The following is a 57,671-nucleotide window of genomic DNA, read 5'->3' on the forward strand; positions in this document are numbered from 1 at the left end:
ATTTAGCCGCGCCAGCGAACGGATTAAAAACGCTTAACGTTGCCAGAGTAACCGCAACTGGAGCGAAGTTCTTAGCAGCAGGTTTAGTTAATGAGAGTGGTGCCGAAGTGCCAAGCACCCTGGGAGAAATCAAAGAATATATCAAGAACAAGTATGAAGTATCGTTCAATGCAGAAGCCATTTCGGTTGTAGATGGACAGATCTCCATTACAGGAAGTGTGTTGAGTCCAGCGGATTGGGCCAAAGTGAAGGCAAACGGCAATAAAACAATTCCGTACCGCATTACATTGGTGGAGGACGGTACGAAAGTCAAAGCCGCTAAAATTGCAATGTATCAGGATGGAAATGCTGTGATTGAGTCCTTCCAGTCAGAGTAGGACAATTATAAGCACTGCAGTAGTAGAAGGCAAAAGCTAAAGAAGCGAAATTTTTAGTGTTTAATATAGTTCGGAAAATATATTACTGTGTAGCCTTATGGAGAGAGAACATCCATAGGGCTATTTTTCTATGAAGTATACCCTAATAGATTGAAGGAGCTCGGAAACGGTTAATTACATCATCAAGCGCCTAATAAGATCATCCATGTTAATTAACGATTATGCCTCAAAATGGTGAAATATCGCGAAATATGGCGGCAAGCCTATGCTGGCTGATGTGGCTTGAACAGATGTCATTATTCGGTCACCGGGAGTTTTTACATGGCGCTTACATTCGTGTTATAATGAAGTGGCAAAGGAAAAGGAGGAGTGCCCTATGAATTTAAGTATTCGAGGTCAACAAATCGAGGTTACCGATGCTTTGAAGGATTATGTCGACAAAAAGTTGAGTAGACTCGAGAAGTATTTCGATGCACCCCTTAACTCTGACGGTGCTGTTACCCTGAGCACGACGAGAGGCTTGCATACAGTAGAGGTGACGATCCCTTTGAAAGGCATTGTGCTCCGCGCCGAGGATGAGAGTGACGATATGTACGCTTCCATTGACTCCGTGGTGGACAAGCTGGAACGTCAGATCCGTAAACACAAAACGAAAATTAACCGTAAGTTCCGCCAGGAAGGCAGCCTGAAAACGCTCTTCGTCGAAGATCCGACAGGTACAGTAGCTACCGCTGAACTGGATGCGGAGACCGAAGATGATGACCTGGAAGTGGTGCGGACGAAACGGTTTATGTTGAAACCAATGGACGTGGAAGAGGCTATCCTCCAAATGAACATGGTCGGCCACAATTTCTTCGTATTCTCCAACATTGAGAACGAAGAAGTCAGCGTTGTGTACAAACGGAACGATGGTAAATACGGTTTGATTGAACAAGGTTGAACCAATGAATTGAAATGAAAAATGATTCCTTAATGATAACGAATGAAGACAGGGATACGTGGGATTCCTGTATTGGATTAAACTAACAAGAGCCTCCATCCTTTATGGGATGGGGCTCTTTTGTGCGCAGTGGAGCTGGAAAAAGTCGCTGAAGCAAGATTGTGAAACTATTTCCCATGTTACTGCGTCTAATAGATAGTAGGAATGAGGCCAATCCGTGCAAAGTGAAAGCAAAATTATAAGTACTCACGGATAAGTCGTTGAAGATGTATTCTTTTTCTCTATATTGAGATTTTCATCCAAATTTACCACCAAAATTCGTGAACATGCCTTATCTAACTGGAAAATGAAACGATAGAATCCAGGGCTTCCGCTAACGACTATGATTTTTTGCACTTAAACTCCATCGAAGAGGCTTCAGAAGTTCAAAGAAGTGTGCCGTGGCGTGTTGCGGCGACCCTTACAAACTGTTACAATTTATGCAAGAGAATCATTGTCCTGATGGGGAATTGTCAACGAATGATCGCTAATCATAATCAATGACAGGCACAGCACCATGAACATGATTCATAAGGCTCGGTATTCGGCTTATTTCTAATAACCGGATCCGGTTGAATACCGAATCAGCTTCATGAGGGAACCTTGGCAAGCCTGGAGTTGATTCATTCATATTATTTTTTATATCGTTTGTCACCCCCGGGCAAGTGGATGCATATCCATCCGATGGTGTCGCGCGGCGGCAACAGGGGGTCTATTCTGTTTTGCACGAAAGGGGTATACCATGCTAGGACTTGTCAAAAAGATCTTCGGCGACATGAATGAACGTGATGTTAAACGTCTGATGAAGACAGTCGATGTGATCAATAAACTGGAACCACAATTTCAGGCTCTGTCTGATGAACAACTGAAATCCAAAACGGATGAATTCCGTGCCCGCATTGAAAAGGGAGAAACAACAGATGAACTTCTTCCTGAAGCATTTGCAACCGTACGTGAGGCATCTCGCCGTGTACTGGGCAAACGTCACTATGACGTACAGATGCTCGGAGGCATTGCCCTGCATGAAGGCCGGATTTCAGAGATGAAGACGGGTGAAGGTAAGACACTGGTAGGAACACTCCCGGTATACCTGAATGCATTGACGTCCAAAGGTGTACACGTGGTAACAGTCAATGATTATTTGGCTCAACGGGATAGCCAGGAAATGGGACAAATTTATGAATTCATGGGCATGACGGTAGGGGTTAACCTGAGCGGTATGGACCATGCTTTGAAACAACATGCTTATGCATGTGATATTACGTACGGTACGAATAATGAATTTGGCTTTGACTATCTGCGTGACAACATGGTGTTGTACAAAGAGCAGATGGTACAACGTCCATTGTTCTTCTGTATCATTGATGAAGTGGACTCCATTCTGGTCGATGAGGCACGTACACCTCTGATCATTTCCGGACAAGCTCAGAAATCTACGGATCTGTACTATGCAGCTGACCGTTTCGTGAAACGTCTGGTTCCAGAAGAAGACTTTACGGTGGACATCAAGGTGAAATCCGTAGCGCTGACAGAAGCTGGTGTAGCGAAAGCTGAGAAAGCATTTGGTATCGAAAACTTGTATGATCATGCCAATGTTACGCTTAACCATCACATCGTACAGGGATTGAAAGCCAATGTAATCATGCGTCGTGACGTCGATTATGTGGTGAGTGATGAAGAAGTACTGATCGTCGATGAGTTCACAGGCCGTTTGATGGCAGGACGTCGTTATAGCGATGGATTGCACCAAGCGATTGAAGCCAAAGAAGGCATTGAAGTACAGAACGAGAGCATGACACTTGCTACGATTACATTCCAGAACTATTTCCGGATGTACCGTAAGCTTGCGGGAATGACGGGTACAGCGAAGACCGAGGAAGAAGAATTCAAAAAAATCTACGGTCTCGAAGTACTGCAGATCCCTACCAACCGTCCAAACAAACGGGATGATATGGCTGATGTGGTGTACAAGAGCATCGATGGCAAGTTCAACGCGGTTGTGGAAGAAATCGTGGCACGTCACAGCAAGAACCAGCCGGTTCTGGTTGGTACGGTCTCCATTGAAAACTCGGAGCGTATTTCTGATATGCTGAAACGCCGTGGTGTCCGTCACCAGGTTTTGAACGCCAAATATCACGCGGAAGAAGCGGAGATCATCACAGGAGCTGGACAAGCCGGTGCAGTAACGATTGCAACCAACATGGCTGGACGGGGTACAGATATTATCCTGGGCGAAGGTGTAGCTGAAGTGGGCGGCCTTCATATCATCGGTACAGAGCGTCACGAATCTCGCCGGATTGATAACCAGCTGCGTGGACGTGCAGGACGTCAAGGTGACCCAGGTTCTACACAGTTCTACCTGTCACTGGGTGATGAACTGATGAGACGTTTCGGTGCAGACAATGTACTGAACATGATGGAGCGTCTTGGTTTTGAAGAAGACCAACCGATTGAGAGCCGGATGATTACCCGTGCGGTCGAGTCGGCACAAAAACGGGTTGAAGGTAATAACTTTGACGTACGTAAAGTCGTTCTCCAATATGATGATGTTATGAACCAACAACGTGAGATTATATATAAACAACGCCGTGAGGTGCTTGAGTCCGAAAATATCAAACAGATCGTTATGGATATGATCAAGCCTTCCATTGAACGTATCGTTGAAGCTCATTGCAGTGATGATATTCCGGAAAACTGGGAGCTGCAGGAAGTTGCTGACTACATGAACAGCAAATTGCTGGATGAAGGCTCTGTAACGAAAGATGATCTGTGGGGCAAAGAAGCAGAAGAGATTATCGACTACCTGTTTGAGAAAGTTCAGAACAAGTACAATGCACGTGAAGAGCGAATCGGTGAAGAGATGGTTCGTGAGTTCGAGAAAGTGGTTGTGCTTCGCGCAGTAGATAGCAAATGGATGGATCATATTGATGCGATGGATCAATTGCGTCAAGGTATCCACCTTCGTGCCTACGGCGGTACAGATCCGCTTCGTGAGTACCAGTTCGAAGGCTTTGAAATGTTCCATCAGATGATTGCTTCGATTCAGGAAGAAGTAGCAACCTATGTGATGAGAGCACAAATCGAGAGCAACCAGGAACGTCAAGCGGTTGTTGACGAAAGTCAGATCTCGACAAGCGGCGAACCTACGGAGAAACGTCCGGTAAAAGTGTCTGACCAAATCGGACGTAACGATGCTTGTCCATGTGGCAGCGGCAAAAAGTTTAAACACTGCCACGGTCAAGAGTAGACTCTCTTATATTACCCTGTGTATAAGTTGGATCTAAATTTTTTACACCATAACGGAGAGTGCGGAAGCAATCTGGAGAAGCTACGCGTTCGCCTTTATCACCGGATTTTTCCCTTGTGAGAGGAAATCGAGAAAATCTGGGGATAAGAGCGATCAGAAGATGCTACTGCAATTGGAGTGGTAAGGTGTAACGAATGCTGGATCAACTTAAATAGAATGACATGAACGGCTCCTTGCAGCCGGGTATTCCAAATGATCAAGTGAAGGATGCATAACCTGTAATTGGTGCATAGTTATAACTATGTGACCATGAACATGGAGAAGAGGATTGCCGACATAAAGGTAACCCAGACTCCAAGGTGAAACATCGGAAACTTGATCTAGAGGAATGCCCTGGATGCGGGGAGCTTATCTTAATGAAAAGAGGAATTGCACATGATCGATCCAAGCGTGAAGCAGGACCTGCGTGAAATAGGCAAGAAACTAACAAATCTTAGGGGGTCTCTTTGACTTAGATCTTAAGCAAGAGATGATTGAGAACTTCGAAGTGAAGATGTCCGCCCCGGATTTCTGGGATGATAATGATAAGGCACAATCTTTAATCGCTGAGCTGAACGCGGTAAAGGGATCTGTGGATCAATACACCAAGCTGCAGCAGGATTATGACGATGCGGTGATGATGGCAGAACTGGCTGACGAGGAAGGCGACGATGATCTGGCTGTGGAGATCGGCAACAGCGTGACAGCCATCGTAAGCAAGGTAGAAGCGTTCGAGCTACAGCTTCTCCTGAATCAGCCGTATGACAAGATGAATGCGATTCTGGAGCTTCACCCGGGTGCTGGTGGTACCGAGTCACAGGACTGGGGACAGATGCTGATGCGGATGTATACACGCTGGGCCGAGAAACGTGGTTTCAAGGTTGAGGTGCTGGATTATCTGGCAGGAGATGAAGCAGGCATCAAGAGTGTCACGCTATCCATCAAGGGGCATAATGCTTATGGGTATCTGAAAGCCGAAAAGGGTGTCCACCGATTGGTACGGATCTCACCTTTTGACTCATCAGGACGCAGACATACTTCCTTCGTATCCTGTGATGTGGTTCCTGAGATTGATGACACCATTGAATTGGACATTCGGACAGAAGATCTCAAGATCGATACGTACCGTGCGAGTGGCGCGGGTGGACAGCATATCAATACCACCGACTCAGCGGTACGGATTACTCACCTTCCAACAGGTGTGGTTGTAACGTGCCAGAATGAACGGTCACAGATCAAGAACCGTGAGCGGGCGATGACGATGCTTCGTTCCAAATTGTATGAGCGTAAAATTGAAGAACAAAAACAACATCTGGACGAAATCCGAGGAGAACAGTCGGATATTGCGTGGGGTAGCCAGATTCGGTCCTATGTGTTCCATCCCTATAGTATGGTAAAGGATCACCGTACGAGCGTGGAGACTGGAAACACAGGAGCAGTAATGGATGGCGACCTCGATGGATTCATCGATGGTTATTTGCGCAGCCAGATTAAAGTAGATACCGATTAATCAAAAGTTCCTGTATAGACCCGATACGTGTAGGCGTATGCTGGGTGTATACAGGGGCTTTTTTTTGAGCATATATACAAAAAAGGAGAGCAAGATGACATGCAACAGCAACAGCAGTTACACAATAACCGCAAGAAGAGGTTAACCACGCTCATTCCCCTGAACGGCCCATGGAGAAACGTTGTAGATACCGTATCCATTATTTTAGGTTCGTTTTTGATTGCCGTGGCCTTTAATTTATTTTTACTTCCGAATCAGATTGCTTCAGGTGGGGTATCCGGGTTATCGATATTGGGCAAACATTGGCTGGGACTTGAGCCGGCATACACCCAGTGGGCTATTAATATTCCGCTTCTGATCGCTGGTTTTCTCCTGATTGGCAAGCAGTATGGTATACGTTCTGTACTCGGCAGCGTTGTACTGCCACTGTTTGTATATCTTACGAAAGACTGGGCCATTCCAACAACAAATCCACTGCTCGGTTCTCTCTATGGAGGAATTGGGGTTGGTCTCGGGATTGGAATTGTATACCGAGGTAGAGGTTCAACAGGGGGCATGAGTATTCTGGCCAGAATCGTTCAGAAATACAGCGGACTGAGTTACTCTCTTTGCGTTGTGATGATGGATGCTACGGTCATTATTATGGCAGCCTTTGTATTGTCATTGGAGCAGTCACTCTTTGCTCTGATCGGGTTATACGTTACAGGAAAAGTCATTGATGCCGTCGAGATGGGGCTTGGTAACTCCAAGGTAGCTTATATTATTTCCAACCAGACCGAACCGATTACGAAGGTGATTCTGGATGATCTGGATCGCGGACTGACGAAGCTGGAGGCAAAAGGTGGTTACACCGATGATCAGCGAACCGTACTGATGGTGGTCGTTGGACAGAATGAGGTGCCGAGACTAAAAGCTTTAATTCGGTCAGTGGACCCTGGGGCTTTTGTCATTATTAGCAATGCGCATGAAGTACTGGGCGAAGGCTTTAAGCGTGGGGAATTGTAAGGTACAGCGAGTAGGGCACTCTATAATTGAACTTAACATTCACTTGATAATGGAGATCAGTGTAAAGGTCATTCGTTTAACTTTGAGCAAGTAAAGATATAATCTAAAAAAGCAGGTACTCCTCCACCAGAAATAGCTGGAAAGGAAGTACCTGCTTTTTGTTTTGTCTTTTGGAACGAAAATCACTGTACTACTTACTGTATCTGCTATAACTACTGTATTTACAGAATCGGAGACAGCAGACGAGAAATCGCTTCTTTAAATTTGATCTTCACACTGCGTTTATTGTATTCCTCCAGCGTCATCTCACGGGATACAAGAAGATCATGCTCAAACGTCTGCACAAGAGTAGTCGCAATCGCCTCGTCATACATAAATGCATTTACCTCAAAGTTCAATCGGAAGCTGCGGTAATCAATATTAGCGGTTCCCACAGATGCGACCATACTGTCGATAATGAGCGTTTTGGCATGAATAAAGCCGTTATCGTAGATGAACACGGTTGCTCCCACTTTTAACAACTCACCGATATAAGATAGCGTAGCCCAATATACAAAGGCGTGATCCGGTTTATTTGGAATCATAATGCGAACATCGATTCCTGACAGGCACGCAAGACGAATGGCTTCGAATACACTGGCATCTGGAATAAAATAAGGTGTTTGGATCAGAATCGAATGTTTGGCTCCATTAATCATTTTCAGATAACTGTTCTTAATATGCTCTGTCTCTGCATCCGGTCCGCTGGATACAATCTGCATAGCAGTTGTTCCTGTGCCCTCAATATGAGGGAAATGCGCCGGAACATATGGTGTATCGTGCTGCTTGGACGCTTCATTCCAATCCAGGAGAAAACGAGTCTGAAGAGCATGAACAGCATTACCCTGAATACGCAAATGAGTATCGCGCCAGTAACCGAACTTGGAATTCAACCCGAGATATTCATCCCCTACATTAAACCCGCCTGTATATCCAAGGTTGCCATCAATGATGACGATTTTACGGTGATTTCGGTAGTTCATACGTAGGTTGATCAAACTGAATTTGGATGGGAAAAAGACCTCAACTAAACCGCCTGCTTCGCGTAATTCTTTGAAAAAACGTTTGGATACCCGCCGCGATCCCAGCGCGTCATACAGCAGACGAACTTTGACACCTTCTCGCGCTTTACGAATAAGTGCATCCCGGATTCTTTTACCGAGTCGGTCGCCTCTATAAATGTAATATTGCACGTGAACATGATCTTTTGCTGCCTCGATATCATCGAGCAACCGCTGAAATTTGTCTGTTCCGTCGGTAATAATCTCGACCGCGTTGTCTTCCGTCAACAGAGCATCGTTTTGCTTCAGGTTCATATATATCATGTCCTGACTACTCTCTGTCGCTTGATTACGGAAAGGTGTTCTATTGTCTTGCAGCTGTGCAAGCTGGGCAGCAATACGTTCTTCAAGCCCAAGCTTCTTGCGCTCTTTCCACTGGAAAAGTCGGTAGCGCGTCAGGTTTTGCCCTGTTAATAAGTAGAGTACAAACCCGAACACCGGAATAAAGTTCAAGACGAGCAGCCAAGCCCAGGATGCACTGGCATCCTTTCGTTCGAAGAAAACGACCGCTGCAGCGAAAATAATATTCAGGCCCAGGAGTACAACAAGTAAAATGGATTCGATATGCACTGTAGTCCCCCATGTCTCATAATGACCATCATGAATCCATTCATAAACCCTTTATCGTGTAGATTGATTATGAATTAGATCCTGGTTGTAATGTTTCCTATAATACGTATTTTAGCAGAAGTATACGGGTTCGTCCGCAGATGTTGGAAAGATATGTTCGGAAGCGATGAGAATCCATGTAAAATTGATGATAGAGTGTTGTATTTATATAACTAGAGTCGTATAATAATACACAAATATGCATAGAAGCGACGGAATTGCTGTATGAAAGCTCATTGGGAGCAGGAGAACAGTATAAGTAGCGCATACGACAAGATTGGGGGAGCGAGAGTGAATAACAAATTAAAAGTGGCAATCGTCGGTTCCACCGGCTACGGCGGGGTGGAGCTGATTCGTTTTTTCCAGAACCATCCGCAGGTTGAAATTACTTCGGTAATCTCTTCATCCAGCAGTGGTGAGTCCATCGCAGATGGATTCCCGCATTTGACGGACGTGATTCAGAGGCCACTCGACGGCGTAGACCCGGCTGAGATCGCAAGTCGTGCAGATCTGGTGTTCACAGCAACCCCGTCTGGTGTAAGCGCAAAGCTCGTTCCGAGTCTGCTTGAAGCAGGTCTTAAGGTCATTGATCTGTCTGGAGATTTCAGACTCAAGGATGGAACGGTGTATGAAGAGTGGTATAAACATCCGGCACCATCTGCATCATTGCTGGAACAGGCGGTATACGGCATGGCAGAGGTGTATGGCGACGAAGTGAAGGGCAAGAACTTTATTTCCAACCCAGGCTGTTACCCAACGGCTACGTTACTCGGATTGATTCCAGCTGTTGAAGCAGGATGGATTGATCCTTCCAGTATTATTATTGATGCCAAATCTGGAGTGTCGGGTGCGGGACGGGGAACAAGTTTGACGAATCATTATGCAGAAATGAATGAGAACTTCAAAGCATATAAACTGAACAAACATCAGCATATTCCCGAAATTGAGCAAGTGCTGGGGAATATCACTGGAACTCCAGTCACTGTAACATTCACAACTCAACTGGTACCGATGACTCGTGGAATTATGAGTACGATGTATGCCAATCTAACTGGTGAACACAGTGACCGTGAAATCGTTGATCTGTACCGCAAATATTATGAGAATCGGCCGTTCGTGCGTGTACGTGAGCCGGGGATTTGGCCTTCAACGAAGGAAGTGTACGGATCGAACTATTGTGATATCGGATTTGCAGCTGACCCTCGTACAGGTCGTTTGACGATTATTTCGGTCATCGACAACCTGGTAAAAGGTGCATCCGGGCAAGCCATTCAAAATATGAACCTGATGATGGGATGGGAGGAGAACCTCGGGCTGAACATGACGCCGGTATATCCATAAGGTTTGAATCATTGGGAGAGTGTCTAGACGCAATTCCGAAACCACGTGGGGAAGACGGTTCAGGCAAAGCAAGCGGACAATCGGCATGCAGCCGAACGCATAACGGGGGATAACATATGGGAACAAATGTGGAGCAAAAGGCTTTTACTATAGTTGAGAACGGAACGATTGTAACCCCGCACGGGTTCACTGCTGGTGGACTGCACTGCGGATTGAAAAAAACGTCTCGTAACGATATCGGAGCGATCCGCTGTGACGTGCCGGCAACTGCAGCTGCGGTGTATACAACGAACGTGTTCCAGGCTGCACCTTTGAAAGTCACACGTGAGAGCTTGAGCAATGGACGCCTTCAGGCAGTCATCGTGAACAGCGGGAATGCCAATGCGTGTACTGGACAACAAGGTGAAGAGGATGCCTACGCCATGCGTACGGCGGCTGCACGTGAATTGGGGGTAGCAGAAGAGGATGTTGCTGTCGCTTCTACAGGTGTCATTGGTGAATTGCTGAAGATGGACGCTGTACACTCGGGGATTAGCGGACTTCCGGCACGTTTGGGCAAGGAAGCAGAAGAAGCGGAGCATTTTTCCCAAGCTATTCTGACAACTGATTTGGTGAAAAAGGAAGCCTGCGTCTCCGTTGAGGTGAACGGTAAAACGATTACCATTGCAGGTGCCGCCAAGGGATCGGGGATGATTCATCCGAATATGGCGACCATGCTGGCCTTTATGACCTCTGATGCGGTCATTGGTGCAGAAGCGTTGCAGCGGCTGTTACGCCAGGCGACCAATCATACATTTAACATGATTACAGTGGATGGAGATACGAGCACGAACGACATGCTGGTAGCAATGTCCAGTGGTCTGGCAGGTAACGAAGAACTGACTATGGAACATCCGGATTGGGAAGCTTTTGCTGCCGGATTTACTTATGTATGTGAGGTGCTTGCCAAAGCCATTGCGCGCGATGGCGAAGGAGCAACCAAGCTGGTAGAAGTACAGGTAACGGGTGCCGTAAGTGATGAATCTGCGCAAGCTATTGCAAAGACCGTCATTGGGTCCAGCCTGGTGAAATCCGCGATGTTTGGCGCAGATGCCAACTGGGGACGAATTATTGCAGCCGTAGGGCGAGCAGGACAGCCGGTGAACCCGGAAACGGTTGATATCCGTCTTGGAGAAATCGCTGTACTCTCCCAATCCCGTCCAGTCGTATTTGACGAAGAAGCGGCTCTGGCCTACTTGCAGACCGATACCGTACGTATTGTAGTCGATCTGCACCACGGCGACGGAACAGCCATTGCATGGGGCTGTGATCTGACGTACGACTATGTACGAATTAACGCGGCATACCGCACGTAATAAGTAACTATTTATATTTACAAGTTAACGGAGAATGCAGCTTTCCTATGAGTAGCTGCTTCGTAAAATATGTTGAAAATTATATATGAGATTTAAACTCATCCTTGGTGTTTGACAACTGGCGAAGGCAGTGGAGGAGTCGGAATCGATTCTGTAGAAGCGAAGCGTTCGCCTAAAAGCTTTCTGAAAGAAAGCTGCATCGGAAGCATAAGCTGTCTCCGGGTTTTCCCCTCAAAAGAGGGGATTCAAAAAAAACCTGGAGACAACAGCGATCGAAAGAACGATCCGGATTCGGAAAGTCAGCCGAAGAATATTGCATCAATGAAGTGTTAATCTCGTTAGAACATTTGAATTGAAAGGAGTGCCCTCATGAATTCAACATTGCAAAATGAGAGTACCGGAACTGAAGCAGGTGCCGAGAAGCAGACGTTTGTAATGAAATGTGGAGGCAGTACGCTGGCGGCGTTGCCTGAATCCTTTTTTGCAGATCTGCGTGACTTGCAGTCCCAGGGAACTCAGCCTGTCATTGTACATGGCGGCGGCCCTGCGATCTCGGATAATTTGGCGAAGCTGGGCATTGAGACCGAATTTGTGAATGGATTGCGCAAAACAACGGAACCCGTGCTGGACGTCGTGGAGATGGTTCTTGCGGGGAGTATTAACAAACAGATCGTACGTTTAATCCAACGTGTTGGTGGACGTGCGCTGGGATTGTCGGGTGTGGACGGTGGTTTGATCCAGGCGAAACCGGTTAGCAACCATTCAGAGATCGGTTGGGTAGGTGACGTAACTGGCGTTAACGCGGAGATTATTCAAGGTATTGTGGGAATGGGCTATATGCCAGTTATTGCGCCAGTTGGTGTGGATGCATCCGGTCAGCGTTATAACATCAATGCGGATACAGCCGCAGGTGCGGTAGCTTCCCATCTCGGAGTGAGTCGGATGATCGTAGTAACCGATGTCCCTGGCATCATGAAGAATGTAGGCGGCGAGAAAAAAGTACTGCAATCCGTCTCTGTTCAGGAAATTGAGGATATGATCCAAACCGGAGAAATCTATGGCGGCATGATTCCAAAGGTGCGTGCAGCGATCGCTTGTATTCACGGCAAAGTGCGTGAGGTCATCATCGTAGATGGCAGCGAACCACAGATCCTGAGCCGTGTGCTCGGCGGAGAAACGATCGGAACCCGAATTATCCGTATGCAGTAAGGTGAAGTTGTGATAACCAGAGGAATCAACATTATGTACACGGCATTTTTTATATAAGATGAACTGGACATGACACGAGAACGGAGAGTGCAGTACCAATCTGAAGAAACAAAAACGCGAGAACGGAGAGGACAGAAATAACCTGAAGAAGCGGAGCGTGCGCCTTTATCACTGGATTTCCACCTTTAAACAATTAATCAAAGAAATCTGGGGATAACAGCGATCGGAAGGTTGTTCTGTCATCGAAGTGGGAGTATGCATATGTTCGGAAGGTGGACTGCAATCGGAGTGGCCTTGTGGAAAGCAGGTTTAGCTTATATGGTTTGCCTAGTGTACTCATACCAACAAATAAGGAGTGATAGGTGATGGCAAAAGGCAATGAACAGCCAGGTTCTGGCACAGCAGTAGCGGGCGTAGCAGCGACAGGTGCAGCGGCACAGACGGAAAGCTCTCTTTTCCAAACGTATGCCCGTTATCCAATCAGTTTGGTCAAAGGTAAAGGCAGCTGGCTGTGGGATGATCAAGGCAATCGTTATCTTGATTTCATGTGCGGGTTGGCTGTAACGAGTCTGGGCCATGCACCGGAGAAAGTCGGAGCCAAGCTGAAAGCTCAGATTGATGAGCTGTGGCATGTATCCAACCTGTTCCAGATTCCCGGTCAGGAAAAAGCAGCGGCTTTGTTGACTGCAAATACGTGCGCAGACGCTGTATTCTTCTGTAACAGTGGTGCAGAAGCGAATGAAGCGGCAATCAAACTGGCGCGTCGCTATCATCAGAAGGTAAAAGGCACAGGTCGGTACGAAGTTATTACATTTGCCCAGTCTTTCCACGGACGGACACTTGCAACCTTGACAGCAACTGGGCAGGATAAGGTGAAAGAAGGATTTTTGCCATTGCCAGCCGGATTCGTAACCGTACCATTGCATGACACAGCGGCTCTCGAAGCGGCGATCGGACCCAATACAGCAGCGATTATGCTGGAGATGGTGCAAGCCGAGGGTGGCGTGCATCCGGTCAAACCAGATTTTGTCCACCACGTTCGCAAACTGTGTGAAGAGCACGGACTGCTGTTGATTGTAGACGAAGTACAGACCGGAATGGGACGTACAGGCAAACTGTTCGCGCATGAGCATTATGGCATTGAGCCGGACATTTTCACGGTAGCCAAAGGTATTGGTAGTGGATTCCCTGTAGGTGCGATGCTGGGTAAAGGTTATTTGAAGGATGCGTTTACTGCGGGCAGTCATGCAACAACGTTTGGCGGTACACCGCTTGCTTCTGCTGTGGTCATTGCAACGATTGAAACCATGCTCGAAGATCATTTGCCAGAGCGTGCAGCTGAAATGGGCGAATACCTGATGAACTCTCTGCGGGAGCGTTTGGCTGGTAATTCGTTTGTAAAAGAAGTTCGGGGTTTGGGTCTGCTTGTTGGAATCGAATGTGCTGAAGCGGTAGGCGACATCGTGCTTGCTGGTCAGAAACGAGGCATTCTCTTTGTTTCCGCAGGACCGAATGTCATTCGTCTGCTTCCAAACTTGTATGTGAGCAAGGAAGAGATCGATGAGGCGGTATCCTTGGTTGCTACGTTGATTGAAGAGCATGTTGCGGCGAAGAACGCTTAATAAGGCTTTATACAACCTTTCTGACTCGGGGCCTTCATGGGCCTCGAAGCGGAACTAAATGATGAATCATGAATCCCTGTAGCCGCGCGGTAAACTAGCGGAAGATGAAAGTGAGTAGTCGGATGGCAAGATATCAACCTTCTACACTTTTCTGCCCATGCGGGTGCAGGGAACCGGAAATAAGGAGGACAACACTAACATGACACAAGCGCAACAGACGGAAAAGGTACAGAAGGTCGATCTTAGAGGCCGAGATTTCATTGAATTTACAGATTATACAGCGGAGGAAATCCGCTATTTGCTGGACCTTGCGATTGAGATTAAAGGCAAACAAAAAAACGGTGTGCCGTATCAGCCACTCCAAGGCAAAACGATCGGACTCATTTTTGAAAAATCATCTACACGTACGCGTGTATCTTTTGAAGTCGGTATGTTCCAACTGGGCGGACACGCGCTCTTCCTGAGCAAAAATGATATCCAACTCGGTCGCGGGGAAACGACACATGATACAGCCAAAGTCCTGTCACGTTACCTGGACGGCATCATGATTCGTACCTTTGGACACCATAATGTGACTGAACTGGCACAACATGCGGATATTCCGGTTATTAATGGACTGAGCGATGCAGCACATCCGTGCCAAGTACTCGCAGACTTCCAAACTGTGCTGGAGCACAAAGGCAAGCTGGAAGGTCTGAAAATGGCTTATGTCGGAGACGGCAATAACATGGCTCATTCCCTTATGCTTGGTGCAGCGAAGATGGGTATGCATGTTGCGGTAGCGACTCCGGAAGGATATGAGCCTGACAGCGCAGTTGTAGAGCAAGCGCGCAGCATTGCACAGGAAAGCGGCTCACAGGTGACTGTAACGTACAGTGCACAGGAAGCTGTGAAAGATGCAGATATCGTGTATACGGATGTATGGGCGAGCATGGGTTTTGAAGAGGAACAGAAGATTCGTGAACAAGCATTCGCTGCGTATCAGGTCGATGAGGAACTGATGAAAGGCGCGAAGCCGGATTATATGTTCCTGCATTGCCTGCCAGCTCACCGTGGAGAAGAAGTGAGTGCTGGAGTGATTGACGGGCCAAACTCCCTGATCTTTGATCAGGCGGAGAACCGACTGCATGCGCAGAAAGCATTGATGGCTGCGTTAATGAGCGAATAGATGCTGTTTGCCTGAATGGGTTGATTTTAGGCGCAGATTTCGCGATGATAGATAAAAGTTTATAGCAACTGATCTTGGGGAGGACCATTGAACATGGCTAAAGAAAAAATTGTACTCGCGTATTCAGGCGGGTTGGACACATCTGTAATTTTGAAATGGTTGAAAGAAACATATGATGCAGAGATTATCGCATTTACGGCGGATATTGGACAAAAGGATGAACTGGACGGCCTTGAGGAAAAAGCTCTCGCTACAGGCGCTTCCAAAGTGTACATTGATGATCTGCGTGACGAGTTCGCCAAAGATTTCATCTATCCAATGTTCCAAGCTGGTGCCCTTTATGAAGGACAGTATCTGCTTGGCACAAGTATCGCACGTCCACTGATCGCTAAACGTATGGTGGATATCGCTCGTGCAGAAGGCGCTACAGCAATTGCTCACGGCGCTACGGGTAAAGGGAATGACCAGGTTCGTTTTGAGTTGAACGCAGCTGCGTTGACACCAGACATCCAAGTCATCGCGCCTTGGCGCCTGGAAGAATTCCGCAATCAGTTCCCTGGACGTGCCGAGATGATCGCTTACGCAGAAAAACACGGCATTCCGGTAACCGCATCGGCGGCTAAACCATACTCCACAGACCGTAACCTGCTGCATATCAGCTATGAGAGTGGCGTGCTCGAAGATCCTTGGTTCGATCCAAGTGCGGACGAGAACAAAGACATGTTCCTGCTTAGCAGTGCACCTGAAGATGCGCCGGATCAAGCGGAATATGTTGAACTTGAATTCGAACAAGGTGACTGTGTTGCACTGAATGGTGAGCGCCTGAGCCCACTGCAAGTGATGGAGCAACTGAATGAGCTGGGTGGCAAACATGGTATCGGTCGTGTGGACATGGTAGAGAACCGCTTCGTCGGCATGAAGAGCCGTGGTGTATACGAGACACCAGGTGGAACAATTCTGTTCACGGCGCACCGCAAAATGGAATCCATCACGATGGACCGTGAAGTCATGAACCTGCGTGATAGCCTAATCACACGTTACAGCACACTCGTTTACAACGGCTTCTGGTTCGCACCGGAACGTCTGGCGCTGCAAGCGCTGGTGACCGAAAGCCAGAAAAATGTAACAGGTACCGTTCGAGTGAAACTGTATAAAGGCAACATCATCGGCGCAGGTGTGAAAAGCCCTGTCAGCCTGTACAACCCTGACATTGCCACGATGGAAGCTGATCCAACACAAGCCTACGATCAAGGAGATGCAACGGGCTTTATCCGCCTGAATGCATTACGTTTGAAAGTAAATTCCGGTGTGGAACAAAACAAAAACTAATTTTTCATTATGCATATAAAGCATCACGATAATAACTGACAAGGCGGGCCGTTCTTGCACATCTGGCAGGAGCGGCTTTGTCCATGAGCGAAAGGGGAGTACTCACTGTGAGCAAGCTGTGGGGAGGACGTTTTACCAAACAAACCAATCACCTGGTTGAGGAATATACAGCGTCAATCAACTTTGACAAAGCGTTGGCAGAGGAAGATATTCAAGGAAGTCTGGCTCATGTCACGATGCTGGGCAAATGTGGAATTCTGCCAGCAGAGGATGTAGAAACGATTAAGGAAGGTTTAATCACTGTTCTGCATAAAATCCGTGCAGGCGAAGTGGAATTTTCCGTATCGGATGAAGACATCCACATGAATATTGAGAAAAACCTGATCGATACCATCGGCCCTGTAGGCGGCAAATTACATACAGGACGCAGCCGGAATGACCAAGTGGCAACCGATATGCACTTGTACTTGCGTGAGCGCGTAGTTGGATTTGTTGGCATGCTGCATTCGTTGCAGGAAGCGCTGATCGGACAAGCCAAAGATAATCTTGATACGATTGTACCGGGATATACGCATCTTCAACGTGCACAACCGATTCTGTTCGCTCATCACCTGATGGCGTATGTATCGATGTTCCAACGGGATGCAGAGCGTCTTATGGACAGCTACAAACGCATTAACGTTTTGCCACTGGGTGCAGGTGCGCTTGCAGGCACAACGTTCCCAATTGACCGTCATTTTGTGGCGGAACAACTGGGCTTCGATGGTGTATATGAGAACAGTCTGGACGCGGTCAGCGACCGTGACTTTATCGTAGAGTTCCTGGCAGCCGCTTCACTGATCATGACTCACTTGTCCCGTCTGAGCGAAGAGTTGGTACTTTGGAGCAGCACGGAGTTTGGATTTGTTGAATTGGATGATGCATTCTGCACGGGCAGCAGCATTATGCCACAGAAGAAAAATCCGGACGTTCCGGAACTCGTTCGTGGTAAAACAGGACGTGTGTACGGCAACCTGATCGGTTTGCTGACAGTGCTGAAATCTCTGCCGCTCGCTTACAACAAAGACATGCAGGAAGACAAGGAAGGCATGTTTGACACGGTAGCGACGCTTGAAGGTGCACTTCAATTGTTCGCTCCGATGATTGCAACGATGACGGTCAACAAGGGTCGGATGCGTCAAGCAGTCAATCAGGATTTCTCCAACGCTACAGATATTGCGGACTTCCTCGTGGGCGAAGGTTTGCCATTCCGCCAAGCGCATGAAGTTATCGGTAAGACGGTATTGTATTGTATCCAGAACGGTAAGTATCTGTTGGATCTGACCATCGATGAATTCCGTCAGTTCTCTCCGTTGTTCGATGAGCGTATTTACGACGTGCTGCAACCAGAAGCGGTTGTAAATGCTCGTAATGTTTACGGCGGAACAGCTTCCAATCAGGTGGCTGAGGCGATTGGACGGAGTGAAAAGGTGTTGGAAATTACAGAGCAATGGATCACCAATCGGGGATAATGCCACAGTTACTAGAATGAAATAAAGATATACAACGCAAAAGCAGGCCGAGAATTTCTTCTCAAGGCCTGCTTTTTTGTGTGTTACAACGATCTAGAATGTTCAACTCAACATTTACACGATAACAGCGATCGGAAGGTTGTTCTGTCATTGGAGTGCCAGTGTTCGCTATTCACGTTCACGCAAAGGCAACCATTTCAGCACATTCTGGATCTTCTCGTCCCAATATCCCCAGTCATGTCCACCGGGTTCTTCCTCGTACGTCAGTTGGAAATCGGTCTGTGCACAAGCTTGACGGAACGATTGATTCTCTTCATACAGGAAATCTTCTGTCCCACAGCATTGGTAGAGCAAAGGTTTTGGGCCCTGAATTGCTTTGCTTTCTTCGAGCAGATGCAGCAAGTCATTCTCCGAACCTTTAATCTCTGCTCCGAAAATCCGCTTGAATTCAGCATCACTTAATGCCTTAACAATTCGGTTATCCATATGCGCTACCATGTCGAGTGCTCCGGACAAACTTGCCGCAGCGGCGTATTGCTCCGGTTTGTGAAGTGCCAGCTTGAATGCCCCGTAGCCACCCATGGACAATCCGGCAACAAAGTTATCCTCACGTTTGTGTGATAGCGGGAAAAAGGAACGTGCAAGTGCAGGCAGCTCTTCACTGATGAATGTCCAGTAGCGTCCACCTTCCGCCATATCCGTATAGAAGCTGCGATGGACCTGAGGCATTACAACAGCAATACCAAGGTCCGCAACATATCGTTCGATGGATGTACGACGCAGCCAGATGGAGTCATCATCCGATAGGCCGTGCAGCAGATACAGCGTGGGATGTAACCCTTGGCCGGATACGTTCTCCATGCCAATCTGATTGTGGGTCTGTTGTGGAAGAATAACATGCATACTGGTGCTTAGACCAAGCGTGTCGGAGTAAAAGTCACATTTAATAAGTGCCATATATAGGAGAAACCCCTTTCATAAGTCCATTAACGATGTGTTCTGACCCGATTCAATAGGATGGGATCTGAATCCATAATGGTTCCATAGTATCTATAATAAACAGGTTATACGCAAAGTCTTTTCATTGCAATAATAAGAAATTCACCACTAGTTATTCATCTTCTTTACAGCGTAACAATGTTATGTTACACTCTTTTCAACACAAAGGGGGACCATATATGACGGATGATTTGATCTCCAAAAAAGATTTGCTGGACCTGACGGGTATCTCCTACGGCCAGTTGTACCGCTGGAAACGGAAGAATCTCATTCCGGAGGAATGGTTTATTCGGAAGTCGTCCTATACGGGACAAGAAACTTTTTTTCCAAAACAACAGATTTTACTGCGGATTGACAAGATTCTCAATATGAAAGACGGCTTGTCACTGGATGAACTGGCAGACGTGTTTTCACCAACGCTGGGTGAAGTGGAAATGTCCGCTCAGGAGCTGTTAGAGCGAAACATTGTTTCGAACATTTCGCTTGAGCTGTTGAAAGAAGCGGGTCGGGAGCGGCCGCTGTATGCTTTGGAGCAGATCATGATGCTTTATGTACTCGATAAGCTGCTAATGAGCGGAGATATTACCCGGCAGGAGGGTACGCTGCTAATCGATGTCATGTCCGAGCATTATTATCGTTTCACAGGCAAACCAAGCGAGCTGGTGCTTATTCGCAAGATGGGTGTCCCTTCATTCATGCTGGTAACAGCAGGAACAGAGCTTTATTTTGATAATGGTGTGAAGGTCGTTCTCAGGCAGTCGATGGGGACGTTCATGGAAGAGTTAAAACTCAAATTGGGATAAGGAGAGGATCATATATGGAGGAACGTAATTTGCGCAATGATCTGAACGTAGCGGGCATGAGCCAAACGGCAGGCGGGAATTTTCACCGGGTATCTATCGATGGCATGGCTAAAGTAAACGGTAACCTGGACTGTACCTCCATGAATGTGAATGGAACATTGAAGATGCACGGTGCTTTGAGCTCAGAGAGTGCAACGATCAACGGCATGTGCACGCTGAACGGCCCCTTGATTAGTTCTCGTGTTCGTGTGGATGGCTTAACAACCATTAACGGAGACCTCCGAAGCCCTGAGCTTGAAGTCAACGGGAAGTGTACTGTTCGCGGACGGGTAGATGGGGAACGCATCGATATTGGTGGCGTGATTGATATTGAGGGCGATGTACAATGTGAGTCTTTGAACGTACAGGGCAATATTAAAATTAGTGGCTTTCTGAATGCGGGAACGGTAGAGATCAGGCTGCATACATCTTCTTCGGCGAGAGAGATTGGCGGGGAACGCATTGATATTCGGCGTAAGGAACAGACTGGTTTTTGGAAAAGTATTGGCCTAGGCGGTACTCCGTCCTTCAAGTCATCCTTGATTGAGGGGGATGAAATCGTGCTGGAAGATACCGAGGCTGATATTGTTCGTGGTAGCAAGGTTCATATCGGTCGTGGCTGTAACATCAGGTTGGTCGAATATTCGGGTGAACTAGAGGTTGATCCAGATGCCAAGGTGGGCAGCAGTCAGCGGATTTAAATTTTGATATGAAAAGAAAGGGATGTGATGGATTTGAATAACCATTTTGCTGGTTCATTGGATAAAAAACATGACATTAGCATCATCGGCGACGGCAGTTCTTCTGGCGGTGTGTACGGCAAGGTCAAGGTAGTGGGGGATTCCTCATTTAATGATAATCTGATCTGTGATCAATTCAAATGCACTGGCACATCCGTCATATACGGATCTCTGGAATCAACGGATATCAAAATTACGGGAACCCTTACCCTGAAAGAGCGGGCTGCTGCCCGCGACGAAGATCAGGAGGGCAATTATACTTCTAACCTGTATGCAAAAGCTGAACATATGAAAGTAGTAGGCGAGCTTCATGTGTCAGGCGATTGTCAGGTGGAGAATATGAAGTTGAATGGCCGTTTTACGATAACGGGTATGCTCAGTGCCGAAAGTATGACACTTAAAATTATGGGTCCATCCGAGGTCAAGGAAATGGGCGGTTCCATCATATCAGTAAAGAATTCGCGGGGAAAACTGCTGGAGGGTTTGTTCACTGGTAACAAGTCTATTCTCAAGGCCAATCTAATCGAAGGCGACGAAATTGAACTTGAGAACACGGAGGCCGAGGTTGTACGAGGAGATAAAATAAAAATTGGCCCTGGGTGCCGAATTGGTACTGTGGAATACCGCTCTTCTCTGCAAATTCATCCGCAATCGGAAGTTTTGGTGCAAAGCAATCGGTCCTTGGACTGATTATCCGCCGTAACTTTTCGGATATACTAATTCAGTCATATGAATCGGATGTGAATGGGAGAGATTGAGTAGAATGGCTACACGTAAAAATAATATTGGATTGGTGCTGGCAGGGTTACTGCTAAGCATACTGATGGCTTCGATGGACAATACCATCGTGGCAACAGCTATGGGCGACATTGTCGGGAAGCTAGGTGGGCTCGACAAGTTCGTATGGGTGACCTCCGCTTACATGGTGGCCGAGATGGCCGGTATGCCAATATTTGGTAAGTTATCCGACATGTACGGACGGAAGAAGTTTTTTGTTTTCGGAATACTGGTATTTATGCTCGGATCCGCATTATGTGGAACGGCAACATCAATCGTTGAGCTGACGATGTACAGAGCTATTCAAGGTATTGGTGCAGGTGCTCTGGTGCCGATTGCCTTTACGATCATGTTTGATGTGGTCGCACCGGAATCACGGGGTAAATTGGGCGGTTTGTTCGGAGCTGTGTTTGGTTTATCCAGCGTATTTGGTCCGCTGCTGGGTGCTTACATCACGCAGTATGCGACATGGGAATGGGTATTTTATATCAACCTGCCGCTTGGTTTGATTGCGTTTGTGTTTATTGCATTTTTCTACAAGGAATCTCATCAGCATCAATCCCAACAGATTGACTGGCTGGGTGCTATCACACTGATTGGTGCGGTAGTCTGTCTCATCTTCGGGCTTGAACTGGGTGGCAAAACGTATGCCTGGGGCTCATGGCAGATCCTTGGTTTGTTTGCCGGATTCGTGGTGCTAGCGCTGCTCTTCCTGTTTGCAGAAACGAGAGCCAAGGAGCCCATTATCTCCTTCGGCATGTTCCGCAATCGGGTGTACTGGTCCAGTAACGTTATTGGCATGTTCAGTGGTGCGGCGTTTATTACCGCATCCGTGTACATTCCCATCTTCATCCAGGGGGTACTCGGTGGCAAAGCGACCAACTCTGGTCTCGTGTTATTGCCCATGATGTTGGGGTCCGTTGTGACGGCTTCCATGGGTGGGGTACTGATGACCAAAATCAAGTATCGCAACATTATGATTCCTACACTGGCCTTGCTTGTGGTTGGTCTTGGATTGCTGACGACACTGGATGAAACTTCATCTCTATGGACGATACGTATATTCATGGTGATGATTGGTCTCGGTGTAGGGGCGTCGTTCTCGGTACTCAGCAATGCAGCCATGAACGCGTTTGAACCGCAACGACGCGGAGCGGCAAGCTCCACACTTAACTTCCTGCGTTCACTTGGGATGACGATGGGCATTACGATCTTTGGTATCGTGCAGAGCCAGGTATTTACGCGCAAAATGAATGATGCCCTCGCCGGATCAGCGGCGGAAGCAGGGGGCGCTGGTGCTCCTGCAGGCGGCGTGCCTCAGGGAGTGGATCTAAGTGATCCACATGCGCTGCTATCGCCAGAGCTGAGAAAAGCGATTCCGCCTCAGGTGCTGGATACCATTACGCATGCGTTGTCTTCATCCATCGTGCAGCTCTTTGCCTGGGCTGCGATCCCGGCTGCACTCGCGTTGATTGCTGCTTTCTTCATGGGTAATGAGAAGATGGTTATCGGTGAGGAGCAGAAAGAGTACACAGGCGGACATTAAAAGGTTTCAGTCTAATCAATACACAATATGTATCTGTAAAACAAACGAAAGACACATCTCTCGAGGGACCCCGAATGGGGAACAGGAGATGTGTCTTTTTCTATTTGTAATTCGTTTGCTGAGTTGAGCCTATCCTATCCATGTGCACGCATGTGAAAAAAAAGATTAAGGCTGCTTCGTGTCGCTGATGCCATCCTCTACAACTGATGGCTCTTTGGGATCAGGCAGGTTAGTATGACCAGAGCGGGCAATCAGGCGATTCTGGGCTTTGTATGTGTCACGTGTAATGGTTTTGGATTCGACAATTTTACCATTTACCTTTTTGGTGCGCAGCGTCTCCACAATATATCCGGGTTGACCGTTTTGGAGCACCTGTTGAGCGCCGTCAGGCAGCACATTACTCGATACATATTTGACGGGAGCACTTAATGTCTCAATTGTACGGGATTCCAGGGCATAACTGACGTTCTCCGGGAAGGTCCCGAAAAATTTGACGGTTAAGCTTCCACCTTCCACTTTGGCATGAATGAGCAGAGACTTGCCGGTATTGTTTTTGAACCGAAAATTGATGGAACCTGAGGCGAACGTGGCATCCAGCCCCTTCGGCAAATATTTGACGGGCAGGGAGTGGTTGCGGCGTTCTACAATGTCCAGTCCGGTCAACAGGGCTGCGTTGTAAACGGTGCTTGATACCTGGCAGATGCCGCCTCCAATGCCGGGGGTCAGTTGCCCATTCACGATAACCGGGGCTTCCCGGAAACCATAGTCTTCCTCTGCCTTCCTAATGACCTTCTCATAATCAAAAGTACCATTTGGCGGCAAAATCATGCCGTTAACGGCTTGCGCTGCTGCGCTGACGTTATGTATCCGGCCTGCACTGCTGTTTCCAAGGCCAGTGGAGAACTGAATGATCTTCCGGTCAATTCCCTCTTGGCGCAGCGAATCGAGAGTCACTTCGGGTTGCAGTGTATACAACGGCAGCTGAATCAACAGCGGGTTGGGCTTCGCATCATGGTCCAGTGGAGCGAAATCCCGGTGCAGCTTAGCCTGCATCTGGCTCGCGAGTTCATCCCAGGCGATCCGGCGGACGCCTTTTTCCGGGATGTACTGGACCTTGTCACTTGCGGTAATGCGGCGAACAGCGTTCGCGGGTGTACCGAAGGTTTCCTTTTCCCAGGCAGGGGTAAGTTGCTCTTTCAACGATTTTGAATTGTAAGTCAGCTTCAGAGACCACTCCTTGATGAAATGATATCGGGCATACGCGCGCTCCCACAGATTGCCTTCATCCAATTGCTGCACAGCTGTCCGGAAGTCATCAGCACTGTAGCTTGCGCCTGTCTGGGCGGCGGTGAACATCATTGTTTTTGGTGTAGGATCGTCAACCTCCAGGGTGATCGGCCATGCTTCCATTTGTTTTAATCGTTCATCCAGTGCCGGTAGAACTTCCTTGCGATTCACGCCCTCAACCGACCACTCCGCAACACGTACCCCTTCCGGTAGGGCGGGTTGGTTCACGTACATATACAGCAATCCATAGGACGCGGAACCGAGTAATAGGATGGAGAACAGTGCAATGACCATCAAATGTATTTTTTTCATATCCGTACGCTCCTTTGTACTTCTGTTGTTCCGCATTTCGTAACACTTTCCATATATATGATCCAATGATGGAAAACTTTCGGGTACTCAATAGGTAACAAATTTGTTACAATAAAATTCATATGAATCCATGCTTCACCATCGAAAAAGGGGCGAAATGGATTTTCCCTGATGAAATTCAGGTCTTTTTAAAGGAAATGCCAAGATTGTGTCGAAATGATAATGGCTAACTATGCAACGGGAAGTGATGATGTGATAGAAATGCAGGACGTGTGGAAGACCTACGCCAATGGTACCCACGCATTACAAGGGGTGTCGGTGAAGATCGACCGCAATGAATTTGTCTATATCGTCGGTCCGTCCGGCGCAGGCAAATCGACATTTATGAAATTGATGTACAGGGAAGAAGTTCCGACCAAAGGACAAATATCCATTAACGGATTTAATATCGGAAAGTTAAAGCCACGCAAAATTCCTTACGTACGCCGGAATATCGGCGTTGTGTTCCAGGATTTCAGGTTGCTGCCACGCATGACGGCATTTGAGAATGTGGCATTTGCCATGGAAGTTATTGAAGCACCGAAGCGTCACATTAAGAAACGAGTGATGGAAGTGCTTGATCTGGTTGGATTGCGCAGCAAGGCGAATCGTGAACCTTCACAGTTGTCGGGTGGGGAACAGCAGCGTATTGCCATCGCACGTGCCATCGTGAACAATCCGTCTGTTATTATTGCGGACGAGCCTACGGGCAACCTTGATCCGGAGACGTCATGGGGCATTATGCAACTGCTGGATGAAATTAATTTCCGCGGGACAACCATTGTCATGGCAACCCACAACAAGGATATCGTTAATACGATGCGTAAACGGGTTATTGCGATTGAACGGGGACAGATTGTACGGGATCAGATGAGAGGGGAATACGGTTATGAATTTTAGTACTCTCTTGCGCCATTTACGGGAGGGATTCAAGAACGTATTCCGCAACGGCTGGATGTCCGTGGCCTCCATCATGTCCATTATCGTGTCTCTGCTCATTCTGGGCGTGTTCATGCTGCTGGTGCTCAATGTGAATTCCATGGCCAACCAGGTGGACAGTCAGGTCGAGATCAGTACGTTTCTTGAGCTGAACGTGGATGAGAACCTGCGTAACACGCTGGAGCAGGAAATCAGTGCGATGCCTGAAGTCAGTGAAATTCGTTTTGTCTCCAAAGAAGAGGGACTCAAAGAGTTCCGTGAACGTCTCGGAGAAAGTGCAGACAATGTGCTAAGCGGTTTCGATGTGGATAACAATCCACTGCCGGAGACCATTGAAGTAGAGGTTATTGAACCGGAAACCGTCACTTTTGTGGCGCAAAAAATCGAAGCATTGAACGATAAACACCCGGAGAAGCCGATCATGAAAGTGAACTACGGCAAGGAAACAGTGGAAGTGTTGTTCAAATTTACGAAGCTTGTCCGGAATATCGGATTTATTTTTGTTGGGGGACTGGGATTAATGTCCATGTTCCTGATCTCGAATACGATTCGCGTAACGATTCTGGCCCGGCGCCGGGAGATCGGTATTATGAAACTGGTTGGAGCAACCAACACGTTCATTCGCTGGCCTTTCTTTGTCGAAGGGGCATTGATTGGATTGATCGGTTCGGCGATTACGGTAGCGGTACTGTTCTTCGGTTACAGCCGCCTGATGGCCACAATCGGTCAGGATGTATTCATGCAGATGCTTAATTTGATTCCACTCGGTGATATTTGGCTGTTGTTTGGAACATTGTTGATCGGACTGGGTGTGCTGGTTGGTATTTTGGGAAGTACATTGTCCATCCGTAAGTCTCTTAACGTTTAATCGAAAAAGAATGGCAAAGCAGGTTCATATATGAACGCTGTTTGACGATATGTAGTAAAGACGGAGTCTTTAGTGTAAAGAAAGCAAAGAACATGCTGTTCACCACCTGTGCAGGTTGCTTTCTTGTGAATTCATAGGATGGGGGATCACATTTTGAAAAAAACAGCTTCGCTACTGGCTCTAACGTTATTGGCCAGTTTGACGCTTCAACCTTCTGACGGATATGCCAAGAGTAGCATTAGCGACATTGATCAGCAGATTCAGCAACTGGAGAGCAAGGCGGCTTCGGCCAAAAAAGAGCAGCAAAAGGCTGCCAGCAACAAAAAGGAAGCCCAGCATTACAAGAACAAGACCAATGCTTACTTGAAAGTCGTCATGGAGCAGATCAATGTGGTTAGTGATGAGCTGGCAAACGTATCCTTGCAGATTGAAAATACGGAAGAGGATCTCCGGACAACGAAAAAAGATCTGCAAGCTGCAGAAGAACGTATCGTTGCAAGAGAGAAATTACTTGAATCACGTGTACGGCTGATGTATACAGATGGTGCCGTTTCTTATCTCGATGTGTTGTTAACTTCCACAAGCTTCACTGATTTCCTGACTCGTGCCGATTCACTGAAAACGATTGTGGATCAGGATCAGCATCTGCTGGATGAACACAAAAAGGACAAGCAGCTCGTCGTGGACAAAAAAGCAGAACTCGATGTGCAATATGCAGAAGCCAAGAGTCTGTATGCGCAGAAGAAACAGCGTAAGTCCCAATTGAATGAGAAGGAACAGGAGAAGCAAGTGCTTCTCGCTTCCTATGATGCTAAAATTGAAGAGTCTGAAGAGCTGACGCAAGAACAGGAAGATGTATTGATGCAGATTGCCAGCAAGCGTTCGGCCCTTCTGCAAGAGAAAAATAAATTGCGTGAGCAACAAGCGGCGGCGGCCGCCAAAGCAAAAGCAGCAGCTGCTGCACGTGCCGCGGCTGCTGCGAAGGCGCCGACCAAGGTCAGCTCCAACAGCAGTAGTAGCACATACTCCAGTGGTAACGGCATCTTTGGGATGCCAGTATCAGGTGCGCGTGTATCTTCCGGTTTTGGGCCTCGTATTCACCCGATCACGGGCGAAGTAGGTAAAATGCATGCAGGTGTAGACTTTGCTGTTGCTCAAGGAACGTCCGTTCATGCCGCTTCAGGCGGGATCGTCATCATGGCTGAATGGTATAGTGGATATGGTTACACCATCATTGTTGACCACGGAGGCGGATTATGGACGCTATACGGTCATTTACGTGAAGGCGGATTTAAGGTTAGCAAGGGTGACACGGTAAGCCGTGGCGATATAATTGCTGAATCAGGCAGTACAGGCAACTCCACTGGACCGCATTTGCATTTTGAAGTACGTGATAATGGAACAGCAGTGAATCCATTTAACTATTTGTAGTTTTTAGCCAACAGTTGGAATGGAACAAACATATTCCGTACAAGCTAGGCATATACTAAGCTGGCATGTTCAGGGAATGATTCACGGAACAATTGAATTTGACACGCTTCAATACTAAAGGCGGTGACAAACGGATGATGAAGAAAAGATCGGCCCTGCTGCTTGTCATTGTAGCCCTTCTCGGAGGCAGCCTGCTTACGCTGGTGCTGATGAGCTCTCCTGGCCTGGCACAGACGACACCTGGGGAAGGATTGCTCGCAAGCGTTACTGGCAGTTCGCAGCAGAAGAACGATTTGAAGAAGATTGAAACCGCGATGGATTTGATCTCAAGCAACTACTATAAAGACGTGGATCAAACCAAACTGATTGATGGTGCGATCAACGGCATGATGGAATCCCTTGGTGATCCGTACTCCAACTATATGGGGCAGGAAACAGCAGCCCAGTTCGAGGAGTCGATTGAAGGTTCATTTACCGGAATCGGCGCAGAGGTATCCTCACAGGACGGGAATGTCGTAGTGGTATCACCGATCAAAGGATCACCTGCCGAGAAAGCGGGTATTCGCGCGAAAGACATGATCATGTCCGTGAATGGTGAATCTCTGCAAGGTTTGGAACTGAACAAAGCCGTTAACAAAATCAGAGGTCCAAAAGGCAGTGAAGCGAAGGTACAGGTTAAACGTGCCGGATCTTCCGAACTGATTGACTTTGTCATTGTACGTGATGACATTGATCTGGAGACGGTGTACGCCCACATGGAGGATAACGGTGTTGGTGTTATTACGATCACCCAATTCTCGCTGAACACAGGAGATCGCTTCAAAGAAGAACTGGCGAAGCTGGAGAAGCAGAACATGAAGGGCCTGATCATTGATGTTCGTAATGACCCGGGTGGTGTTTTGCAGGTCGTTATTGATATTGCAGAGCAATTTGTTCCGAAAGGCAAAGTTATTGTTCAAGTCGAAGACAAGAACGGTAAAAAGGAACAAAGCAAATCGAACGGATCAGGTAAATCGTACCCAATTACGGTATTGATGAACAAAGGAAGCGCGAGTGCGTCGGAAATTTTGGCTGGTGCATTGCAACAGTCGGCAGGCGCAACGCTGGTTGGAGAAAACTCCTTTGGTAAAGGAACCGTACAAACGAGTTATGACAAGCAGATGGGTGATGGCAGTCTGCTGAAAATCACCATTGCGAAATGGCTGACTCCGAACGGAGACTGGATTCACGAAAAAGGGATCAAACCGGATATTGCGGTGAACCAGCCGGATTACTTCTCGGTGGCACCAATCAACAAAGAAAAATTACCTTTGAAATACGACAGCAATAGCACGGATGTGAAAAGTGCGCAGACGATGCTGAGAGGACTTGACTTTAAGCCGGATCGTGTAGATGGATACTATGACCAGAAGACAGAAGAAGCGGTCAAAGCATTCCAGAAACAAAAAGGCATTCAGGCAACTGGCCAGATTGATGAGAAAACCGCGGAATCACTGGAAGCGGCTCTGATTGAACGCATTGCCAATCCTCAATATGATGCACAGCTGAAGCGCGCGATCGAAAATGTCTCAAAGGATATTTCGTCCGCAGTGTCGAAGCCATAAAGAAGGCTGATTTTCAGCCTTCTTTTTTTCTGAACCGGCTGAAGGAGAGGGGTGACCGTCCACAATGGAATGGGCTTGGCCATGGTTGACCACATTAGGAGAAGCATTGTTGCAGTTGTTTATTCAGCCGTTTTATTATATTGCGGTAATCTTGATTGCTCTCGTTTATCATCGTCAACTCTTACAGGAACGTAAATTGTTCCACGTTCGTCTGCAAAGCTCGATCACACAGACCATTCGTGCAGTACTTGGAGGTATTGTGATTGGTGCAATGGTCTCAATCGTGTCGTTGTTTCTTGGGGCACATCTTACACTGAGCAGCCTGATCTGTATATGGGCAGCTACGTTATTTCTGGCATTATTCCGTATCCGATACTTATGTTTTGCTTATGCTGCAGGTTTGCTTGGCGTGTTGCAGTTTGGTTTAAATCTGGCTTCGGGCTGGCAGCCGGCAGGATGGATGGGAAGTGTCACTGAAGCATTACGTGCGCTGGATATGCCTGCACTTCTTGTGCTCGCAGCAGTATTACATATCGGTGAAGCACTGATGGTACGTATGCAAGGGGTATCCATGGCATCGCCTTTGCTCTTCGAAGGTAAACGCGGCAAGCTCGTTGGAGGATACCAGTTGCAGCATTTCTGGCCGATTCCGTTACTGATTCTTGTTCCAGTTACGGGCGGGGCCGAATTGCCATGGACCGCTTTGATCAGCGGAGGAAATGGCTACATGTTGGTTGCGCTACCGATTATGCTGGGATTCGGAGAAGTTACGCAAAGTATGCTCCCCGGGGAAAAAGTCCAGATTTCCGCAAAACGATTGCTGCTATATGGGACAGGGCTACTTGTGCTCAGTCTCTTGGCTGCATGGTGGTCTCCACTCATGGTTGTTGCAGCCTTGGCTGCTTTCATTGGGCATGAGTTCCTGGTGTGGTACAGTGGCTTCGAGGAGCAAAACCGCAGCCCGCTGTTTGTACACCCTGAGCACGGCCTGAAGGTACTGGGTGTCATTCCTGATAGTCCCGCAGAAGAACTGGGAATTGAAGCTGGGGAGACCTTGTACAAGGTGAATGGCGTATTGGTGCATTCGCCGGAGCAATTACATCGCGCTTTGCGTATGAATCCGGCCTTTTGTAAGCTGGAGGTACGCAATCATCAGGGTGAGAGCAAGTTCATGCAACGGGCGATCTATGAAGGAGAGCATCATCAGCTCGGGGTGCTCATGGCCCCGGACAATCATGAAGCCTGGGCGCTCCGCTTGCGTCCGCTAACTCTATTTCATATCGTAAGTCTCAAGTTGTTCGCACGACGTCGGAAAGATCAGCTTAATGTTGAGGCTCCACTAGCATTGCCACCCGCCCCGGCGGGGGAGCAAAGATCTGTAGAGATGTAATGAAGAAAGGGTATTTCCTCCGCCATATTAGGCGAGGGAAATACCCTTTTTGCTACTTTTTCAACATGAAAATGGCGATTTGAGTCCGGTCGCGCAAACTAAGCTTGCCGAGAATATCCGTAACATAGTTTTTGACCGTGCCTTCACTTAAAAATAGCTTCGCGGCAATTTCTTTATTGGACAGCCCTTCTGATATAGCCTCCGCAACAGCCAGTTCCATACGGGTTAGTCCGTAAGAGCCAATGGGTTCATGTGTCTGAGGCGCTGCAGTAGGACGAAGTAGACTCGCGAGCTTACGAGCAATATCAGGATGAATCAACATATCCCCGTTATGTACAGTCTTGATGCCCTGAATGATCCGGTCAGGTGGCACATTTTTGAGTAAATAACCGCTGGCTCCGTTTTGCAAAGCCTGGATAATATACTCATCATCGTCAAACGTAGTAAGCATCAGTACACGCACGTCAGGGAAACGTGTTTTAATGATTCGGGTACCTTCAACTCCGTCACAATCTGGCATGCGAATATCCATAAGTACAACGTCGGCAGGTGTTCCTGACTCCAACAGTTCCAAAGCTTCTCGTCCGTTTGAAGCTGTACCTGTAACGTTAATACCGGGATCGAGTCCAAGCAGGACTTTGAGACTTTCACGGATAAAGGAATCATCATCCGCAAGCATCAGCCGAATGGACTGAGGGTGAACAGAATGGCTCGAGTTATTTAATTCATTCAGGTCAGACATGAGCAAATCACTTCCTTTTTCAGATCAGTTCAGCTTTGTTTGCCATGGGTAGGCGTGTAATCACCGTATAGGGATAGTCCGACTTGATCTCAAGTTTCCCACCAACCAACTGTGTGCGTAGGCGCATTCCTTCGAGCCCCATGCCGAGTCCTGTAGACTCTATCTTTACGCCCGGGTTAGCACGAGATCTTTCATGTCTTGCTTTCGTTTGTTCCTTGGTGGAAAGGGTATGGATCTTCCCATCGTTGCTGATAGACATACAGATTTCTCTTTCTCCAAATTCCAGTTCCACTGTAATCGTAGTGGCATTTCCATGACGGAGGGCATTGGTCAGGGCCTCTTTTGCATTTTTATACAAAACGATTTGCATACTGGGATAGAGTACATGTGAATGCCCACGCACTTCGTAACGCGTTTTAACACCCGTTTCCCTTCCAACGTCTTCAAGCAGACGATCTAACGCGTAGGCATCGGATATATAAGAGTCAGGCCGCAATTTGTGAAGCGTGGTTCGCATGTCATCCATACTGGCGGCCAATTGATCCCGAATCTGTCTCACCATTTCCGTGCCCTGTTCTGGGTGTATAGGTAGGGTGAGGAGGGCTGCCTCAGACATCATTTTGGTGCGAATTAAGCGATGACCAATATCATCATGAAGCTGTCTGGATATCCGGGTACGTTCCTCAACCTGTGCCGCTCCTTCAAGTTGCTTCGTGAATTGCAGCAATTGTTCGCGTGCCTCCTGAAGCTCGTAATGTTTACTACGCAGCTCATCGTATACCTGTTCAAGCTGCCCACGGCTGCTGGCGCTTCTAGAACCCTGCCAAGAGAGTGTTGCGGTGATGAGCAGAAGCAAGTTACCTGCAACCCGAGCCATTGTCTCTTGGGTGAAGCTAAAAGGAATGGCCGTGTTGGTGTGAAGTGTAAGCCATGCATGAAGCTCCTGTGGTGGGGCGTAATACCAATGTAACGCGGTATTGCTGGCGATAAGCTGAATGGCGAGCATTAACCACCGTTGGGTCCTATCCAGTCTGTACATGTACACATAAAGCGCAGATAAGGAGAGGAAAAACATAAATGGGCCATATAGAGCGATCAGCCAGCAGCTGAAGAGGATTTCGGCCGCAAGCAGCAGACGCTGCATACCTGAACGGGAGAAGTCTTTCCACACCGCGAGTCCTAGGGCAATGATAATATACAGAGTATAGCTATCTTCTTTTTCCAGGGGTAGCACCAGAATGTACAGAACCGCAGGAACTATGAGTAAACCGTATTGTAGCAACCGCATCGGCATATGTCAGAGACATCCTTTATTTTAGAAGTGAAGGTATACCTTCCGGTTATGTATGTCGATTATATCATAGGCAGTTTTCCCATCCGAAGATGACTTAAGTCACCTTTGTTTCATGACCTTTCGTACCTTCGCAGAAGATCACAATTCGTTACAATACAGATATGAAAATCCAGTCGCAGGAAGCTGGACGGAAGAGGAGTGTATAATCTATGGCTATGCTTGAAGTGGATCACGTCGTGAAACGATACGGTAGCAAGCTGTCAGTGGATCATTTAAATCTGAGTGTCGGTAAAGGTGAAATTTTTGGATTGCTTGGACCCAATGGTGCAGGGAAAAGTACCACCATTAGCATGATTGCCGGTCTTTTAAATATGGATCAGGGTGAAATTCGGTTGGATGGCATATCAGTTAAGGAGCGGCCGCTTGAAGTAAAACGCAAAATAGGGCTGGTACCACAGGATCTGGCTCTATACGAAACGATGACCGCTGCGGAGAATGTCACTTTTTTTGCCAGACTATATGGACTCCGTGGGAAAATGCTTAAAGAAAGAGTACAGGAATCCCTCGAATTTGTAGGTTTGCAGGACAAAGCGAAGGATGCCCCTTCCACTTTCTCTGGCGGTATGAAACGCAGGCTGAACATTGCGTGTGCCATTATGCATCGGCCGGATTTAATCATTATGGATGAACCAACAGTGGGCATTGACCCGCAATCGCGGAATCATATTTTGGAGTCGGTTCGTACGCTTAATCAGATGGGATCAACCATCATTTATACAAGTCATTACATGGAGGAAGTTGCTGCAATCAGTCACCGGGTAGCGATTATGGATCAGGGGCATATCATCGCCTGTGGCACCGAAGCAGAGCTGAGAGAACGGGTTGCATCTGAGGAAAAAATAGTGCTCACCACTTCGGGCATTGGTCCTGATGTTGTGGAGGAGTTGAAGCTTCACCCCCGTGTGCGGGCGGTTGAAGTATCAGACGATACATTGACCGTTATGCTGCCTTCTGCACAGCAGGATCTACAAGATATGCTCTTCATTTGCAGCAAACATGAAATCTCCATTCAATCGCTCAAGGTCGAAGAGCCTGATCTGGAAACGCTCTTCCTCAATCTGACCGGACGTACGCTTCGGGACTAGGAGGATCTCAGATGAACATATGGCATATTTGCATCTTTGAGTTGAGAAGGATTCTGAGAATTCGCTCCGTTCTGCTGAATCTGTTTATTCTGCCGCTGCTGCTCATCTTTATATTGGGTACTGCACTTTCTAGTACAATGGGTACCGCAAAAGAAGCCATTCCTGACCCGGTGAGAGTAGGGATCATTCAAACAGAAGAGAATTCCGGTTCGGGATTGATCAGCGAAGCTTTAAATACATTTGTGACATCTCCGGTGGTAGCCGAGATGATGAAGGTACAGAACATTTCTACGGAAAAAGAGGCTGTAAGTGCACTGCGACGTGGTGATCTGGATTTTGCCGTAATCGTCCCATCAGATCTGGAGGAGCAGATCATGAAAGGGGAAGAGGCAAGGTTGCAATGGATACTGGGCAAAGATGGCACGCTCAATGTTGTAGGTGAGACTTTGTTTACGCGGTTCACAGATGAACTAAACATACAAGTAGCTGCGGCGAAAGTGTTAGGTCCTGACGCAGTAGCTGCAATGGCTGAGCATTCACAGACCAATAGCGCGAACTCTTCATATATAGCCGTAAGCAGTCCCGGAGAAGTGGGCACCTCTTATAGCGCTTCACAATATTATGCGGCTTCCATGCTCGCCATGTTCATGCTTTACTCGGGTTTGACAACCAGCAACAGCCTGTTTGGTGAAAGGGACAAAAAAACGCTAACTCGCTTACAGGCAGCTCCAATAGGCAATGGGGTCATTTTTGCAGGGAAAATTGCAGGCAACAGCCTAATTGCTTTCTTGCAGGCCATCATCATCGTACTGGTGACGAATTGGTTATATGGTGTGAACTGGGGCACACATCCAGGGTTGATTGTTCTGATCTGTCTGCTGATTACGCTGGCTTCCATGACTCTTGGCGTGATTGTTGCCCTGCTTTTCAAGAATTCCGCATCAGCAAGTGCCGCTCTTCAAGGCATCATTATTGCTATGACGTTTATTAGCGGTGGATTCAGACCCATTGCCGTTGGTTTTGTACAGCGAATAAGCGAATTTACGGTTAATCACTGGGCTCTGCAAAGTTTTCTGCGGATGATGCTGAACGCTCCTGTAAGTGAGATTTTTTACAGCATCATGATGCTTGGTTTGGTATGTGCGGTAATGGTGGCGGCAGCGGGACTGATCTATAGAAAGGCGGGATATCGCTATGAATAGCCTGAATATTGCCTGGCTGATGATCCGGCGCACGATATTGCGCAAACGCGGTTTTATCACGTTCTTTCTTCTTCCTTGCCTTGTCGTCACAGGTACAATTGCGCTGTTTGGCAGCGAGGAGGGAACACGTGCGGTCATTCCTTATGTAAACGAGGATCAGGGTGCAGCAGGCAGATGGATATTGGATGAGCTGGGCCGCAAAGAGGAATATCTGCTCAAACCCATGAACAACGTTGCGGAAGTTAAGGAAGCCATTGCGCAGCAAAGGGGGAGTTCAGGACTCATTATCCCGGCGCATTACACGGACAATTTACTGCAAGACAAACAACCTGAAGTTCAGCTAGTGGAACTTCGTGTCAGTGAAAGCTCCTATACTTTGAGGGCTGCGGTTGAAGGTTTGGCGGCGGGATTGAGACAATCTGCTTCGGCAGTATTGGCAGCGACAGATGCGGCATCAGATGAGACTTCTGATCCAACTCTGGCCCAAGCCAAATTTAAAGAATTGTTACTTGAACTTGGTATACATCAAATTTCGGGTGAAGCAACTGAGCTGCGTATTTATCCCAAACCGGGTCTGAACAACGTGACCGGATTTACGATTATGTTCATGATGGGTCTGCTGACCAGTACAGTTGCTGTTATTATGGAAGACCGCAGGCTGCGGACGATGGCAAGAGTCTACACGGCTCCGGTCCGCGCCTATGAAATCGCACTGGGCAATTTTCTGGGGAGTTTTGCGATCGGATTAATCCAAATTGTTTTGGTACTGGGGATTAGCAGATGGGTGCTTCATTATGATGCGGGAATTCCATTTGGCATCCATCTTCTTATTTTGGCCGCATTTATGCTGGTCTCCATGGGGATTGCGAGTACGGTTGCCGGCTTGATTCGTGAATCCAAAAATGCAACCATGCTGAATTCTCTGATTATCACACCGACGTGTATGATTGGTGGTTGTTTCTGGCCGCTGTCGGTCATGCCAAATTATATGCAAAAACTCGCTAATTTTGTTCCGCAGAAATGGGCGATTCAAGCGGTGGAAACGATCTCTGCTGGTGGTACGTTGTCGGATATTACAATGCCGCTACTGATACTGTTTGGCATGGCAGCTATTTTACTGACGGTGGGTTCTGCGATTCTTCGTCCCAGCCAGCCAGGCGTAGATGCGTAATGTGTTGATCGTTTGTATGATGAAGGTAATCACATCGTGTGCCATTGCTGTAAAACGAAGGGAAAAATTGATCCGCCTTTTTTGCAATAAAAGTATAGAAGTAAAAACAAAAAAGCACGCTCTGCTGAATCGAATTCAGTAAGAACGTGCTTTTTATAATAGAGCAAAGGTGGTCCATACGAAATGTTGGAAGTTAAGGCTGGAGTTGACGCAAGACGGTGATTTCCACCCGTCTATTTTTTTGCCGCCCTGCGGCGGTAGTATTATCCCCAGTTGGGCGCGTATCCGCGTATCCGGCATATTGAAAGCCGTCAGGGTCAAGCTTTTCTTTATCGAGAAAAAATCGTAATACAGACAGTGCGCGTTCACCGGAAAGCTCCCAATTGTCTTTATAGGTAGCGTTCGCCCCGACAGGAACGTTATCCGTATGCCCTTCAATGCTAACAACGGTGCTCAGATCACGGAACAGGCTTGCCAATTTGCTTAGTGTGGGTGAAGCATCACTTTTGAGTGCGGCTTTTCCCTGATCAAACAGGAAGCGGTCGCTGAGTGTGATAGAGATGCCTTGCGGCTTGTCCGCAACAAAAATCTGATTTTCCAGTTTATTGTCCTCGATATACTGGGTAATCACATTGAACAGATTTTGCAGCTCCTGCTCCTGTGATCTGAATTGCTCTTCACGCTCCGTAAGTGGCTGATCGTCATCATCTGGCTTACTTGTCTCGGAGCCGGAAGAGGGTCCTTTGCCTTCTCCGGGGTCTTCGCCCTGAATCTGGGAAGGCGGATTCTTGGTAATAGCTTGTCCAGCTGTACCACCAATACCTTCACCTTGATCGAGCAGGGAGTTGGATTGGTTGAAAGTATTTTGCAACGATTGAGTAACCACATCGTATTTACCAGAATCCAGATGGCTCATGGCATACATGATCACAAAAAAGATCAGCAGCAGAGTAATGAGATCGGCATAGGTAATCATCCAGCGATCTCGATGATCTCCAGGTTCACGTTTTCCGCGCCGTTTACTGCGCCGACTCATCCAATCCCTCCTTCACTACAGGACGTGTAATCTGGCGGTGAGTAAGTGTGAAGGACTCCAGCCGTTTACGCACAAGCTGAGGGTTTTCCCCGTTCTGGATGGATAATACGCCTTCGAGCAGCATTTCCATCGTCTGAATTTCGTCTGCTCCACGGGATTTAATTTTGGAAGCAATGGGTAAAAAGATAAGATTGGCACTGGCGACCCCGTAGAGGGTTGCGGTAAAGGCAACAGCAATCGCTGGGCCGAGTCCAGTAGGATCGGTCAGGCTGCCGAGTACCTGAATAAGTCCCATCACGGTACCAATGATACCCATCGTTGGAGCATAACCGCCTGCTGATTCAAAAATTTTGGCATAACCTTCATATTTTTGTTCGACGGAATCAATCTCCATCTCCATGATCTGGCGAACAACATCCTGATCTGTGCCATCGACAACCATCTGAATACCATCTTGCAAAAATGGATGCGGATGGTCCATTACTTTTCGTTCCAGTGCAAGCACGCCTGAGCGGCGAGCGATTGAAGACATATCTACAAGTTCTTCAACCCACTGGCTTGTGTCATTGTTGTTACGCCCAAAGGCCATGCGGAGGGCAGCAGGAATCGTACGCAGCCGATGTGCAGGGAAACTGGCAACAACTGCGGCAATCGTTCCACCAAATACAATTAGAGCAGCCGTCTTTTGCATCAGACCGGATAATTGGCCACCTTCCCATAAAAAACCACTAATGACTGCGGCAATCCCGGCAATAATGCCGATAAGTGTCGCAATATCCATAAATTAACCCACTCCTATCTTTAGTTCGCGATTGCATCACTTGCACAGACGAGGTATAATTATACGGGAACAAATATTCCTATTACTATAAGTTTTCCCATATGTAAATTCGGGGAACTTCGACAATATATAGTGACTATTATTTTAGACGATAGGGTGAGATACGGCAATGAGCGATATTATAATGAGCGACAAAACGTTCGAAATCGAATCAGAGTTTTCTCCCCAAGGTGATCAGCCTGCAGCCATTGAAGAATTGGTGAAGGGCGTTCAGGAGGGGAAGAGATATCAGACATTGCTGGGTGCAACCGGTACGGGTAAGACGTTCACCATTGCACAGACGATTGCCAAGCTGCAACGTCCCACACTGATTATTGCCCACAATAAAACGCTGGCAGCTCAGCTTGCAAGTGAGTTCAAAGACTTTTTTCCAAATAACATGGTTGAGTATTTTGTCAGTTACTACGATTACTTTCAGCCAGAGGCCTATATTCCTTCCTCGGATACGTACATCGAGAAGGATTCAAGTATCAATGAAGAGATCGATAAGTTGCGCCATGCGGCTACGAGTTCATTGTTTGAACGCAGAGATGTCATTATTGTAGCGAGTGTATCCTGCATCTATGGTTTGGGTTCGCCGCACTCCTATTCCAGCATGCTTCTGTCCCTGCGGGTAGGGATGGAGAAACCGCGCAATCAGATTTTGTCCCGTCTGGTGGAGATTCAGTATCAGCGAAATGACATTAACTTTGTGCGTGGTACGTTCCGCGTTCGCGGTGACGTTATCGAGATTTTCCCGGCATCGAAGGGTGAACATGCGATTCGGGTGGAATTGTTCGGTGATGAGATTGAGAAAATTACGGAAATTGATGTGTTAACCGGAGAACTGGTTGGGGAACGTGAGCACATTGCGATATTCCCGGCATCTCACTTCGTAACCCAGGAAGAGACGATGAAGGTTGCGCTAGTGAATATTGAGCGTGAACTGGAAGAGCGTCTTGAAGTATTGCGTGAACAGGGGAAATTGTTGGAGGCTCAGCGACTGGAGCAACGTACACGGTACGATATCGAGATGATGAAAGAAGTCGGCTTCTGTTCAGGGATTGAAAACTATTCCGGCCCACTGACATTCCGCGAACGAGGCGATACACCTTACACGCTGATGGACTATTTTCCGGATGATATGTTGATTGTGGTCGATGAGTCCCACGTGACTCTTCCACAGATCCGTGCGATGTATAACGGTGACCAAGCACGGAAGACTGTACTGGTTGATCACGGATTCCGTCTGCCATCTGCGCTGGATAACCGCCCTCTCAAATTCGATGAGTTTGAAGGGAAGATGGATCAGATTATCTATGTATCTGCGACACCAGGTCCTTACGAGATTGAGCATACGGATACGATGGTGCAACAGATCATTCGTCCAACCGGTCTGCTTGATCCAATTATTGAACTGCGTCCAACGAAGGGGCAGATCGATGACCTGATCGGTGAGATTAATGACCGGATTGCGAAAGACGAGCGGGTCCTGATCACAACATTAACGAAGAAGATGTCCGAGGATTTAACAGATTATCTGAAGGAGATCGGAATCAAGGTACGTTATTTGCACTCCGAGATCAAGACATTGGAGCGTATGGCGATTCTACGTGATCTAAGGCTGGGGGTTTTCCATGTCCTTATCGGAATCAACTTGCTCCGGGAAGGTCTGGATCTTCCTGAAGTTTCTCTGGTAGCCATTTTGGATGCCGATAAAGAAGGCTTCTTACGTTCGGAACGCTCACTGATTCAAACGATTGGCCGGGCGGCGCGGAACAGTGAAGGTCGAGTTATCCTGTACGGTGACAAAGTGACAGATTCGATGGAAAAAGCGATGAAGGAAACGGAACGCCGTCGTGCGATCCAAATTGCGTATAACGAGGAGCATGGCATTACACCACAGACGATTCGCAAAAAAGTGCGTGATGTGATTGAAGCAACCAAAGTTGCCGAATCCAAGAAAGACTATCTTACAGGCGCTGCCGAGAAGATGTCGAAGAAGGAACGTCAGTCGCTTATTCAGCGCCTAGAGGCAGAGATGAAAGACGCAGCCAAAAACTTGCAGTTTGAGCGTGCTGCTGAACTTCGTGATGCATTGCTGGAACTGCGCGCAGAATAGCTTATTAAGGCAGACAGCATAAGTTTAAGATAGAGGCACAGTAGAATGTGTCGCAGCATGGATAGATCTGCAACAAGAGAACGGCCGGGTGGCCGTTCTCTTGTTGAGTCAGGAAATCAGTGATATCTACCGATAATTAGACATGTTGAAAACGTAAAATCAGGTCTATACTGATAGAAAAGTTGAAATTGGTTAAAAGGTTTATAGGAAAACATTTGGAAGTCGTGTACCCAGGAGCCGAGCCGAAGGCAATGGCGACCATCGCGAACAAGGCGAAGCCGTGAGCGTCCGGTGTTTAAGGGGAGCCGAGCCAAAGGCAATGGCGACCATCGCGAGCAAGGCGAAGCCTTGAGCGCCCTCTCGTTGTAGAGCGGCCGTCTAAGAGACCGGCATTTGGCCGGGATCTTGGACGAAGCTGCGGGCACACGACAACCTTCACATAGCAAGACCCGACCATTCACCATTGCACCGCCTGTTTCGGATGTCCAGAGGGCTGCGCCCTCTGGGGCCCTCCCTTGGAAGGGAGGGTTTGGGAGGGATCGAAAAGCCTTTAAAAAAGGTTGGAATTTCAACATTGAAAGGATGAATACCATTGGCGAGCGAGAACATTGTCATCAAAGGCGCGCGAGCGCATAACCTCAAAAACATTGATATCACCATCCCGCGTGACCGTTTTGTTGTATTGACCGGTCTGAGTGGCTCAGGCAAGTCCTCGCTGGCTTTTGATACGATATATGCCGAAGGACAGCGACGATACGTTGAATCATTATCGGCTTATGCACGGCAGTTTCTGGGGCAGATGGAGAAACCGGACGTTGATTCCATTGAAGGATTGTCACCGGCTATCTCCATAGATCAGAAAACGACAAGCCGTAACCCGCGTTCCACCGTCGGAACCGTTACGGAAATTTATGACTACCTGCGTCTGTTATTTGCACGTGTGGGACATCCTCATTGTCCGGATCATGGCGTGGAGATTAGCTCCCAGACCGTAGAACAAATGGTTGACCGCATAATGCAATATCCTGAGCGGACCCGGTTGCAGATTCTGGCACCGATTGTCTCTGGACGCAAGGGTGAACACAAAAGCATATTTGCCGATGTGTCCAAGCAGGGCTTCGTTCGTGTACGGGTGAACGGTGAATTGCGTGATTTGTCGGAAGATATTCAATTGGAGAAGAACAAAAAGCATACGATTGAAGTCGTCGTTGACCGGATCGTGATTAAGGAAGAAGTGCAATCACGTTTGGCCGATTCTATTGAGACTGCACTTAATCTGTCCGGTGGACAGCTGCTGGTAGATATTATGGGTGAGGAAGAGCTGCGCTTCAGTTCCAACTTTGCCTGCCCGGTGTGCGGATTCAGTATTGAAGAGCTAGCGCCGCGCATGTTTTCGTTCAACAGCCCATTCGGTGCCTGCCCGGATTGTGATGGATTAGGTGTCAAAATGATTGTTGACCCGGACCTGTTGGTGCCGGATCGAAGCAAAACAATTGAAGAGGGTGCGTTTGATGCCTGGACAGGTGGTACATCCACCTATTATCCGCAGTTCCTCAAATCGGTATGCGAACACTTTAACATTCCGCAAAACGTACCTGTAGAAGATCTGCCTGCTGAACAAATGAACAAGCTGTTGCAGGGTACAGGTACGGAGAAAATTCGTTTCCGGTACGAGAATGATTTTGGACAACGGAAAGAAGCATTGGTTACCTTTGAAGGTATTGTGAATAATCTGGAGCGTCGTTACCGTGAGACAGCATCCGAAGGTATCCGTGAATTCATTGAAGGTTATATGAGTGCCAAGCCTTGTGGAACATGTAAAGGACAGCGACTGAAACGTGAAAGCCTTGCTGTTACGATTAACGATCACAACATGGCGTATGTGACAAGTTTGTCCATTGGAGAAGCTGGCCGTTTCTTCGATTCGCTACAATTGAGTGAGAAAGAAGAAATAATCGCCAAACTTATTTTAAAAGAAATCAACAGCCGTCTCGGCTTCCTAGTAAACGTAGGACTGGATTACCTGACCCTGAGCCGTGCTGCAGGAACGTTGTCCGGTGGTGAAGCCCAGCGGATCAGACTGGCGACACAGATTGGTTCCAGCCTGATGGGTGTGCTGTATATTTTGGATGAGCCGAGTATTGGTCTGCATCAACGGGATAACGATCGTCTGATCTCCACACTCGCTCACATGCGGGATATCGGTAACACACTGATCGTGGTTGAACATGATGAGGATACGATGATGGCCGCCGATTATATTATCGATATTGGTCCGGGGGCAGGTATCCACGGTGGTACCATCATGTCGCAGGGTACACCGGAAGAAATCATGAATGATGAGAACTCGCTAACGGGTCAATATTTGAGTGGGCGCAAGTTTATTCCGGTACGTACCGAACGCCGTAGTGTCGGGGACCGCTGGCTGGAAGTGCGTGGAGCGAAGGAAAATAACCTGAAAAACCTGAATGTAAAAATTCCAGTGGGTGTATTTACCGCAGTAACGGGTGTATCCGGCTCGGGTAAATCGACGCTAATTAATGAGATTTTGTATAAAACGCTTGCTCGTGATTTGAACCGTGCACGGGTACGTCCAGGTCAGCACAAAGAGATTCGCGGTCTGGAACATATTGATAAAGTTATTGATATTGACCAGTCACCAATCGGACGAACACCACGCTCCAACCCTGCTACGTATACAGGCGTCTTTGATGACATCCGTGATCTGTTTGCACAGACCAATGAAGCCAAAGTGCGCGGATACAAAAAAGGTCGGTTCAGTTTCAATATTAAAGGTGGACGTTGTGAAGCATGTCGCGGGGACGGCATTATCAAAATTGAGATGCACTTCCTGCCGGATGTCTACGTGCCTTGTGAGGTCTGCAAAGGCAAACGGTATAATCGCGAAACACTTGAAGTCAAATACAAAAATAGAAATATTGCAGATGTGCTGGAAATGACGGTAGAGGATGCAACGCAGTTCTTCGAGAACATTCCGAAAATTCATCGCAAAATGCAAACCTTGCTCGACGTGGGGTTGGGCTACATTAACTTGGGCCAGCCTGCAACAACGTTGTCCGGTGGTGAAGCACAACGCGTGAAGCTCGCTTCCGAGCTGTATCGTCGTAGTACGGGTAAAACGATCTATATTCTGGATGAGCCAACGACCGGTCTTCATGTCGATGATATTGATCGTCTGCTGAACGTCCTGCACCGTCTGGTGGATTCCGGTGAATCGGTACTCGTTATCGAGCATAACCTGGATGTTATCAAAACAGCCGATTATATCGTTGATCTGGGTCCGGAAGGTGGAAGCGGTGGCGGAACCATTGTTGCGACAGGTACGCCTGAGGATATTATTAAAGTGGAAGCTTCCTATACCGGTAAGTACTTGAAACCAGTATTGGAGCGGGATACGGAACGAAGCAAGACGTTACAATTGACGGAGTAAATGCTCCAGTTTACAGGTTGTTTGTGAATATCTAACCCTTCTTTTCATGAAGTAGATGGCATCGGTGTATGATCTGATGTCCTCTTCTTTCGAGGAGAAGGGTTTTCTGATATTTTACCGTTGTGCCAATCTTAATATGACATCGGTGAAAGTGTTTACATATGTGGTAGAGCAAGCATTCCATCAATCTACTGCCAAACTGGATTTTTTTCATTTTTCTGGATGATAGGGCTTGCATTACAAGCAGGGTACAGATAACATAGAGGAAGATATTAGGGTATGCGTTTAGCTGTTCAACTATGGTGAGGAGGTCTGTCTATCCATGCTGTTTGCAGAAGCTGCCGCGGCGAGTACTTCGAATTTTAATGCGTTTGATATTTTTGTCATCTTATTTACGATCCTGATTTTCATTGGAGTTGTCCGACTGGTTCGCGCACCGAAGAAGAATTTGTTTGCTATCGGATTTGCAGTGGTTAGTCTGCTGGTATTCCTTTTGACGGACTATGCCATGATTACCGGTTGGTTTGGTTCGTAGAGACACCGCTGAACTTATTTGAAAACAGCAAGTAGAAGAACAGACAAACACTTTCCAGAGAATTAAGGAGGGTGTTTTTTTGTGTTTTGCAGAGTGGTTCGGATAATACGGTCTTCTCTATCGAAATTAGGTCTTAAAGAGATTGTACAGGAATAATTTGTATGTTAAATTTGAGGATACCGGTATTGCAGATAATAGAGAAAGAGATTCAGTAATGGATCATATGGTTCGGTTGAATAACGGAGGATATATAGAGAGGGTTAGGTGAGAGAATGAGAGTGTTGGGGAAAAAGGGCGTAGCCATACTGATGGCTGCTGTACTCTCGATCAGTGTTGCAGCAACGGCTGGGGCAGCGGAGTCTTCATCAAGTATGCAAGCCAAAATGGTAGATGGACAAGTATATGTTAGTTCAAAGGATTTGGTCAAAGCGCTCGGAGGAAGTGGGCAATATGACGCCAAGTCTGGAACGTTTCAGTATAAGGGCAGTGAAGCAGTCCCGAAAGTAATTGAAAAAGTATCTCCTTCTGTTGTAGGCATTATCGGCAAATCTACTGAATTACAGGATGGCGTCACATCGGATCGCTATAACCTAGCTCATGGCACTGGCGTGATCATCCGCTCCAACGGCTGGATTGTGACGAATGCCCATGTGGTTGATGGATTAATCAATCCGTTGGTCGTGACGACTGATGGCAATACATATAAAATCACCAAAACATACAGTGACCCGTTAAGCGATATCGCTCTAATCAAAATTAATGCCAAATCTCTTAAACCGGCGACCTTCGCCAAAGCTTCCCAAACAACTGTTGGAGAAACCGTCATTGCCATCGGCACACCGATTTCCTTCTCTTTGCGTAACTCGGCGACAGTGGGCGTAATCAGTGGTCTTAATCGGGGAGTGGAGGCTACCTATCGGTTGATTCAAACAGATACAGCCATTAACCCTGGCAACAGCGGCGGACCGCTGGTCAACCTCAAAGGTGAAGTTGTTGGTATTAACTCTATGAAATTTTCAGCAGTGGGTATCGAGAGCATGGGATTTTCAATTCCAGTAGATACCGTTCAATATATTATCAATCAGTTCTTTGAATACGGAAAAATCAAGCGTGCAAGCCTCGGCTTGCAACTGGAAGAGAGCTGGTCAGCGATTGTGGGCCTGCCTACTGATGATCCTTTGACGATTACGGGTGTGCTGTCAGCTCAAGCGAAGAAAGCCAAAATTAAAGAGGGAGATGTGTTATACAGTGTAGCAGGCACACGTGTGTCCTCTGTGGTGGATATCAATGAGCTGCTCAAAACGTATGTGCCAGGACAGAAGGTCAAACTGTTAATGCAAACGGACGGCGATATTGTCACTCGTACGGTGGTCCTTGCTGATCGAGCGGATATCCAAGACGATGAAGATGAGCAGTTCACTGTAGATGAAGATCAATAAAGCCCGGCGAGCAATCCGGATCCAGAGAGGACGAATGAACGGAATGAAAATATCATTTTTACGTGTGCTAAGCACAGGTATGTTAGCCGGGATGCTGAGCATTGGAGCGGCATTGCCTGCGTGGGCATCCGATCTTATAACAAGTGAGCTGCGGATCACAGCGGGTAGTACGAGCGCCTATATCAACGGCAGCAAGCAGGCAATCGCCAAACCATATCAGTTCAAAGGCGTTACGATGGTTCCTGTTGGTGTATTCAAGAAGGCTTTTGGCAGCGAGATCCGACTGGAGAAGAATGATGTGGTCAAAGTTAAGGAAGGTCCGCATACTGTCACCTTAACCATTGGCAGTTCGATTGCCTGGGTGGATGGATTCAAAAAAGAGATGGGCGCAGCCCCAAAAATGGTAAATGGCGTGCTCATGGTGCCACTCCGCCCGGTAGCTGCGGGGATTGGTGCTACTCTTGCTCCAAGCAGTTCAGGAGAAATGGTCATTCGATTATTGCAAACGGACGAATCGGAGGATGAGGACGAGGGCGGCATTAATCTGGACGAAGGCAAAACGAGAATTGGTAACAGTTATTACGGCTGGTCCATTAATTACCCATCCGACCTCATGATTCTGCAAACGGGTGAGCAGGAGCGCATGATGACATTTGGCGCGGAGGACAGCAGTTATTATCTTGAAGTGTACGTGAGTGACCAGGATGTGAGTCTGGATTCGGATGATTTGTTACAGCAGCTTGTTCAGGAAGCAAAAGAGAGCGGAGATACGGTGCTCGATCGGGAATCGATTGCCAAAGGGAAAACACCTTATGCCCGGATTGTGGTTAAGGATGCGGACGGGGTGTTATGGGAAATGCGCCAATATATCCATGATGGTCGCCAATATGACGTATACCTCGCGGATTATGGAGCACTGAATTACAAGGATCTGGGCAAACGTGCAGCGCTACTCAATTCATTCCAGCCTACTTATGCTCAGTCCGATCGTACAATTAAGGATCTTTCAACCGTGGATGAGGGTATGCGCTCTACCTGGAATGATGATTATGGCATTGAACTGAAGATTCCAGCAGGCTGGTCCATGGACAACACCCAGATGATATACGAAGCCAAGGATGGTGCATATCTGCAACTACGTGTTACATCTGCACCGAAAGGTGCGACGGTCAAAGAGTGGAGTGGCCAACTGGACAAGTGGATGCGTGAGACATTCACGCCGGAAAGTTATGAGCCGATAGGTTCGTATACGATGGATGTATCAGGCGAGACTGCCGAAGTGAATGAGTTCCGTTATAACTTTGGCGATGGATGGCAGACGGAGTTCGATGTTCTTTTGCAAAAAAATGGCTATCGCTATTATGCAGAGTATACGTTCCCTGAGGAGCAGACGAAGGATCGGGAATGGTTTAAGAGTATCATGAAGAGTGTTGAGATTGATTTTGATACCGTATCTGATAATTTCGGACAGCTGGATGAAGACCCATATTTGACGGATAAAACAAAATCTGTGACACGAACGTCCAAACGTTATCATTACAGTGTAGATATTCCACGTTACTGGACGCCGTACAATGATCGGTTTGAGTATTCTCCTGTGGTTTATACCTTCACAGGTGGTCAATTCTCCATTGCCGCGAGTGAGGACAAATCCATTGAAATGACTGTCAGTCAACTTAGAGAGGCGTATGCGGAAGCAACCAAAACGCGTAAAAATTTCAAATTGATTAGCAGTGAGGAGTTGACGTTTGCGGGTGTGCCTGCGTTTTCCTTTATCTATCATGAAGTGGACAATGGTGTGCCGTATACCGGACGTCAGATCGTGTTTGAACAGAACGGAACGACGTATACCATTACGAGCGGGCTGAATGACGCCAACAAGACGGAAGTCCAGGCAGCAGCGCTGGAAAAAGCCGTGAACTCATTTACTTTTATCAAATAATACGAAATACTGAAATAAATAGATGTATGTTGCCGGAGGGTCACAAGACCTTCCGGTTTTTCGTGGTTTTTTCAGGAAAGCGTAGAAGAGTCGTTGCAGAAGTGGTACACTATACTAGTTCAGGAGTTATGACTGCTGTTCTGAAAAATAAGAATGACTGTAGGCTTGGGAATCAGGCAATACAGACATAATGTATAGATATAGCGATACAGTGACAATGCAGGCGTATGGAATCAAGGAACAGGATTAGCGTACAGGGTATTAGGGATGAAATCCGGCTATGCCGGTTATGGGGAGGATACACATGAAAACAGCAACAATACGAAGAGAAGACGTTGAGCTTCTGGCACCCGCAGGTGACTGGGACTGTATGCGTTCGGCGGTAGCCAACGGCGCGGATGCGATTTTCTTCGGAGTCGAAAAATTTAATGCACGGGCACGGGCGAACAATTTCCGTATGGACGAGCTGCCAGAGATTATGGCGTTTTTGCACAGTTATGGCGTAAAAGGTTTTTTGACCTTTAATATATTGATTTTTGAAAATGAATTGACGGATGCCAAAGAACTGATTGACGCTTGTGTCGATGCAGGTGTGGACGCCGTGATTGTACAGGATTTGGGTCTGGTCAAAATGATTCGCGAGATCTCGCCGGATTTCCCGATTCACGGTTCCACCCAAATGACGATTACGTCACCGGAAGCGGTGGAGTTTACGAAGCCGTTTGATATGGAACGTGTCGTGCTTGGACGGGAGAACAACCTGAAGCAGATCCAGAAGATCGGAGAACAGGCGAAGTTACCGATGGAAGTATTTGTTCACGGTGCGTTGTGTGTGTCTTATTCCGGGCAATGTCTGACTTCTGAAATGTGGGGTGGACGTTCCGCCAACCGTGGGGAATGTGCACAGGCTTGTCGTCTGCCGTACGACCTGATGGTGGATGGTGAGCATAAACCAATGGGCGATGTGGCGTATCTGCTGTCTCCGAAGGATCTGGCTGCAATTGACTTGATGCCGGAACTGATCGAAGCAGGCGTAACTTCCTTCAAAATCGAAGGACGTCTCAAAACGCCAGAATACGTGGCCAACGTGGTTAGTAAATACCGCAAAGCGATTGACCGTTACTTTGATGGAGATAATACTCCTCCAAGTAAGGAAGAAGTTCGTGAATTGCAGCAGAGCTTCTCTCGTGGATTCACACACGGTTTCCTGGACGGAACGAATAATAAACAGCTGGTTGACGGTACGTTCCCGAAAAGCCGTGGCGTCTATCTGGGTCGTGTAGACCAAGTATTGCGTGATGGTGTCGTCCTGAAGCTTGATGCACCAGTGAAACGTGGAGACGGAATTGTATTTGATGCCGGAGATCCGACGAAGAAGGAAGAGGGCGGACGTGTCTACGATGTACGTCGCAAAGGCGTGAAGCTTGAAGGCGAAGCAGAGGAAGGCTGGATCGTGGACGTTGTACCAGGCCGTAGTGACGTGGACCTGCGCCGCGTGAAAGTTGGCGACAAAGTATGGAAAACGAATGATCCGGCGCTGGACAAACGTCTGCGTCAGAGCTTTGAAATCGAGAAGCCTTATCGTATCTTCCCGGTAAACGTAAAAGTTATCGGCAGCCCAGGGCAGCCGCTTAGCACATGGTGGACGGACGTGCAGAAGGGCACGACGGTCCGTGTTAATTCCGAGATGGAACTGGATATTGCCCAGAAGCGTCCAATGACACACGAACTGCTCGAAGAGCAATTCGGACGTCTGGGCGGCACTGTTTTCCAGCTGGAAGAATTGGACGTCAACTTGCACGGTGACGTCATCATCCCGATGCGCGAGTTGAATAACATTCGCCGTCAGGCGGTGGAACAACTCGCGGGCGAGCGCCCTAAACCGCCCGTCTACGTGAAACGGGCGGTGGAAGTCTACGGCGATGCAGTTAAACCGGCAGCGCCAGTTGCTCGCGGTCATGCGGAGCTGACCGCGCTATGCCGCAGCCTGCCACAAGTGGAGGCAGCGCTGGAAGCAGGTGTCGGCATGATCTACGCCGACTTCGAGTTTATCAAGCAGTTCCCGGCAGCGGTGGAAGCTGTTCGTGCCGCAGGCCGCAAGATTGCGTTGGCAACACCACGCATTCATATGCCTGGCGAGAACGGATATCACAACAACATCCTGCGTTTGCAGCCGGATGCTGTGCTCGTACGTAATACGGGTGCGCTGTACTTCTACCTGCGCCACCGGATGGAGAATCCGGATGCGAAGCACCCGGAACTGATCGGTGACTTCTCATTGAACATCGCCAACCATAAAGCGGTAGAACTGTTTTTGGAAGCAGGATGTGACTGGATCACGCCATCCTATGACCTGAACATCCAACAAATGGTTGATCTGCTGGGTCACTCCCGTACAAGCCAGACCGAAGTGGTTATTCATCAGCATTTGCCGATGTTCCATACCGAGCACTGTGTGTACTGTACGTTTATGAGTGAAGGAACGGACTTTACGAACTGTGGACGTCCATGTGAAGATCACCGGGCTTCCTTGCAAGACCGGATCGGCATGTCTCACCCGGTACGTGTGGACGAAGGTTGCCGTAATACCGTGTATAATGCGGTGGAACAATCCGGTGCTGAATACCTGACCAACTTCATGGATCTGGGTGTATCCCGTTACCGTGTTGAATTCCTGGAGGAAACTCCAGAGCAGGTGCGCGAGGTTATTGATCTGTACAATCGTGCTTTGCGTGGAGAGATCAGTGGTACACAAGTTTGGAAAACACTGAAAGCAACAAACCAGCTTGGCGTAACGCGTGGTCAACTGGTGAAATAATAGATCGAAACCGGAACAAACAGCAACAGGCATGAAGTATGAAGCAACCCCAATCTCTGCTTTACGGAGCTCTTGGGGTTTTTTCTATAAAAGAGACTTGAACTACACCTATACTAAATTCGTATGTGGTATCTTGTTTGTCAGAGAAATATAGGAGGCGAAGAACCGTGGCGCCATTCACGATGATGGATATCAAATTGCTGTGCGGGGTCACGGCTTTCAAACGGGGAGAAGCGTATAACCAATCTGGGAGGGTGACCAATCTGGTTGCCAGTCAGGATGAACGTCATTACGAAGCTGTGGTTCGAGGTACAGAACGATACAAAGTAACGGTTGATCTGGATGATGCAGGTGAGGTTGTTGCCGGATGCAGCTGTCCGGGCGATGGGAGATATTATGACTATTGCAAACACGTGGCTGCCGTTTTGCTGGCGATTCATGAATGGGGAGAACAGCGTGACACGGGCTCTCAAACATCCTCGAAGCTGGTGTCTAAACCTGATCGTGGCTCCAGTTCCAGAGTAGGAACGCTGGTGGAGGAGAATGAGTGGGAGCGTCCAAACTCCATTTCAAATACCGACTCAGTAATGAATGTGGGATCTCATTCAACTTCATCTGCTCAGGCCATTGCAGCCGAGCCAGTGTCTTCCGAATCCAAGCTTGATGACCATTCGGATATGGATCGTCCGTCCGTACATTTCGCCCAAGCGGGTCGACCAAGCTCAGCTCCTGGATGGGGTAGATCAGCAGATAAACCTTCCTACCGCACAGCAGATCAGATTCTTTCCATGTTTGCCAAAGAACGCAGCCCCCTGCAATCAAATGATCGTAAATACACTGCGCCTGTAAGCCGGTCTTCATTGCGGGAGGAGCTGCAGCTCCAATTTATATGCAAGCTTGTGCAGGTTCACAAAGGCGGAGCCAAACTCGCGCTTGAACTGAAAGTAGGAAATAAACGCCTGTATGTCGTTCAGAAAGTGAAGCAATTCCTGAATTGCATTGAGAATGGTGAGCCGATGTCGTTTACCAAGCTATTTTTCTACGACCCTTCAATGCATTATTTTCGGCCACAGGATCAGGCGATCTTGTCTATGCTTATTCGGATGAGGCAGAGTGAGGAAGCTTACCGCGAATCCATCTCCGGTTACTTGGGTGCTTCAGACGGAAGAGATATATTGATTGCTCCTCTGGTCTGGAAGCCTCTATTGGATTTGCTGCTGCAGGCAGATAGCCGGATGGAGGGAACAGGGTTAGCCAATGGTCCACTCACTTTGGGTGAAGGGGCACTGCCATTATTTTATCGTATTGCGCAGGGGACTAATGAAGGATATCAGCTTGAGATTTCCGGATTGCGTGAGTTAATTCTTCTTCCAGCCTATGATGCTGCCGTGGTGGAAGGGCAATTGCATATGTTGGAGCCGATGCAGATGCGAAGTCTGGAGGATTTGAGCAGAGCGCTCACTTCTTATGGAATCAAGGAAAGTATCGATATTTCTGCTCAGCAGGTGGATGAATTCGTGCAGCATGTAGTGCCGGAATTGCGTACACTTGGACATCTGTCGATCGACTCCCAGGTGAGAGAACGAATCGCAGAGCCGGAGCTTGCGCCAAAGTTGTATATTGATTTCTACCGGGAACGGATTACTGCGCGTCTGGAGTTTGATTACGGTGTAATGGTGATTAATCCGCTGGCCGAATATTTGATCGATGAGGAAGAGAAAAAGGTGATTTTGGTACGTGACCGTCATGCGGAGCGTAACCTGATCGACCGACTAGATCGCTCTTTCCTGGAACGGGATGGCAGTGTATGGGCAAGTGAACGAGAAGATGCGGTATACGATGTGATGTATCATCTGCTGCCGGAGCTTGAGAAGCAGGTAGATGTCTATATCCCGAATGCGGTGAAGGCCATGGTGCAATCCTATCCGACACCGCCGAAAGTTCGGGCAGATCTGGGCAAAGGCTTGGATTGGCTGGAGATCTCATTCGAGATGGAAGGTGTAGATGAGCTGGAGCTTCAGGAAATTATGCGCAGCATTGTGGAAAAGAAACCGTATTTCCGCTTGCGCAGCGGTGTGTTTGTCTCTCTCGAAAATGACGGAGCGGACAGCTTTGCACACATGGCGGATTCCCTTGGACTGGCGTCGGGCGATATCAATGGCAGTCATATACGGATGCCGGCAGTTCGGGCGTTACAGCTTCCGGGCCGGGACGAGGTTTCCGGACATGTGAAGTGGGGCGGTTCCCTGAAACGTTTCCTGGATGACCTTCGTGATCCTGAGCGGATGGATTTTGCATTACCGGATGCGCTTGCTCCCGTGTTGCGTGATTATCAGGCCAGTGGATATCAGTGGCTGCGTACACTCGCATTTTACCGATTTGGCGGTATCCTGGCGGATGATATGGGACTTGGTAAAACGCTGCAAAGTATCGCCTATATCGCGGCAGAACTGAAAGAAAAGCCGAAACAGCACATAAGCAATCCAGGTGATGTTGATTACACTGTCGATGAGGGAACTTTCGGGAATAACATCCCAGATGAAGTACAGGCCGGACTGTTGGACCAACAATCTACTCATCCCCCGGTACTCGTCGTTGCACCAGCTTCGTTAACGTACAACTGGGCCAATGAATTTGCCCGATTTGCGCCGCATTTGCGAGTTCTGATTGCAGCTGGGCAGAAAGACGAACGAGCCAGTATGCTCGAAGGTATGGATGACGCAGATGTTATTGTGACGTCCTACCCGCTATTGCGCCGCGATCTGGACACATATCTCGGGAGAACGTTTCATACGCTTATTTTGGATGAAGCCCAGTCTATCAAGAACTCTTCTTCCCAGACAGCCCAAGCGGTTAAACAGATTGAGGCACCACGTCGCTTCGCTCTTACAGGAACACCCGTGGAGAACTCATTGGATGAGCTATGGTCGATCTTTGAAGCGGTTTTCCCGGGCCTATTTCCAAGCTATCGCAGATTCCGAGATCTGCCTCCTGAACGCATTGCCCGGATGGTCCGTCCGTTTATTCTTCGCCGTCTGAAGAAAGATGTGCTGGAGGAATTGCCGGATCGTATTGAAACGGTTCAGCGCTCCGAGCTGAAGGACGAACAGAAGAAACTGTATGCCGCGTACCTGTCTCAGCTTCAGGATGAGACATCCAAGGATATGGAAGAGAACGGCTTTCAGAAGAACCGGATTAAAATACTGGCTGGTATTACACGCCTGCGCCAGTTGTGCTGTCATCCCGCTCTCTTTGTGGAGGGTTATCAAGGGGATTCCGGGAAAATGGAGCAGCTGCTGGAGACGGTAGAGGATTGTCTGGCTGCTGGCAAGCGGATTCTCATCTTCTCCCAGTTCGCTAGCATGCTGAATCTAATTCGACAGACGCTCGCTGCACAGGGGAGAGATTTGTTCTACCTGGATGGTCAGACACCTGCACAGAGTCGGGTAGAGATGTGCCGCAGATTCAACGAAGGTGAAGCTGAGCTGTTCCTGATCTCCTTGAAAGCTGGCGGTACCGGATTGAATTTAACGGGTGCAGATACTGTTATTTTATATGATTTGTGGTGGAATCCCGCCGTGGAAGAACAGGCCATCGGACGTGCCCATCGTATGGGGCAGAAACAAGTCGTACAGGTTATCCGCCTCGTTACGGAAGGTACGATTGAGGAGAAGATTTTGGAGCTGCAGCAGCGCAAAAAAGATTTGATTGCCGAAGTCATTGAACCCGGAGATCGAGGATCGACTACCTTATCCGAGCAGGATATCCGGGAGCTGTTGATGGTATAATGAAGTCTAGCCAAATTAGTATTCGATTTATCTAATATATAATTATTTCTCCACCAGAAGGAGCGGATCTAGCGTGCGTATTCGCAAAGCAATCATTCCAGCGGCCGGGCTCGGTACCCGGTTTCTGCCTGCCACGAAGGCGATGCCCAAGGAGATGTTGCCAATCGTTGACAAACCGACGATCCAGTACATTATTGAAGAAGCTGTAGCTTCAGGCATTGAGGATATCATTATCGTAACAGGTAAAGGTAAACGGGCCATTGAGGATCATTTTGACTATTCATTCGAGCTGGAGCAGAATCTTGCTGGTAAACAGAAATGGGATCTGCTGAATGAAGTTCGCAAACCCTCCGAGATGGCAGACATCCATTATATCCGTCAAAAGGAACCGAAGGGTCTGGGACACGCCATCTGGTGTGCCCGCAAGTTTATCGGAAACGAACCATTTGCCGTGCTACTGGGGGATGACATCGTGGAATCCAATCATCCTTGTCTTCAGCAGATGATCGAAGTTTATGATGAATTGCAATCTCCGATCGTAGGTGTGCAGCCTGTTGATTGGAGCGAAGTGTCACGTTACGGGATTGTGGACGGGGAATTGGTATCTCGCACCGAAGATCGTGTGTACCGTGCGCGTCGTTTGATCGAGAAACCGAAGACGGAAGAATCACCTTCCAATTTGGCGATTATGGGACGTTATATTCTGACGCCGGATATCTTCGATATTCTTGGTCAGCAGTCTGCTGGCGTGGGCGGAGAAATCCAGTTAACGGATGCCTTGTCCCGTCTGAATGACCAACGACAGATTCTCGCCTATCATTTTGACGGTCTGCGTCATGATGTTGGGGAGAAGCTTGGTTTTATTGAAACCACGATTCATTATGCCCTTCAGCGCCCGGATTTGCGGGAGGATTTGTTAGATTACTTAAAGAAGATCGTGGTGTCAAGCTAGCGAATTTTTTATGAATTAGATCAAAAAAAGGTTTGCCCTTTATAGGGCAAACCTTTTTTTGATGTGAAATTAATATTAATAGGACCTTTAGTTGCACTTTATCAATTAGAAGTTCAATTCAGCAATCTGTTTAATCTCGTCTGCTTCGTTAGGTGCAACAGCAATCAACTTATCATATACTGCTTGATCCTGTTGTCCATCCTTAGTCAGAGCAGCAAGGTACCAACGGGCAATTTCACGGTTGGTAGCATCCGACAGATCCTCTGCAATTCCATTCTTAAGAATAGTAGCAGCTCCGGCGGAATCGTTTGACATATATTTCATTTTACCAGCGTTCAGGATCATTGTCGGGGTGAGCTCGAATGGCTGTCCTTGAAGCTGCCCTTCAGGGAGAGTCTTCAGGTGTTCTACACCATCCACAACGTGTTGGTAAGCATCCAAACCTGAAGTGAAGTAGGATTCCCTCTTAGCCGTATCGCCTTGTCCAAGTGCCTGATATCCGAGATCGAACGAGCGGCTGATAAGCGTCTCGTACCAATCCATATCCCAGATGTAGTTGGCAGCATACTCTTTTTGGAGAGCATAGGCTTGGTCAGATTCACCCTTCAATTCGTATAAGCCCATGAGTTGCTTAACCATGCCCTTATTAAATGGCTCCGCTTTGAGACCACTTTGGAGCAATTGTACAGAAGCCGTATAGAACTGATCATCCTGCGTTTGCTGATAGCCCTGTTGATAAAGGGAGGAAAGCATCAGCAACGAATCTGTATGTGTGCTGCGAATCGACAGATCTTTATCGAGTGGCGCTTTGATCTCCTGGAAGTCCTGACTAGTTTGAGCTACCTCTTTTGCCTCATAAGCGTAATGGTTAGCTTGCAGGAAGCGAACAGATATAATGAGCAGGATAATTACAGCTAATCCGGCAATCGCACTGTAGATTCCACGTGCTGTGGAGCCACTAAGCTTCAATCGACGCATCGGCTTAGGGTCCATCGCAGCAGCCATTCCGCCAAGACCAAGGAAAACAAGAATTCCAATAAAGACATAACTCATATTGAAATCAAGGACACTTAGTACCAGAATGGACAGGGACAGGATGAAGTACACAAAATGAGACTCCTGTTCTTCCTCGCTTCTTCTTGCATACGCACGAACATATTGATAGAAAATAAAGAGAATGAATGCCATAAAGATAATAAATCCAATGATCCCAACCTCAACGAGGTATTGCATGAAGAAGTTGTGTGCTTGGGCACTGACATAAGGATTGTTCTGATACTTTTCATACAAGGTGGTCCATGCTCCACCACCGGCACCTATGATTGGATAGTCTGCAAATAGTTTTGTGGCATCTTTATAAAACGTAATCCGTTCGAGCACACTGTGCTGTTGAAAATTGATGTTTTCAAGTCGTGTGCTAATGCTATTGGGCAAAATGTTCCGCACACTCGTACCAAGCAGAAGCACAGCAACAATGACTGTCAACATAACAGACCCTAGAGGAATCCATAGACTGGAGCCCTTTCGGGCTGACCAGGATTGAAGACCATTCTCCAGTCGCGGTGAAATCCAACGCTGGATAACCCAACATACGAGAGCCACAATTATGGATGCAGTAATTAAATACATCCAGCCTTTAGCTACGAGAGAGTTTGAGAATTGTTGTTGCAATTCAAGTCCTGCTGTATTTATTGGATTCAACACAACCAGTGTACCGATTGCAGCTGTTCCACAATAGATAAACCACAGAATTTGCTTAGCAGGTTTCAATAGTAATAACAGGATGATAAAGACAATTGGGAGCATGACAAGACCCGTACGGGAAAGCGTCAGCAATAGCGACAAGATAATTGGCACAAGCATGAAGCCATGCAGTAATTGCGTGTACACTTTTTTGGAACGGATCATACTGAAAATGGTAATAAACAGAAATGCCATCAGGAATGCAGCGTATGTATTAGGATACTGAAATACCGATGCAAGTCGTGGGCCGTTTGAATCGTTCCAGATGGCTTGATTATAGACGCCATTCACGACAC

General features: G+C 47.7%; 40 protein-coding genes (1 of these 40 running past the window's edge). 32 read left to right on the forward strand and 8 right to left on the reverse strand.

Features of this window, described 5'->3' with window-relative positions:
- The 5 genes from BLV50_RS33025 to BLV50_RS30850 all read left to right on the forward strand — a co-directional run.
- Nucleotides 1–377: hypothetical protein (locus tag BLV50_RS33025; RefSeq protein ID WP_177031307.1), on the forward strand; the 377-nt coding region annotated here is incomplete at its 5' end.
- Between the two features lie 376 nt (nt 378–753).
- Nucleotides 754–1,317 (forward strand): ribosome hibernation-promoting factor, HPF/YfiA family, encoded by a 564-nt coding sequence (hpf, locus tag BLV50_RS30835; RefSeq protein WP_053779540.1) that lies wholly within the window; start codon nt 754–756, stop codon nt 1,315–1,317.
- A 781-nt stretch (nt 1,318–2,098) separates the two neighbouring features.
- Nucleotides 2,099–4,603 (forward strand): preprotein translocase subunit SecA, encoded by a 2,505-nt coding sequence (gene secA, locus BLV50_RS30840; RefSeq protein WP_063567525.1) that lies wholly within the window; start codon nt 2,099–2,101, stop codon nt 4,601–4,603.
- A gap of 435 nt (nt 4,604–5,038) precedes the next feature.
- Nucleotides 5,039–6,152 (forward strand): peptide chain release factor 2 gene (prfB, locus tag BLV50_RS30845; protein WP_097115779.1). Its coding sequence is split into 2 segments (ribosomal slippage): nt 5,039–5,110 and nt 5,112–6,152, totalling 1,113 coding nucleotides; the frame shifts between segments, so codons are not numbered across the junction.
- A 99-nt stretch (nt 6,153–6,251) separates the two neighbouring features.
- Nucleotides 6,252–7,157, forward strand: coding sequence for a YitT family protein (locus BLV50_RS30850; RefSeq protein WP_063567523.1), 906 nt, complete (start codon nt 6,252–6,254; stop codon nt 7,155–7,157).
- A gap of 221 nt (nt 7,158–7,378) precedes the next feature.
- On the opposite strand, the gene cls is transcribed toward BLV50_RS30850, so the two are convergent.
- Nucleotides 7,379–8,827, reverse strand: a complete 1,449-nt coding sequence (gene cls, locus BLV50_RS30855) for a cardiolipin synthase (RefSeq protein WP_072733585.1) — start codon at nt 8,825–8,827, stop codon at nt 7,379–7,381.
- Between the two features lie 330 nt (nt 8,828–9,157).
- Between cls and argC the strand changes: the two genes are divergently transcribed.
- The 7 genes from argC (at nt 9,158) to argH (ending at nt 18,401) form a co-directional block, all read left to right on the forward strand.
- Nucleotides 9,158–10,207: an N-acetyl-gamma-glutamyl-phosphate reductase gene (gene argC, locus BLV50_RS30860; RefSeq protein WP_072733584.1), complete on the forward strand. Its 1,050-nt coding sequence runs from the start codon at nt 9,158–9,160 to the stop codon at nt 10,205–10,207.
- A 116-nt stretch (nt 10,208–10,323) separates the two neighbouring features.
- Entirely contained in the window at nt 10,324–11,562 is a 1,239-nt protein-coding gene (gene argJ, locus BLV50_RS30865; protein ID WP_090811880.1) for a bifunctional glutamate N-acetyltransferase/amino-acid acetyltransferase ArgJ, read from the forward strand.
- Nucleotides 11,563–11,931: 369 nt separating this feature from the next.
- Entirely contained in the window at nt 11,932–12,771 is an 840-nt protein-coding gene (gene argB / locus BLV50_RS30870; protein ID WP_090811882.1) for an acetylglutamate kinase, read from the forward strand.
- A 365-nt stretch (nt 12,772–13,136) separates the two neighbouring features.
- A complete protein-coding gene (locus tag BLV50_RS30875) occupies nt 13,137–14,393 on the forward strand; it encodes an acetylornithine transaminase (RefSeq protein WP_090811883.1) in 1,257 nt (418 codons plus the stop codon).
- A 199-nt stretch (nt 14,394–14,592) separates the two neighbouring features.
- A complete protein-coding gene (gene argF / locus BLV50_RS30880; protein WP_072733580.1) occupies nt 14,593–15,561 on the forward strand; it encodes an ornithine carbamoyltransferase in 969 nt (322 codons plus the stop codon).
- Nucleotides 15,562–15,654: 93 nt separating this feature from the next.
- Complete coding sequence (locus tag BLV50_RS30885) at nt 15,655–16,890, forward strand: argininosuccinate synthase (protein ID WP_063567516.1); 1,236 nt, start codon at nt 15,655–15,657, stop codon at nt 16,888–16,890.
- Between the two features lie 107 nt (nt 16,891–16,997).
- Nucleotides 16,998–18,401, forward strand: coding sequence for an argininosuccinate lyase (argH, locus tag BLV50_RS30890; RefSeq protein WP_053779582.1), 1,404 nt, complete (start codon nt 16,998–17,000; stop codon nt 18,399–18,401).
- A 168-nt stretch (nt 18,402–18,569) separates the two neighbouring features.
- Here the strand turns inward: argH and BLV50_RS30895 are convergent, their stop codons facing one another.
- Entirely contained in the window at nt 18,570–19,358 is a 789-nt protein-coding gene (locus tag BLV50_RS30895) for an alpha/beta hydrolase (RefSeq protein ID WP_090811885.1), read from the reverse strand.
- A 221-nt stretch (nt 19,359–19,579) separates the two neighbouring features.
- Here BLV50_RS30895 and BLV50_RS30900 point away from each other — a divergent pair, with 221 nt between their 5' ends.
- The 4 genes from BLV50_RS30900 (at nt 19,580) to BLV50_RS30915 (ending at nt 23,305) form a co-directional block, all read left to right on the forward strand.
- On the forward strand, nt 19,580–20,203 hold the full coding sequence (locus tag BLV50_RS30900; protein ID WP_090811888.1) for a YhbD family protein: 624 nt from the start codon (nt 19,580–19,582) through the stop codon (nt 20,201–20,203).
- A 14-nt stretch (nt 20,204–20,217) separates the two neighbouring features.
- Nucleotides 20,218–20,943, forward strand: coding sequence for a polymer-forming cytoskeletal protein (locus BLV50_RS30905; RefSeq protein WP_063567513.1), 726 nt, complete (start codon nt 20,218–20,220; stop codon nt 20,941–20,943).
- Nucleotides 20,944–20,976: 33 nt separating this feature from the next.
- Nucleotides 20,977–21,672, forward strand: coding sequence for a hypothetical protein (locus BLV50_RS30910; protein ID WP_143038172.1), 696 nt, complete (start codon nt 20,977–20,979; stop codon nt 21,670–21,672).
- A gap of 73 nt (nt 21,673–21,745) precedes the next feature.
- Nucleotides 21,746–23,305: an MDR family MFS transporter gene (locus tag BLV50_RS30915; protein WP_063567511.1), complete on the forward strand. Its 1,560-nt coding sequence runs from the start codon at nt 21,746–21,748 to the stop codon at nt 23,303–23,305.
- A gap of 165 nt (nt 23,306–23,470) precedes the next feature.
- Here the strand turns inward: BLV50_RS30915 and BLV50_RS30920 are convergent, their stop codons facing one another.
- A complete protein-coding gene (locus BLV50_RS30920) occupies nt 23,471–24,904 on the reverse strand; it encodes a VanW family protein (RefSeq protein WP_090811890.1) in 1,434 nt (477 codons plus the stop codon).
- 252 nt (nt 24,905–25,156) lie between these two features.
- On the opposite strand from BLV50_RS30920, the gene ftsE reads away from it, so the two are divergent.
- The 5 genes from ftsE to BLV50_RS30945 all read left to right on the forward strand — a co-directional run bounded on the left by ftsE (nt 25,157) and on the right by BLV50_RS30945 (nt 31,175).
- Complete coding sequence (gene ftsE / locus BLV50_RS30925) at nt 25,157–25,843, forward strand: cell division ATP-binding protein FtsE (protein WP_024631580.1); 687 nt, start codon at nt 25,157–25,159, stop codon at nt 25,841–25,843.
- Nucleotides 25,833–26,750, forward strand: a complete 918-nt coding sequence (gene ftsX / locus BLV50_RS30930) for a permease-like cell division protein FtsX (protein ID WP_063567509.1) — start codon at nt 25,833–25,835, stop codon at nt 26,748–26,750. The genes ftsE and ftsX overlap by 11 nt, the downstream gene beginning before the upstream one ends.
- A gap of 153 nt (nt 26,751–26,903) precedes the next feature.
- Entirely contained in the window at nt 26,904–28,181 is a 1,278-nt protein-coding gene (locus tag BLV50_RS30935) for a murein hydrolase activator EnvC family protein (protein ID WP_090811892.1), read from the forward strand.
- Between the two features lie 134 nt (nt 28,182–28,315).
- A complete protein-coding gene (locus BLV50_RS30940) occupies nt 28,316–29,785 on the forward strand; it encodes a S41 family peptidase (RefSeq protein WP_063567507.1) in 1,470 nt (489 codons plus the stop codon).
- Nucleotides 29,786–29,849: 64 nt separating this feature from the next.
- Complete coding sequence (locus BLV50_RS30945) at nt 29,850–31,175, forward strand: PDZ domain-containing protein (protein WP_072733573.1); 1,326 nt, start codon at nt 29,850–29,852, stop codon at nt 31,173–31,175.
- A 52-nt stretch (nt 31,176–31,227) separates the two neighbouring features.
- On the opposite strand, the gene BLV50_RS30950 is transcribed toward BLV50_RS30945, so the two are convergent.
- Nucleotides 31,228–31,917 carry a response regulator transcription factor gene (locus BLV50_RS30950; RefSeq protein ID WP_090811894.1) on the reverse strand — a complete coding sequence of 230 codons (690 nt, stop codon included), beginning with the start codon at nt 31,915–31,917 and terminating at the stop codon, nt 31,228–31,230.
- Nucleotides 31,918–31,936: 19 nt separating this feature from the next.
- Nucleotides 31,937–33,211, reverse strand: coding sequence for a sensor histidine kinase (locus tag BLV50_RS30955; RefSeq protein ID WP_090811896.1), 1,275 nt, complete (start codon nt 33,209–33,211; stop codon nt 31,937–31,939).
- A gap of 209 nt (nt 33,212–33,420) precedes the next feature.
- Here BLV50_RS30955 and BLV50_RS30960 point away from each other — a divergent pair, with 209 nt between their 5' ends.
- The 3 genes from BLV50_RS30960 to BLV50_RS30970 are packed head-to-tail and all read left to right on the forward strand — an operon-like array spanning nt 33,421 to nt 36,729.
- Nucleotides 33,421–34,356 carry an ABC transporter ATP-binding protein gene (locus BLV50_RS30960; RefSeq protein ID WP_072733570.1) on the forward strand — a complete coding sequence of 312 codons (936 nt, stop codon included), beginning with the start codon at nt 33,421–33,423 and terminating at the stop codon, nt 34,354–34,356.
- Between the two features lie 11 nt (nt 34,357–34,367).
- Nucleotides 34,368–35,558, forward strand: a complete 1,191-nt coding sequence (locus BLV50_RS30965; protein WP_090811899.1) for an ABC transporter permease — start codon at nt 34,368–34,370, stop codon at nt 35,556–35,558.
- A complete protein-coding gene (locus BLV50_RS30970; RefSeq protein ID WP_090811901.1) occupies nt 35,551–36,729 on the forward strand; it encodes an ABC transporter permease in 1,179 nt (392 codons plus the stop codon). Before BLV50_RS30965 ends, BLV50_RS30970 begins: the two co-directional genes overlap by 8 nt.
- A gap of 193 nt (nt 36,730–36,922) precedes the next feature.
- Here BLV50_RS30970 and BLV50_RS30975 read toward each other — a convergent pair whose 3' ends face one another.
- Both BLV50_RS30975 and BLV50_RS30980 read right to left on the reverse strand, forming a co-directional pair.
- Nucleotides 36,923–37,765: a flagellar motor protein MotB gene (locus tag BLV50_RS30975; protein WP_090811903.1), complete on the reverse strand. Its 843-nt coding sequence runs from the start codon at nt 37,763–37,765 to the stop codon at nt 36,923–36,925.
- Entirely contained in the window at nt 37,749–38,546 is a 798-nt protein-coding gene (locus tag BLV50_RS30980) for a flagellar motor protein (RefSeq protein WP_063567500.1), read from the reverse strand. Before BLV50_RS30980 ends, BLV50_RS30975 begins: the two co-directional genes overlap by 17 nt.
- Nucleotides 38,547–38,715: 169 nt before the next feature.
- Between BLV50_RS30980 and uvrB the strand changes: the two genes are divergently transcribed.
- The 8 genes from uvrB (at nt 38,716) to galU (ending at nt 55,632) form a co-directional block, all read left to right on the forward strand.
- Entirely contained in the window at nt 38,716–40,707 is a 1,992-nt protein-coding gene (uvrB, locus tag BLV50_RS30985) for an excinuclease ABC subunit UvrB (RefSeq protein WP_063567499.1), read from the forward strand.
- Between the two features lie 592 nt (nt 40,708–41,299).
- Entirely contained in the window at nt 41,300–44,158 is a 2,859-nt protein-coding gene (gene uvrA, locus BLV50_RS30990) for an excinuclease ABC subunit UvrA (RefSeq protein ID WP_072733565.1), read from the forward strand.
- 322 nt (nt 44,159–44,480) lie between these two features.
- Nucleotides 44,481–44,693 (forward strand): hypothetical protein, encoded by a 213-nt coding sequence (locus tag BLV50_RS30995; RefSeq protein WP_063567497.1) that lies wholly within the window; start codon nt 44,481–44,483, stop codon nt 44,691–44,693.
- Nucleotides 44,694–44,965: 272 nt separating this feature from the next.
- The gene (locus tag BLV50_RS31000) at nt 44,966–46,132 is read left to right on the forward strand and encodes a S1C family serine protease (protein ID WP_256336402.1); all 1,167 of its coding nucleotides are present in this window, start codon (nt 44,966–44,968) and stop codon (nt 46,130–46,132) included.
- Between the two features lie 79 nt (nt 46,133–46,211).
- Nucleotides 46,212–48,074 carry a stalk domain-containing protein gene (locus BLV50_RS31005; protein ID WP_256338088.1) on the forward strand — a complete coding sequence of 621 codons (1,863 nt, stop codon included), beginning with the start codon at nt 46,212–46,214 and terminating at the stop codon, nt 48,072–48,074.
- A 304-nt stretch (nt 48,075–48,378) separates the two neighbouring features.
- The gene (locus tag BLV50_RS31010; protein WP_072733564.1) at nt 48,379–50,892 is read left to right on the forward strand and encodes a U32 family peptidase; all 2,514 of its coding nucleotides are present in this window, start codon (nt 48,379–48,381) and stop codon (nt 50,890–50,892) included.
- A gap of 167 nt (nt 50,893–51,059) precedes the next feature.
- On the forward strand, nt 51,060–54,680 hold the full coding sequence (locus tag BLV50_RS31015) for a DEAD/DEAH box helicase (RefSeq protein ID WP_090811905.1): 3,621 nt from the start codon (nt 51,060–51,062) through the stop codon (nt 54,678–54,680).
- Between the two features lie 73 nt (nt 54,681–54,753).
- Nucleotides 54,754–55,632, forward strand: coding sequence for a UTP--glucose-1-phosphate uridylyltransferase GalU (gene galU, locus BLV50_RS31020; protein WP_090811908.1), 879 nt, complete (start codon nt 54,754–54,756; stop codon nt 55,630–55,632).
- Nucleotides 55,633–55,737: 105 nt separating this feature from the next.
- On the opposite strand, the gene BLV50_RS31025 is transcribed toward galU, so the two are convergent.
- Nucleotides 55,738–57,671: the 3' portion of an O-antigen ligase family protein gene (locus BLV50_RS31025; protein WP_090811910.1), read on the reverse strand. 532 nt of this gene lie beyond the right edge of the window; 1,934 of the gene's 2,466 nt are visible here — the last part of the coding sequence; its start codon lies off the right edge, out of view; the stop codon is at nt 55,738–55,740.

This window comes from Paenibacillus sp. 276b, from assembly GCF_900107875.1.
GTDB classification, from domain to species: Bacteria; Bacillota; Bacilli; order Paenibacillales; family Paenibacillaceae; genus Paenibacillus; species Paenibacillus marchantiae.

Excerpts from the sequence above, each read along its gene's own strand:
- hpf (WP_053779540.1), top strand. The coding sequence starts at position 754 with ATGAATTTAAGTATTCGAGGTCAACAAATCGAGGTTACCGATGCTTTG.
- secA (WP_063567525.1), top strand. The coding sequence starts at position 2,099 with ATGCTAGGACTTGTCAAAAAGATCTTCGGCGACATGAATGAACGTGAT.
- BLV50_RS30850 (WP_063567523.1), top strand. The coding sequence starts at position 6,252 with ATGCAACAGCAACAGCAGTTACACAATAACCGCAAGAAGAGGTTAACC.
- argJ (WP_090811880.1), top strand. The coding sequence starts at position 10,324 with ATGGGAACAAATGTGGAGCAAAAGGCTTTTACTATAGTTGAGAACGGA.
- argB (WP_090811882.1), top strand. The coding sequence starts at position 11,932 with ATGAATTCAACATTGCAAAATGAGAGTACCGGAACTGAAGCAGGTGCC.
- BLV50_RS30875 (WP_090811883.1), top strand. The coding sequence starts at position 13,137 with ATGGCAAAAGGCAATGAACAGCCAGGTTCTGGCACAGCAGTAGCGGGC.
- argF (WP_072733580.1), top strand. The coding sequence starts at position 14,593 with ATGACACAAGCGCAACAGACGGAAAAGGTACAGAAGGTCGATCTTAGA.
- BLV50_RS30885 (WP_063567516.1), top strand. The coding sequence starts at position 15,655 with ATGGCTAAAGAAAAAATTGTACTCGCGTATTCAGGCGGGTTGGACACA.
- BLV50_RS30895 (WP_090811885.1), bottom strand. The coding sequence starts at position 19,358 with ATGGCACTTATTAAATGTGACTTTTACTCCGACACGCTTGGTCTAAGC.
- BLV50_RS30900 (WP_090811888.1), top strand. The coding sequence starts at position 19,580 with ATGACGGATGATTTGATCTCCAAAAAAGATTTGCTGGACCTGACGGGT.
- BLV50_RS30905 (WP_063567513.1), top strand. The coding sequence starts at position 20,218 with ATGGAGGAACGTAATTTGCGCAATGATCTGAACGTAGCGGGCATGAGC.
- BLV50_RS30915 (WP_063567511.1), top strand. The coding sequence starts at position 21,746 with ATGGCTACACGTAAAAATAATATTGGATTGGTGCTGGCAGGGTTACTG.
- BLV50_RS30920 (WP_090811890.1), bottom strand. The coding sequence starts at position 24,904 with ATGAAAAAAATACATTTGATGGTCATTGCACTGTTCTCCATCCTATTA.
- ftsX (WP_063567509.1), top strand. The coding sequence starts at position 25,833 with ATGAATTTTAGTACTCTCTTGCGCCATTTACGGGAGGGATTCAAGAAC.
- BLV50_RS30940 (WP_063567507.1), top strand. The coding sequence starts at position 28,316 with ATGATGAAGAAAAGATCGGCCCTGCTGCTTGTCATTGTAGCCCTTCTC.
- BLV50_RS30945 (WP_072733573.1), top strand. The coding sequence starts at position 29,850 with ATGGAATGGGCTTGGCCATGGTTGACCACATTAGGAGAAGCATTGTTG.
- BLV50_RS30950 (WP_090811894.1), bottom strand. The coding sequence starts at position 31,917 with ATGTCTGACCTGAATGAATTAAATAACTCGAGCCATTCTGTTCACCCT.
- BLV50_RS30955 (WP_090811896.1), bottom strand. The coding sequence starts at position 33,211 with ATGCCGATGCGGTTGCTACAATACGGTTTACTCATAGTTCCTGCGGTT.
- BLV50_RS30960 (WP_072733570.1), top strand. The coding sequence starts at position 33,421 with ATGGCTATGCTTGAAGTGGATCACGTCGTGAAACGATACGGTAGCAAG.
- BLV50_RS30965 (WP_090811899.1), top strand. The coding sequence starts at position 34,368 with ATGAACATATGGCATATTTGCATCTTTGAGTTGAGAAGGATTCTGAGA.
- BLV50_RS30970 (WP_090811901.1), top strand. The coding sequence starts at position 35,551 with ATGAATAGCCTGAATATTGCCTGGCTGATGATCCGGCGCACGATATTG.
- BLV50_RS30975 (WP_090811903.1), bottom strand. The coding sequence starts at position 37,765 with ATGAGTCGGCGCAGTAAACGGCGCGGAAAACGTGAACCTGGAGATCAT.
- BLV50_RS30980 (WP_063567500.1), bottom strand. The coding sequence starts at position 38,546 with ATGGATATTGCGACACTTATCGGCATTATTGCCGGGATTGCCGCAGTC.
- uvrB (WP_063567499.1), top strand. The coding sequence starts at position 38,716 with ATGAGCGATATTATAATGAGCGACAAAACGTTCGAAATCGAATCAGAG.
- BLV50_RS30995 (WP_063567497.1), top strand. The coding sequence starts at position 44,481 with ATGCTGTTTGCAGAAGCTGCCGCGGCGAGTACTTCGAATTTTAATGCG.
- BLV50_RS31000 (WP_256336402.1), top strand. The coding sequence starts at position 44,966 with ATGAGAGTGTTGGGGAAAAAGGGCGTAGCCATACTGATGGCTGCTGTA.
- BLV50_RS31005 (WP_256338088.1), top strand. The coding sequence starts at position 46,212 with ATGTTAGCCGGGATGCTGAGCATTGGAGCGGCATTGCCTGCGTGGGCA.
- BLV50_RS31010 (WP_072733564.1), top strand. The coding sequence starts at position 48,379 with ATGAAAACAGCAACAATACGAAGAGAAGACGTTGAGCTTCTGGCACCC.